Source organism: Spongiactinospora sp. TRM90649, from assembly GCF_029382225.1.
Taxonomy (GTDB): domain Bacteria; phylum Actinomycetota; class Actinomycetes; order Streptosporangiales; family Streptosporangiaceae; genus Spongiactinospora.
This window is the reverse complement of sequence record NZ_JARLTC010000027.1, coordinates 1-57,671: the sequence shown is the minus strand read 5'-3', so window position 1 is coordinate 57,671 and position 57,671 is coordinate 1. Positions and strand designations below refer to the sequence as shown.

Genomic DNA, 57,671 nt, shown 5'->3' with positions numbered 1-57,671 from the left:
CGAGTTCACCGGCCGCAAGGCCCTGGTCACCGGGGGCGGGTCCGGGATCGGCCTGGCCACCGCCGCACTGCTCGCGGGGCGCGGGGCGCTCGACGCCCGCCAGCCGATGGGCCGCCTGGTCACCGCCGACGAGGTCGCCGCCGCCATCGCCTACCTCGCGTGCCCGCACGCGGGCGCGACCACCGGCACCGCCCTCGCCGTGGACGGCGGGATGCAAGGACTCCGCCTCCGCCCGCGCGCCTGAACCCCCGGCGCGGGTCAGGCGAGGGCGCGGCGCAGCCAGTCCTCGACGCCGGCGATGTGGACGGTCGCCCAGCTACGGGCGATCTCCGGACGGCGGGCCGCGATGGCGTCGCAGATCGCCGCGTGCTGCTCGACGGTCTTCTCCAGCGCGCGCTCCTCGGTCAGCCCCCGCCGGCCACGGGCGCGTGTGGTCGGCCCCGAGATGCTCTCGATCAGCGAGCTGAGCACCGGGTTGCCCGCTCCGGCGGCGATCCGCCGGTGGAAGGCGAGGTCGTTGGCGACCAGTTCGGCCACGGTGGGCTCGGCGGGCAGGGACGCCAGGATCTCGCGCAGCTCCTCGACGTCGGACGGGGTCATCAGGGTCGCGGCCAACTCGGTGGCGGCGGGCTCCAGGATGCGCCTGACCTGGAAGAAGTGCAGGACCGTGTCGTCGCGATGGAAGTCGATGACGAAAGACATGGCGTCCAGCAGCAGGTGCGGCTCCAGGCTGGTCACGTAGGTGCCGTCGCCCTGGCGCACGTCGAGGACGTGGATCAGCGCGAGCGCACGGACCGCCTCGCGCAGCGAGTTGCGCGAGAGGCCGAGCCGTTCGGCGAGGTCGGCCTCCTTGGGCAGCCGGTCGCCGGGCGCGAGCTCGCCCGAGACGATCATCTGCTTGATCCTGCCGATCGCGGCGTCGGTGACCGCCATCTCGCACCATCCCTCGCGTAGTGCGGCACGGCCGCCGGGGGAGACATCCGATGTCTAGTGTACGGCGCGGCTTCTCTCCGCCCCAGGTGTGTCGCCGCCGGTCAGAAGTCGAAGAGCAGCCTGCTGGCGACGATCTCCATGCGCTGCTGGATCTGCTCGTAGGTGCGCCTGCCGCGCAGCATCTCCAGCAGTTCGTGCACCCACACCCCGGCCAGCGCGCCGGTGAGGGCGGACCGCTCGGGCCGCTCGGACTCGGTGTCCGCGTGCCGGTCGCCCACCGCGACCCGCAGCAGCAGCCGCGCCAGCCGGTCGCCGAACGGGGTCTCGACATCCGCCATGATCAGCGAGCGGATCAGCGCGTCGGCCAGTTCAGGCTCGCGCATCAGCCCCCTGGTCGCCCGCATCAGGACGTCGACCGCGCGCCCGGCCGGGGTCTCGGCGGCGGGCGGGCGGCGCTCGATGCTGCTCTCCAGCAGGTCGATCTCCTCGCCGACCACCGCGACGACGAGGTCCATCTTGGAGGGGAAGTAACGGTAGAGCGTGCCCAGCGCTACCCCGGCCCGCTCGGCGACCGTGCGCATCTGCATGGCCTCGACGCCGCCTCGCGAGGCCAGCGCGGCGGCGGCCTGCACGATCCGCTTGCGGCGCTGGTGCTGGCTGCGGGTGCGCACCCCCGAGGGCGGGATCTGTGGCTTGGGCTCGCCTGGCGCGATGAGGGCGCTCTCGGCCGGGATGGGGGTGCCGGTGCCGCGCCGTCTGGGCTGCGCGGCGGGGCCGGTATGCGGGGAACGCATGAGAACACGTTATCTGAAAAGCGTGGGTCGCGCTGGGTTACTGACTGGTACCCGCGGTCGCCGGTCTACCAACGCCTTTCGCATTACCCGCTATATCTGAATCAATTAGGTGATAGCAGGGGCAATCCTGTAATGGAATCCGTTCTAATTCGGTCGTCCGGTTGACGGGTCGCCCGGTTCCGGGTGGCGAAATTTCGCCCGGGGGAGGGGAAACACCAGTCCCGGGTGCGGGGGCCGTACCCCGTCCGGAGCGCTCACGGCGCGTCGCGCGCCGCTCTTTGAGAGAGTGACCGGGTGAACACGCTGCGCGTCCGGGCGTGTGTCAGCGTGGGAGGGGTGGGTATCGGAAATGCCGGTACGAACGTCGTCCGAAGCCGTGTCGTCCGAGGTCGTCTCGTCCGGGCGCGGGGGAGCCGCGCGCCCGGCCACACCCGACCGCCCGATCACTGCCGACCTCTGCGCCGTCGGCACGCCGATCCCCGAGATGGCGCTACGCGTCCCGCCCCCGCACGCCGCCGCGCCGGGGTCGCGCGACGGCTTCCTCAACATGCTGCTCACCATGCGGATGGTGGAGCACTACGTGCAGGAGTGGGCCGGGCCGTACACGATGATCAAGGGCCTCAACGTCAAGCTCGACACCGCCGCTCACCCCGGCGACCTGGTCGTCTTCGCGGGCGTGGTGGTCGAGCGCGCCGGCCCCGACCTCACCATCGAGGTGCACGGGCGGCTTCCCGCCGCCTCCCACGCCACGGCGACCGTCCGCCTGGCCCTGCCGTCCGCCCTACCTTCCACGCTGCCGTCCGGCTACCGCGACTGAGCCGCGCGTCCGGCGGCCTGCGCCCACAGGCGGCCCGTGCCCTCCCGGCGGCCCCAGGCGATCAGCACCGCGCCCTCGGGCGCGGCGGCGACGTCGGCCTCGACGCGGTTCTCCTCCGCCGCGAGCCGCAGCTCCTCCAGCCGGGCCCGCTGCGCCCCGGCGAACGGCGTGTCGGCCAGGTCGGCGAGAAACGCCGATTGTCTCGCGTGCCCGGACTACCAGGTGACGATGGTCGGCACCGCGAAGAAGACGATCAGCGCGATGGCGACGCAGATGATGAACCCGATCAGCTCCCACGCCCAGTCGAAGTGGTGCTCACCGAGCTTCACCGGCTTGATCGTGCTGCGCCGCCGGGAGCGCGGCGGCCCCTTCGACGTGGCCGGGGCCTCGACGTCGGCTTCCTCCGCGAGGTCCGCGCCGGTCTCGGCCTGGCGGGCCGGATCGACGATGCGCAGCGCGAACAGGCCCTTGGACGGCTCGACGATGGTGGCGCGGGCCGTCTCGAAGACGTCGGGCCTCGGCGCCGGCAGGGGCGGCTTCGGCTCGTCGCGCGGCAGCTCGCGCGCCGGAGGCGGCACGAGCGGGGCCTGCGCGACCGGCTGCGGTGCGGCCTTTGCGGGCGGGGGCGCGGAGAGGTCGGGCAGGTCGAAGACGTCGGTGGTCTCGGCGGCGTCCGCGTCGTCGGCGGGCTGCTCCGTCCTGGCGAGCCTGGTGGGCCGGGTCGGCTCGTTGAGCTCGACCGGCTCGACGATCACCGTCGTGATCGGCATCAGGTAGACCGGCTCCGAAGGGCGCGCGGACCTCGACGGCGGGCTGAGCACGTCGGCCGGCGGCTCGGGACGCGGTTCGAGACCCGGCTCGGGTCGCGGCTCCACCGGCGGCGCGGGAACGTCGAGCACATCAGCCGGAACCGGGGCGGACAGCACCGGGACCGGCATGAACGGACGCGGGCGCAGCGTCGGCATCGGCTCCGTGGTGGCCTCGTGCCGGGAGACCTCGCCGGGCTGGGGCGGGGCCGGGCCCAGTTCGTAAAGGCCCGCGTTGGTGCGCTCGTCGGTCGAGCCGAGCGGGCGCGGCCAGCCGGGCGGCGTCGGCCACAGCGCCTTGACCGGCGGGCCGCCGCGGAACCGGGAGGCCGGGCCGGAGCTGAGCGGCTGCTCGCCCATCGCGGCGAGGATGCGGGCGCGCAGCAGCGCGGGCGGCGGACGCCACGGCAGCCGGGCCAGCACGTCACGGGTGGGGGCGACCGACAGCGCGCCGTACACCTCGGCGACCCGCTCGGGGACGCGGTGCCCGATCGAGGCCAGCGAGAGCGCCAGCGCCTGCCGGAACCGCTGCTCGGCGCCGGTGGCGAGGTCGTCGGCGGTGTCGGCGGCGACGTCGAGGACCCAGGCCAGCTCGTCGATGGTGAGCCCGCAGACCACGGCCAGCAGCAGCACCTCGCGCTGGTGCGGGCGCAGCTCGCGCACCACGCGCTCGACCAGCGCGCCCACGGGGTCGTCTGCCGGATCGACGCGGGCGGCGGCGTAGACGACGTCGCGGCGGTAGATCTCCCGGCGGGCCAGCGCGTACAGGGCGGCCCGGGGCGATTCGACGGCGGGGACCGCGGACATCACGGCGGTCAGCGCGTCGGCGGCGGCAGAGGTGTCGCCGAGCTGGTCGTGGCAGTAGGCGAACAGCCCGACGGCGTGCCGGTCGTAGAGCTCGGCGACCAGCTCGCTGTGCGAGCGCCGGTCGGTGAGCGGGTGGGTCACGAGCCGGTCCTTCACGAGTCTGGCGGATGGTCGTGCGAAGTCTCGCCGCCGAGATCACCCGGCGACATGCGGTAATCATGTCAACTCGCGGGGGGTCCCCGCACCTCCGGATACCTATTTGATAGAAAACACAGTTCGGACGACGGTTTCGGGGGCATTGCCGGTCGGGTGGACACGGGGAGGACACAAGCAGGACACGGGCGGGAAGCGGAGCGACGACATAGGCCACTAAACCCCCTTAGGCTGTCGGGAAGGAGATCATCCAGATGGTCGTGACAGCACGCGCGGCGATACGAGGGCGCCGGTCGCGGCCCAGCCGCCGGGAAGCACGAGGACACGCGTGATCACATTTGACGGTGTCACCAAGCGTTACGCCGACGGGACCATCGCCGTCGACGACCTGAATCTCGAAGTGCCGACCGGTGAGATCACCGTCCTGGTCGGCCCGTCCGGGTGCGGTAAGACCACCTCACTCCGGATGATCAACCGCATGATCGACGCGACCGGGGGCAAGATCCTGCTCGACGGCGTGGACGTCCGCACGATCGACCCGCCCACGCTGCGGCGGGGGATCGGATACGTGATCCAGCAGGCCGGGCTCTTCCCGCACCGCACGATCGTGGACAACATCGCCACCGTTCCCCTGCTGCTCGGCTGGGACCGCAAGCGGGCCCGGACGACGGCCATGGAGCTGCTCGAACGCGTCGGGCTCGCCCCCGAGATGGCCCGCCGCTACCCCTTCCAGCTCTCCGGCGGCCAGCAGCAGCGGGTCGGCGTGGCCCGGGCGCTGGCCGCCGACCCGCCCGTGCTGCTGATGGACGAGCCGTTCAGCGCGGTGGACCCGGTAGTGCGCACCAGCCTGCAAGAAGAACTGCTGCGGCTGCAGGCGGAGCTGAACAAGACCATCGTCTTCGTCACCCACGACATCGACGAGGCCATCAAGCTCGGCGACCGGGTCGCGGTGCTGCGCGTCGGCGGGCGGCTCGCCCAGGTCGCCGCCCCGGCCGCGCTCCTGTCCGCCCCGGCCGACGAGTTCGTGACCGAGTTCCTCGGGCGCGACCGGGGTATCCGCCGCCTGTCGTTCATGCCGGCCGACGGGCTGCGGCTCAGGTCCGACCTGACGGTCCCGGTCACCGCCGACGCCTCGGCGGCGGCGCGCACGGCCGCCGCCGTCCAGACGCCCTGGCTGGCCGTGGTGGACGCGAAGAACCGGCCGCTGGGCTGGGTGAACCCGGCGGAGCTGCCGGAGGACGGCACGCTCGCCGAGGTGCGGCCGCTGCCGTACGGCACCTTCGTGCTCGGGCGCGACTCGCTGCGGACGGCGCTGGACGCCGCGCTGCTGTCGCCGTCCGGCTGCGCGCTCGCGGTCGAGGCGGACGGCGGCGCGGTGGTGGGCGTGGCCACCCGCGAGTCGCTGGACGAGGCCCTGGCCGAGGCCGCCTCCGAGGTCGGGAGTGCGTCCCATGACGGTTGAGGAACCGTCGATCTGGGAGTGGTTCGCCCGCAACTGGAACACCGGGCGGCCGACCAGCATCGACGCCCTGCTCGGCGACCACGTGCTGATGTCGCTGGTGCCGATCCTGGCCGCGCTGGCGCTCTCGGTGCCGCTCGGCATGCTGTGCGTGCGCTGGCGGGTGCTCTACCAGCCGGTCGCCGGTGTGATGAACGTCATCTACGCGCTGCCCTCGCTCGCGCTCTTCGCGGTGCTGCTGGGGGTCACCGGACTGTCCCCGGTGACCGTGATCATCCCGCTCACCTTCTACTCGATCGCGGTGCTGGTGCCCGCCGTCGTGGACGGGCTGAACGCGGTGCCCGACCACGTCAGGCAGTCGGCCGTGGCGATGGGCTTCACCCCGGCGCGGCGGCTGACCAGGGTCGAGCTGCCGCTGGCCGCGCCCGTGGTGCTGGCCGGTCTGCGGGTGGTCGCGGTGTCCAGCATCAGCCTGGTCAGCGTGGGCGCGCTGGTCGGCCTCGGCGGGCTGGGCGGCCTGTTCATCCGGGCGTTCCAGCTCGACTTCTACGTCCCGGCGATCGTGGGGATCGTGCTCATCGTGCTGCTCGCCCTGGTGGTGGACGGAATCCTGGTGCTGGCTCAGCGGTTGCTCACACCGTGGGTGCGGGCGAGGAGGGGCGCGTGAACTGGCTGATCGAGTTCTTCGGCGACCCCGCGAACTGGTCGGGCTCGGACGGGATTCCCGCCCGGATCCTGGAGCACCTGCTCTACTCGGTGGCCGCGCTGGTGCTGGCCGCGCTGGTCGCGATCCCGCTGGGGCTGTGGATCGGGCACACCGGCCGTGGGTCGTTCGCGATCGTGGTGATCGCCAACCTGGCGCGGGCGCTGCCCACGCTCGGGCTGGTGGTGCTGATCGCGATGCTGCTCGGCACGGCGTCGCTGTGGCCGCTGCTGATCGCGCTGGTGGCGCTGGCCGTACCGGCGATCCTGGTGAACACCTTCGAGGGCATCAGGGGCGTGGACCCCGACCTGCGCGACGCCGCGTACGGGATGGGGCTGTCCGGGAGGCAGGTGCTCGGGCGGGTGCTGGTGCCGGTGGCGCTGCCGCTGATCCTGCTGGGGCTGCGGCTGGCCGCGATCCAGATCGTGGCGACCGCCGCCGTCGCCGCCTACACCGGCCTCGGCGGGCTCGGCCGTTACGTGATCGACGGCCTGGCCGTGAAGGACTACTCGGTGGTCCTGGGCGGCTCGGTGCTGATCGTCCTCTTCGCGCTGGCGGTGCAGTCGCTCTTCGTGCTCGTCGGGCGCTTTGTGGTCTCCCCGGGGGTGAGCAGGCGGCTTCGCACCCGTTAATCTCTGTAATACCCCCCGCTAGGAAAGGAAATATTACGATGCGACGCGTATTCGGCTCCGTGGCCGTGCTCGTCTCGGCCATGCTCGCCGTCGCCGCGTGCGGCACGCAGGACCCGCTCGCCGGCGGGACGACGGCCACCGCGACGACCAGCGGCTCGCCCGGCGGGGGGAAGGCCGTTGTCGGCTCCTTCAACTTCCCGGAAAGCGTGCTGCTCGGGTCGATCTACACCCAGGCGCTGCAGGCCAAGGGCGTCACCGTCGAGGAGAAGCCCAACATCGGCAGCCGTGAGGTCGTCTACGACCAGATCAAGAGCGGCGGGCTGACGGTCCTTCCGGAGTACAACGGCGCGCTGCTCGCCTACCTCGACCCGAAGAGCACGGCGGCCAGCACGGAGGAGGTCAACGCCGAGCTGAAGACCAAGCTCCCCGCCGAGCTGGCGCTGCTCGACTCGTCCCCGGCCGAGGACAAGGACTCGCTCACGGTCTCCAAGGAGACCGCCGAGAAGAACTCGCTGACCACGATCGAGGACCTGGCCAAGGTCTCCAAGGACATGATCGTCGGCGGCCCGCCGGAGTTCAAGGAGCGCCGGCAGAAGCAGTTCAAGGACGTCTACGGCGTGGAGTTCAAGGAGTGGAAGCCCACCGGCCCGGCCACGGCCGACGCCATCAAGGAGGGCACCATCCAGGCGGGCAACGTGTTCACCACCGACCCCAAGATCATCATCAACCAGATGGTCTCGCTGCAGGACCCCAAGAACGTCTTCAGCGCGCAGAACGTCACCCCGCTGGTGAACAAGGCGGCGCAGTCCGACACGATCACCAGCACGCTGAACGCCGTCTCGGCCAAGCTGACCACCGAGAACCTCACCGCGATGATGGAGAAGATCTCCGTCAACAAGGACGAGGAGGCCGTGGTGGCGGGCGAGTGGCTGAAGGCCAACGGCCTGGTCTGACGCCGCGCCGGTGAAGCGGTCGATGGCAGGATGGGGATCTCGCGCGAACGCGCGGGGTCCCCTTTCACGTGACGACCACACCGGACAGGACTGATCGCGCATGGCACCATTCGTGGAGGCGATGGCGCAGCTCGCCGCGGGCGTGGCCGTCGTCACGGTCCGCGACGGCCGTGACGACCTCGGGGTCACCGTCTCGGCGCTGATGTCGGTCTCCCTCGACCCGCCGCTCGTGCTGGTCAGCCTGGGCAACCGCGGCTACCTGTGCGAGGTGATGCTGCGCCGCGACCTGTGGGCGGCCAGCCTGCTCTCGGCCGGGCAGGAGGCGATGGCCAGCAGGTTCGCCACCCCAGGACGGCCGAGCGCGCGCCTGCTGGTGGCGGGCACGGCCCATCACCGCGGCCCGCACACCGATGCCATCATCGTGGACGGCGGCGTCGCGGCGCTGGAGGCCGAGACCATCAGGACCATCCCGGCGGGCGACCACACCCTGTTCGTCGCCCGGCTGCTCGACGTGGACTACGTGGACGGCGCGGCCCCGCCGCTGGTGCGCCTGCGCGGCCGTTACCGCCCGGTCAACGGCTAGGCGATGGTCCAGGAGCCCGGGAGCTGTAGCGGCCCCTGGGCGGGCAGCCCCAGCTTCGCGGCCAGCCCCGACAGCGGCCCCCATGCCTCCAGCCGCACCCTGGCCAGCGCCGCCGAGCGGTCCTCGCTGGACTCCGGCGGGCGCAGCCGCTCCAGCGGATTCATCTTCGGGAAGGTGCGCACCGTGGCGGTGTCGGGCAGCCCGGCCTTCTTCCTGGCCAGGGCCAGGGCGTCCTCCAGGCCGCCCAACTCGTCGACCAGGCCGCTGCCGTGGGCGTCGGCGCCCGTCCAGACCCGGCCCTTGGCCAGGTCGTGGGCCCGGTCGCGGTCGAGCCTGCGGCCCTCGGCGACCTTGGTGACGAAGTCATCGTAGATCCGGTCGAGCCAGGCGTTGACCCGCTCCCACTGCTGCTCGGAGAAGGAGGTCGAAGGGGAGAACATGCCCGCGTTGGCGCCCTCGGTGACCGACTCGGTGGCCACGCCGAGGCGCTCCAGCAGCCCGCCGACCACCGGCTTGCCGCCGAGGACGCCGATCGAGCCGGTCAGCGTGCCCGGCTGCGCGACGATCAGGTCGGCCGCCATCGACACGAAGTAGCCGCCGGACGCGGCGAGGTCGCCCATCGAGATGACCACCGGCTTGCCCGCCCGGCGGGTCAGCACGACCTCGCGCCACACGGCGTCGGAGGCGACGTAGGAGCCACCGGGGCTGTCCACCCGGAAGACGACCGCCTTGACGTGGTCGTCGCGGCGGGCCGACCGCAGCGCGGCGCAGATCGTGTCTGACCCCATCGAACCGCCCCCGCCGAGCGGGCTGCGCCCGCTGCGGCCGAGCCTGATCGGGCCGATGCCGTGGATCAGCGCGATCACCGGCTCACCCGGCCTGGGCAGCTTCCTGGCCAGCGCGGCCCGCGCGTAGCGGGACACGAACTGCAGGTGGGCGCCCTCGCCCGCGGCGGCGCGCACCTCGTCGTAGACCTCGTCGCGGTAGGCCAGCCGATCGACGAGACCGGCCTCGACCGCCTCCGCCCCGATGAACGGCCCCCGGTCGATCAGCTCGCGGATCTTGGCCACGTGCAGGTTGCGGCTCGTGGCGATCGCGGACACGATCTGCTCGGTCACCGACCCGGCGATGCGGGCCACCGACTCGCGGTGCGGCTCGGTCATGCGGTCCTGGGTGAACATGTTGGCCGCGGTCTTGTACTCGTGCCGCTGGCCGAGCTGGTACTCCACCCCGGCCTTGCCCAGCGCGTCCCGCAGGAACCGCTGCTCCATGGAGACGCCGGTCAGGCCGAGGTCGCCGGACGGCTGGAGGTAGACGCGCTCGGCGGCGGTCGCCAGGTAATAGGGGACCGTGCCCGCGCCGAACTCGCCGAACGTCTCGGCGAAGGCGACCGTCAGCTTGCCCGAGGAGCGGAACTGGGTGATGGCGGCGCGCAGTTCCTGCACCATGCCCAGCCCGAGGGGCTGGCCGCCGACCTTGATGATCAGGGCCTTGACCCGGGAGTCGCCCCGGGCGCGCTTCAGGCCGGACAGCAGGTCGGTCAGCCTGGCCTTGCGCATGGACAGCACGGCGCTCAGTGGATCCGCCGGCGGTCCTTCCGAGACCCCCTCGGTGAGGTCGAGCTCAAGAACCAGCGGTGCGGTTCGGCGCTGCCGGAGCCGGTCGACGGTCTCGACGATCGCCTTTGTAGCGTCCATGAGCCCACCCTAAGCGACAGTCTTCCACCAAGGGCCACCCCTGGGTTCATCTTGTCGCCTAAGCCGTGACCAGGGCCGGTTCCTACTTGTTCACATGTTTCCTCAGCAACGACATGTCACGCTTGAGTCGCGTGGAGTCTGCGCCCCGGGTGAGGCGATCGCGCTCGGCGGTGGTCAGCATCGCCCGCAGCGTGGCGGATCCGGTCACCTTCGCGGTGGTGTTGCGCGCGCCGTGCGCCCAGTTCAGCCACGCGGCCAGCAGCTCGCGGTCCAGGGCGGCCCGGCCGCTCTTGGCCTTCGACCGCAGCACCTTTCCGGCGGAGGCGGGTGTGGAGATCTTCCTGACCTCCGGGAAGACCTTGCTGGCCTTCCCGGCCAGGCTCAGGTAGCAGGTGAGGGCGGCGTCGGTGATCTTGCGGGTGCCCTTGCGGGTCTCCGCGGCCCAACCTGCGGCGGTCAGCGGCGTCCGGCCCTTGCCCCGGGTGCAGACGGCGGGGGCCGGAGCCGTGGTCGGCCTGGGGGCCGAGGGCGGGGTGACGGTCACCGTCACGGTGATCGTGACGTCCACGGTCGGCAGCGGGACGGGCGTCGGGTCCGGGGCGGGCTCGTCCGTGGGTTCCGGCTGGGGCTCGGGCTCCGGAGTCGTGTTCGTCGGGCCCGGCTCGGGGACCTCCGGGGTCGTCGGCGGCGAGGGAGCGGCCCCGGTCAGCGCGCCGTGGACGTCGATCCGGGGCGTCGTGACCTCCCCGTAGACCACGCCCCTGCCGGACGACCGCAGCCGTTCGACCAGGTCCGCGCCCGTGGCGTCGGGGAACCTCTGGCGCAGCAGCGCCAGCGAGCCCGCCACGTGCGGGGCGGCCATCGAGGTGCCGCTGTAGGAGGTGTGGCCGCCGGGGACGGCCGAGTTCACATCGACGCCCGGCGCGAAGAGGTCGAGCAGCGGCCCCCGGTTGGTGAACGGGGCGAGGCCGTCGGTGTCGTCCGTCGCGCCGACGGTGACCGCCGAGGAGATACACCCCGGGAACCCGGCCCCGTCGAAGGACTCGTTGCCCGCCGCCGCGACCGTCGGCACGCCCTTGGCCAGCAGCGCGTCGATCGACGGCTTGAGCCCCATGCCCTCCGCGGTGCCGTCGCAGGCGACATCGGACAGCCCGCCGCCGACGCTCAGGTTCACCGCCGCGATCTTGTGCGTGGCGGTCAGCCCGGCGATGTGGTCCAGGGCCAGCCGCAGGCTGGAGTCGAAGGTCAGCAGGCAGGTCGGCTCGCCGCAGTACTGCGAGTCGTTGACCCGGCTGAAGATCTGCACGGCGATCAGGTTCGCCTCGGGCGCGACGCCCGGACCCGGCCCTCCGTCCGCGGCCCCGCCGACCGCGATCCCCGCCACGTGCGTCCCGTGGTCGCACAGGTTGGCACCGCCGTCCAGGCACTTGGGGGTGTTCGCGTCGGCCGCGCCCTGCCCGATCTGGGTGCTCTGCCCGTTCGGGCACAGCGGCTCCAGCGGCAGGTCCTCCTCGGAGACCGAGGAGAAGCACGCCTCGGCGACGATCCGCCCGGCGAACACCGCGTGGTTCCGGTCCACGCCGGTGTCGAGCACGGCCACCGTCTGCCCGGCGCCCCTCACGCCCTCGGCGTGCGCGCGGTCGGCCCCGATCACCTTGACGCTCTCGGCCAGCGCGGGCGGGTAGGCGCGGTCCCGGTGGACCGACAGCACCCTCGGGTCGCCCGCGAGGTTCTTCAGCGCCTCGCCGTCGCCCTCTACGACGATGAACGGCCGGGCGCTCGGCGGGGGGTGCAGCAGCACGTTCGCGTCGGCCTGCTCGGCGGCGAGTGCCACGGGCTCCCCGGCGGCCGGTTCGCGCAGTTCCACGATCACCCGCACGGGCTTCGTGGCGGCCTCGACGCTCAGCCCCTGCTCCAGCTTCGCCTCGGCCGTCGCCGTTGGCGCGGGCGGTGCGGGCGGCGCCGGTGGATCGGCGGCCGTGGCCGGGGTGGCCGGAAGGAGCGCGAGCAACAACGAGGAAACGACGACGCGCCGGAACCGCACACTTCCTCCGGGGGGCAAGGAGGTGATCTCACACTGGCCTGTCGCGAGTCTAGACGGGATCTTCCCCCTGTTAGAAGGGTGAAAGGTGCGAATGCTGCTTTGGAGGCATGCCCGGAAATGGCTCGACCCCCCGCCGCGTGTCGCTGACGAGGGGCCGAGCGATCAAATCGTAGTGCAGGCGATCACTCCACCGCCCGCCTGGGGGCCGGGTGGCGCAACCAGACCGCGCCGAGCGGCGGAACACGCAGGCGGGCCGAGTACGGCAGGCCGTGGTGCGGGATGGCGTGCGCCTCCACCGCCCCCAGGTTGCCGACCCCGCTGCCCGCGTACTCGTAGGCGTCGGTGTTGAGCACCTCGTCCCACTGCGCGCCGTAGGGGAGGCCCAGCCGGTACTCCTCGTGCGGCGCGCCCGAGAAGTTCACCACACAGGCCAGCGCCGAGCCGTCCGTCGCGTAGCGCAGGAACGAGAACGTGTTGCCCACCGCGTCGTCGGCGTCGATCCAGCGGAACGCCTCGGGCGAGGTGTCCTGCTCCCACAGCGCCGGAGTGCTGCCGTACACCCGGTTGAGGTCGCGGACCAGCCGCTGCGCGCCCTTGTGCAGGTCGAAGTCGAGCACCCACCAGTCCAGGCCGCGCTCCTCCGACCACTCCGAGCCCTGGCCGAACTCGCCGCCCATGAACAGCAGTTGCTTGCCCGGATGCGCCCACATGAACGCCAGCAGCGCCCGCAGGTTCGCGAACCGCTGCCACTCGTCGCCGGGCATCTTGCCCAGCAGCGACCCCTTCCCGTGGACCACCTCGTCGTGCGACAGCGGCAGCACGAAATGCTCGGAGTAGGCGTACATCAGCGAGAACGTCATCTGATGGTGGTGATACTGCCGGAACACCGGCTCATGCCGCAGATAGGCGAGGGTGTCGTGCATCCACCCCATGTTCCACTTGAACCCGAAGCCCAGCCCGCCCAGATACGCCGGGCGCGACACTCCCGGCCAGGCCGTGGACTCCTCCGCGATGGTCACGATCCCCGGGGCCTCCCGGTAGCAGACCGAGTTCATCTCCTTCAGGAACTCGACCGCGTCGAGGTTCTCCCGGCCGCCGTGGATGTTCGGGGTCCACTCGCCCTCGCGGCGCGAGTAGTCCAGGTAGAGCATCGAGGCGACGGCGTCCACCCGCAGGCCGTCGATGTGGAACTCCCGCAGCCAGTACAACGCGTTGGCCACCAGGAAGTTGCGCACCTCGTTGCGGCCGTAGTCGAACACGTAGGTACCCCAGTCGGGGTGCTCGCCCCGGAAGGGGTCGGCGTGCTCGTACAACGGGGTGCCGTCGAACCGGGCCAGCGCCCAGTCGTCCATCGGGAAGTGCGCCGGCACCCAGTCGAGCAGCACGCCGATACCCGCGCGGTGCAGCTCGTCCACCAGGTAACGGAAGTCGTCGGGAGTGCCGAAGCGAGCCGTCGGCGCGTAATAGGACGTCACCTGGTAACCCCACGACGGGCCGAACGGATGCTCCGCCACCGGCAGGAACTCCACGTGGGTGAACGCCATGTCGCGCACGTACTCGACGAGCTGCTCGGCCAGGTCGCGGTACGACAACCCCGGCCGCCACGAACCCAGGTGCACCTCATAGATGCTCATCGGCTCCGCCAGCGGGCGGCGCTCCGGGCGCACGCGCATCCAGCGGTCGTCGCGCCAGGCGTAGGACGTGCTCTCCACCACGGACGCGGTCTGGGGTGGGATCTCGGTACGGCGGGCCATCGGATCGGCCTTCGTCCGCCACACGCCGTCGGCGCCGAGGATCGCGAACTTGTACCGCTCGCCCTCGGCCACATCGGGGATGAACAGCTCCCACACGCCCGACCGCCCGAGCGAGCGCATCGGGTGGCCCGAGCCGTCCCAGTGGTTCATGTCGCCGACGACGCGCACGCCGCGCGCGTTCGGCGCCCACACCGAGAAGGCGGTGCCGTCCTCGTCGTCATGGCGTGTCACCCGCGCGCCGAGCACCTCCCACAGGCGCTCGTGCCGTCCCTCCCCGATCAGGTGCAGATCCACCTCACCCAGCGTCGGCCAGTGCCGGAAGGGATCGCCCGCCTCGTAGGACTCCGCGCCTTCGTACTTCACCGCCAGCCGGTAAACAGGGACCTTGTCCAGCCCGGGCACGGTGACCTCGAACACGCCGTGCGCCGTGTGCGACATGACGTGGCGCTCGCCACCTTCCAGCACCACTTCGACCCGCTCGGCCAAGGGCCGCAACGCCCTGAACGTCAGCCCGTCCGGGCCGGGATGGGCCCCGAGGATCGAGTGCGGATCGTGATGCGCGCCACCTGCCAGCCGGTCGAGTTCCGTGTTGTCCCGCATGACCATAACCCTGCCCGAGCCATGGAGTTCAACCCATCATTTCCAGTGACGTCTCAGGAAAGATCTGCATGTCTGTTCGGTAACTTGCCTTCTACCCGACCTGTGAGCCCCGCGCCCTTCACTACCTTCACACCAATCCTCCCGCCACATGCCAATCCTCCTCCCGGTCCAACCATCCGTCACGACCCGGCGTGCTTCAGCCAGGACCATGCCGTCACACCTCGCCGCCGCCCCCGCCCAGGACATGACCGCGTCCCACCTCACCACCGGTCCGGACACGGCCGCGCTGCCGCGCGTCCCCTCACCTCCCCGTTGGGTTGGGGCCGCGTCGCTTCGTGCGCCGGCCACGGTTGCCATGCCGCACGCTCCTGCGCCTCTCCGTCGGGCGAGGCCCATTAGGCGCGCGGCAGCGCGGCCCCAACCGAGGTTGTCACTTCAAGTGTGTAAAGACCGCTTCCGGTAGCCAGAGAGCCGATTTAACTGATCCGTCCTGGATAGGCGATATCGAGTTCGATGAGCGCCTCACGCCAGCCGATGGTGCGCTGTCCCTCGATCAGACGCGCGCTGCCGGGCGAGGACTTGGTCTTGCCGGTCTTGTCCTTGCAGGCGGCGCGTTCGCGGGCGCGTTTGTCCTCGATGTTGATGATCGCCAGCCACAGGAGCTTGACCACCGCGTCATCGCCGGGGAAGTGCCCCCGGGCCTTGGTGACCTTGCGCAACTGATAGTTCAGCGACTCGATGCCGTTGGTGGTGTAGAGCAGCCGCCGCACTGCGGGCGTGAAGGCGAAGAACGGCGTGAAGCGGTCCCAGGCCGCCTCGAACACCCGGCCCGCCTGCGGGTAGCGCCTGCCCCAATCGGAGGTGGTGAAGTCCGCCAGCGTGTGGTCGATTGGAACTTCTTCCAAGGTCTCGAGTGGCGTCCGTGGACGCAATACGTCTACGGACGGCGACAGCGTCGGGCCAAGCCCGAAATTAGGAAACGTCCGAGCGACAGCGAGGCCCATTGGACGCGCGATGGCGCGGCCCCCGCCCGGAGGGCGGGGGTTTGGCGTGAAGCGGGGTTCTAGTTGTAGACGGAGAGTTCGGTGACTTGGCCCCAGGCGCCGAAGGTGTCGGTGAGCTGGACGCGGATGGCGGTGACGGGTTCGCCGGTGACCTTGATGATCTCGGGGAGGTCGGTGCGGGCGCCGTCGAAGCGGTGGAGCTCGCGCCAGTTGGTGCCGTCGGAGGTCACCTGGACGACCGCGCTCTCCTTGTAGCCGGGCTTGAGCGAGACGCCCAGGGCGCGGACCTTCGTCGGATCGGTGAAGTTGACGGTGTAGGAGCGGCCGTTGACGGCCGAGGCCCAGTAGCCGAGGTTGCCGTCGATCGCGCCGAGCGGGCCGACCAGCGGGTACGTGGCGCTGGTCCAGTTCATGTCGGTGTCGACCGTCAGCTTGCCCGCCTTGTGCAGCGCCAGCAGGTCGACCGGCTCCGCGCCGTCGCGCAGCCATTCGTTCTGGCGACTGAAGACGCCGACCACGCTGGCGGTGTTGGTGTCGAACGACAGGGTCAGGAAGCGGCCCGGCGAGACCTCGACGCTGGTCGGGTTGGCCTGGTCACCGGTGCCCGAGTCGTAGAGCAGCAGGTCGCGCTGGCCGTTCCAGGACCTTTCCGGGTGCCGGATGAGCCGTCCCACGGTCTCGCGGTTGCTGGAGAAGCGGTGCGACAGGTCGCCGTAGGTCAGCAGGATGTCCCCGTTTCGCAGGGTGAGCTGGTGGTGGGAGGAGGCGGGCAGGTCGGTGGCCTCGGCCTGGCTCCAGGTCCGGCCACCGTCGAAGGAGCGCGACAGGTAGGCGGTCGGCGCGGTGGTGCGGATGAGCGAGACGAGCTGTCCGCCGCGCAGCACGCTGAGGTTGGGCTCCTGGAAGTGGAACACGCTGCCCGACGCGATGGTGCGCTCGCTGCTCGCGGGCCAGGTGCGCCCGCCGTCGGTGCTGCGCACGACGGTGGCGCGCTGCCACTTGTTGTCGGGCAGGGTGCCGTAGAGCGGGATGAGCAGGTCGCCGCCGGACAGTTCGACGATCGGCCCGTGGTTGGCGGCCCAGCCGAGCCGGTAACTCTGGTCGACGGGGCCGGTGCCGCCGTCCATGGCGGTGCCGACCTTGACCGGTGCCGACCAGGTGCCGCCGCCGTCGGCGGAGCGCATGACGAACGTGCCGAGCAGCGTGTGCGGGGCGGTCGGCTTCCAGTCGATGGCGAAGTAGCTGAGCAGGACCGTCCCCGACCGGGTGACCATGATCTTCGGGTCGCGGTCGTCGACGGGGGTCTGCACGATCTCGCGTGGCGTGCTCCACGTGCGGCCCGCGTCGGAGGAGGAGACTTGCAGGATGCGTCCGTCCTGGCCGCTGTGCGACGCGCCCTCGCGATAGACGGCGAGCAGCCGGCCGTCCGCCAGGCGGGTGGCATCGGGGAACTGCAGTTTCTTGCCCGGCGCGGCGGTGGCGACGGTGACGTCGGCGGTGAACGGGTCGTCACCGGCGGCGGGAGGGGCGATGCCGAGTACGAGGGCGGCGGCTAGGAGCAGGGTGTGCATAACGACTCCAGAGTTGGTGCTGCCAGGTGAAGGGAGGTCGTCAGAGGTGCCGGTTTCGAGCCGGCGGCTTCCGCCGCCGGTTCGACGGCATGCGGAAACACCGCAGGCCACTGCGGGAATGACAGATATGAGGTCGTCGTCGGAAGTGCGACCCGTTGCCGCGATTCGACATGAAACACCATTCCATGTCAACGCATGTGATGGTGTTCCACGTCGTGTCGCACATCAGCGCTTTCAGGGCGCGGGGGAGAGCAGCCCGTCGTCGCGGATCGAGCGGAGGGCGTCGCGGGCCGCCTCCAGGGTGCGGTCGATGTCGTCCTCGGAGTGGGCGGCGGAGATGTGGTTGCGCTTGAGGGAGAGCGGCAGCATCAGGAAGCCGCGGTCGGTCATCCGGCGGTGGAAGGCGACGTAGGCGGCGTCGTTGTTGCGCATCAGGTCGCGGTAGCCCCGGATCGGGGACGCGGTGAAGTACAGGGCGAAGACGCCGCCGAATCCGGCGGCGGTCGCCTCGATGCCGAGTTCGGCGCAGATGGCGGTGAGGCCCGCGCGGAGGCGGTCGCCGAGGGCGTGGGTGCGCCGGTAGAAGTCGGGGTGGTCGCGCAGGTAGCGGATGGTGGCGATGGCGGCGGCCGACGAGACGGGGTTGCCGTTGAAGGTCCCGGCCAGCAGGACGTCGCCGCCCGCCGAGCTGAAGTGCTCCATCAGGCGCCGGGGACCGGCCAGGCCGGCGATCGGGTAGCCGTTGCCCATCGACTTGCCGAACGTGGTCAGGTCGGGCATGACACCGCAGACCTGCTGGTAGCCGCCGAGCGCGTGCCGGAAGCCGGTGATGACCTCGTCGAAGATCAGCAGTGAGCCCTGCTCGGTGGTGAGGGCCCGCAGTCCTTCGACGAACTCCTGGGTGGGGACCAGCGCGCCGACGTTGTGCGGGATCGGCTCCATGATGACGGCGGCGATCCGGTCGGGGTGCGCCTCGTAGAGGGCGCGGATCGAGTCCAGGTCGTTGAACTCGGCGATCAGCGTGGCGTCGAGGGCCTCGGGCAGGATGCCGCGCGAGAGCGGGTCGCTGCCGTAGGCGCGGTCGGGGGCGGAGATCACGTTGCGGGCGACGGCGTCGTGCCAGCCATGGAAGCCGCCCTGGAACTTGACGATCAGCGGGCGGCCGGTGACCGCGCGGGAGAGCCGGATCGCCTGTGCGGTGGCCTCGCTGCCGGACATGGCGGAGATCATCTGCTCGGCGGACGGGATCGTCTCGGCGACCAGCCGGGCCAGTTCGATCTCGGGTTCGGTGACGCCCCAGCCGACCAGGTCGAGGCCGCCGATGGCGGCGCGCACGGCGTCGTCCACCTCGGGGGCGGCGTGACCGAGCAGGATCGCGCCGAACGCCGCATGGTAGTCGAGGTAGCGCTTGCCGTCGGCGTCGGTGACGTACGCCCCGGCCGTGGCCGTGATCGCGTACGGCGGGCCGACCAGGCGCGTGGCGGAGTTGACGCCCCCCGGGATCACGTTCCGCGCGGCGGCGAGCAGGTGCGCGCCCGCGGAGGTCTGCTCGGCCGAATCGGCGGTGATCATGGTAGCCCCCAGTCAATTGGCGTCCTGTTGCATCTGTGTTTCGCAGGGATGGTTCATGGAAATCCATTCCATGTCAATATCCAGTGCTGACCGGTCCCGCTCTGAGCAGGCACGAGCAAAAGAAGAACGCGATTGCCTCTTGACATTCGAATCACCTTGGGATCAGGATCCCTCGACATGGAATCCCATTCCGCGTCCGTCGGGGTGCTGGTCGTCGGGACCGGCTTCATCGCCGCGCAGCATGCCGCGGCGATCCACGCCGAGCCCCGGCTGGAGCTGTTGGGCGTCGTCGACATCGACCCAGGCCGGGCCGCCGCCGCGTCCCGAGCCAACGGCGGGGTGCCCTGGTTCACCGACCTGGGCGCCGCGCTGGCGGAGACCGGCGCCGGCGCCTGCGTCGTGTGCACGCCGAACGACACCCACGCCGACCTCGCCGTCCAGGTGGCCGAGGCCGGCGCCCATCTGCTGATCGAGAAGCCGCTCGCGACCGACGTGGCGGGGGCGCGGCGCGCCGCCGAGGCGTTCGCCCGGGCGGGCCGGGTGCTGATGCCCGCGCACAGCCACCGGTACTACGACTACGCGCTGACCGTGCGGGACGTGATCCGCGCGGGCGAGCTCGGCGCGGTGGACCTGGTCCGGCTGTCCCTCCTGGGCGGCTGGATCTGGCCCGACTGGCGCGGCTGGATGCTCGACCCCGCCCGCTCCGGCGGTCACTCCCTGCACAACGGCGTCCACCTGCTCGACCTGGTCACCTGGTGGACCGGCGACATCCCCGAGACCGTCTACGCGCGGGGCCGCCGCCAGACGGCGGCGGAGCTGCGGGTCTACGACTACCTGGAGATGACGGTCGCCTTCGCGGGCGGCGCGGTCGCGGTGTGCGAGATGAGCCGCGGTCACCGTCCCACCTCCTACGCCCGGCGTGACGTGCTGGTCAGCGGCAGCGGCGGGATCCTCACGCTGCCCTGGGACGCCGAGGCCGGGAGCGTCACCGACGAGTCCGGCACCGCGCTGCTGCCGCCCGGCGGCACCGACGGGTTCGCCACGCAGATCGCGGCCTGGGCCGACGCCGTCACCGGGGGCCCGCCCGCGGTGACGGCCGAGGACGGCCTGCTGGCCGTCGCGATGGGCGTAGCCGCCGAAAGGTCGATCGCCGAGGGACGGCCGGTGCCGGTCGCCGAGGTGCTGAAGGAGGCCGCGTGAACGCGCCGCTGCGGACGCTGCCCTGGGGGCAGGCCGGGTTCGGCACCCAGAACCACCAGCGCGACATGTACGTGCCCGCGCTCCACGACCACCCCGGCTTCACCGTCGTCGAGCCGACCGCCGGCGGGCCGAAGACCAAGGACCTCACCGCCGCGATCGCGGAGACCGGCGCCCAGGTGGTCAGCCTGTGCGCGCCGCCCGGGGAGCGCGCCGACCGGATCGTCGAGGCGCTGCGCGCGGGCTGCCACGTGCTGGCCGACAAGCCGATGACGCTGACCCTGGCCGACGCCGAGCGGGTCGCCGACACCGCCAGGGAGACCGGCCTGGTCTGCCTGCCCGCCCACCACCACCGGTTCGGCGTGGCGGTCCAGGCCGCCCGGGGTGCGCTGGCCTCGGGACGGGTGGGCCTGCCGTGGAACGTCCAGGCCGACTTCGTCGTGGACGGCGGCGACCCCTGCCCGGACGGCGAGCTGGTCAACTTCGGCCTCTACCCGGTGGACGTGGTGCTGGCCCTGACCGGCCAGGCCGTCCGGCGGGTGCACGCCCTGCCGAGCCGTGACCCGAGGCGCACCACCGTCCTGCTGCTCGACCACGAGCACGGCATGACCAGCACGATCACCGTCAGCCGGTTGCCGGGCACGGCCGCCGCGCCCGGCATGGCGCTGCACCGCTACCGGGTGAGCGGGTCCGGCGGCGTCATGGACATCGACGCCACCAGGCCCGGTGCGACGCTACGGACCGCGTCGGGTACTCACAGCGCCTGGCGAGGCCCCGGCACGGTCGACCGGATGCTCACCGCGCTGCACACCGCGATCGTCACCGGCCGCCCGCCCGAGATCGGGCCCGGCGACGCGCTCGCCGCGCTGCGCGTCACCGACGCCGCGGCCCGCTCAATCACCCTCGGCACACCCGTGTCGCCGCAGCCCTCGGAGGTCTGATCCATGAAACTCGCCACCTATCGCCTGCCCGGCGACGGCGGGGTCCGCCACGGCGAGATCGTCGGCGACGGCCGCGTCACCGATCTCGGCGCGGGCGACCTGGGCGCGGTGATCGGCGCGCTCGGCGCGCTGCCGTCCCCGGTGGGCACGCACGCGCTGGACGAGGTGACGCTACTGGCGCCGCTGCCGCGGCCGGGCAAGGTGCTCGCGGTCGCCGCCAACTACCAGGAGCACGTGACCGAGACCGGCGGCGACCCGATCGACAAGTCGCGGATCTCGCCGCGCCTGTTCCTCAAGCCGTCCACCGCCGTCAGCGGGCCCGGCGAGGAGATCGCGCTGCCGTCGGTCAGCCCCAGCGTGGACTGGGAGGCGGAGCTGGTCGCGGTGATCGGGCGCGGCGGGAAGGACATCCCGCTGGAGAGAGCGCTGGACCACGTGGGCGCGTACACGATCGGAAACGACGTATCGGCCAGGAGGATGGACTACGGACACGAGCGCGACACCGACGATCCGGCGGTCGCGTTCTTCGACTGGCTGAACGGCAAGTGGCCGGACGGGTTCGCCGCGATGGGCCCCTACCTGGTCACCGCCGACGAGGTGCCCGACCCGCAGAAGCTCGAAGTGACCCTTTCGGTCAACGGGCAGGTCCGGCAGCGCGGCGACACCGGCCAAATGATCTTCAATATCGCCGAGCTGGTGGCGTTCGCGTCCCGGCTCATGACGCTGGAGCCCGGCGACGTGCTCTACACCGGTACGCCCGCCGGGGTCGGTCTGGCCGCGGGGGAGTTCCTGTCCGCAGGTGACGAGATGACGGTCCGCGTGACCGGGCTCGGCAGCCTGGTCAACCGTGTCCGCTGAGCGGACGCCGGCCGGGCACTGCCCGGTCTACGCCGGAAAGAGGCAGTTATGATCATTCGTTCGACCCGGCGGCCTGTCGCGGATCGATCGGCTCGGCGGTTCGTCGCGACCGCCGGCAGGCGCGGTGCGGCGGCCGCGGTGAGCGGCGTGCTGGCGCTCAGCGCGCTCGTCGCGTGCAGTTCCGACCCCACGCGGCAGGCGTCGGGCGGAGCGACGGCGGACACGAGCGTGCTCAACATGTACCTCTACCAGAAGCCGAAGACCTTCAGCCCGCTCGCGCCCAACAACGGGCCCGACCTGCTGGTCATGTCGTTCATCTTCGACCCGCTCTTCGGCGCGGACGCCAACTACGCGCTGAGCCCGAAGCTGGCCGCCGGGCCGCCGGAGGTGTCGGAGGACGCCAAGACGTTCACCTTCACCCTGCGGCCCGGCCTGAAGTGGAGCGACGGGCAGCCGCTCACCGCCAAGGACGTGGTCTTCACCTACAACGCGCTGGCCGACCCGGCGACCGGCAGCGCGCAGTCCGGCAAGTTCGCCGCCATCGTCGGCGCCAAGGAACTCGCGGACGGCAAGGCCGACACCCTGAAGGGCGTCACCGCGCCGGACGACACCACCGTGAAGATCACCACCTCCAGCCCCTCGGCCGGGCTGGTCGGGCTGATCGGCAACTTCCCGATCCTGCCCCAGCACGTGCTCGGCGGGCAGCCGGCGGAGGGCCTGGGCGACAACGCCTTCTTCACCAAGCCGACCGTCGCCTCCGGCGCGTTCACCTTCGTCCAGTACAAGACCGACCAGTACGTCGAGCTGGCCGCCAACCCCGCCTACCGGCAGCCCGTCTCGATCAAGAAGGTGTTCCTCAAGCCGGTCACCTCCGACGTGGCCACCGCGCAGCTCGGCACCGGTGAGATGGACCTCGCGATGATCTCGGCGACCGACCTGCCGAGCGTCCAGCGGCTCAAGGACGTCAAGGTCGTCACCGCCAAGAGCCCCGGGTTCACCCGGCTCGCGGTGGACCAGACCCAGAAGCGGTTCAAGGACGCGCGGGTCCGGCAGGCGCTGCTGACCGCGATCGACCGCAAGGGCCTGGTGGACAAGGTGATCGGCGGCGCGGGCACCGTCATCGACTCCAGCTTCTACGGCGACCTGGCCCCGGCCGACGCGGCCTACGCCTACGACCCGGCGAAGGCCAAGAGCCTGCTCGCCGAGGCGGGCTGGGACTCCGCCAAGCCGGTCTCGCTGTCGTGGGTGCCCGGCCAGCGCGACCGCGACACCGCCGCGACCGTCATCCAGAGCCAGCTCCAGGCGGTCGGGGTGAACGTCGAGCTGAAGCAGGTGCAGGTGGACGAACTGCTGCAGTCGTACGAGAAGCGGACCTTCGACCTGGCGCTGTTCGGCGGCGGCAACTACGCCACCGAACCGTCCACCGTGTCGGTCATCGACGCCTGTGACCAGGGATACCCGGTGGGCGGCAACATCAGCCACTTCTGCGACAAGTCGTTCGACGAGCTGATGGCCAAGGCCGACACGGTCGGCGACCAGGCCGAGCGCAAGAGCCTGTTCCAGCAGGCGGCCAAGCTGGAGAACGCCCAGGTGCCCTACCTGTGGCTGTACAACCCAGACACGATCTGGGCGTACCGGACCCGCCTGTCGGGCTTCGAGCCGTCCGGCGTGCCGACGAACGAGATCGGGTTCTGGGACTTCGCGAACTGGAAGCTCGGCTCCGCGAGCTGAGCCGGGCCGTGCCGGCCGGGGACGCCTCGCGCGCCCCCGGCCGGGCGGGGCGGGACCGAGAGGAGGTGAGGCATGGCGGCCTACATCATCCGGCGCGTGCTGGTGAACGTGCTGGTGTTCATGGTGATCAGCATCGGGATCTTCGTGCTGGTGCGGCTCGCTCCGGGCGACCCGGTGCGGATGATGGTCGACCCCGAGCAGATGCGCGGCGGCGGCGCGGCGTTCATCGAGGCCAAACGGCGTGAGCTGGGCCTGGACCAGCCGGTGGTGGCGCAGTACGGCCACTGGCTGGCGGGCGCGCTGCGCGGCGACCTCGGGTACTCCTACGTCGGGCACCGGCCCGTCGGGGAGGTGCTCGGCGAGCGGGTCGGGCCGACGCTGCAGCTCATGGGCGCGGCGCTGGCGGTGGCCCTGCTGGTGGCGGTGGCGCTCGGCGTGGCCGCCGCCGTACGGCGCAACACCGCCGTCGACTACGGCGCGACCGTGCTCGGGCTGGCCGCGGTGTCGGTGCCGCCGTTCTTCCTGGGCATCATCGGGATCTTCGTGTTCTCGCTGCAGCTCGGCCTGCTGCCGTCCGCGGGGATGACCACGCCGGGCGACGGCGGGCCCCTGGACCAGCTACAGCACCTGGTGCTGCCGGGGTTGATCCTGGCGTTCGTCACGGCGGGGCCGTTCACCCGGTACGTGCGCGGCGGCCTGGTGGACGAACTCGGCGCCGACTACGTGCGGACGGCGGAGGCCAAGGGGGCGTCCCCGGCGCGGGTGGTGCTGCGGCACGCGCTGCGCAACTCGCTGATCCCGCTGATCACGGTGGTGATGTACCAGATCCCGCAGATGCTGGCCGGCGCTGTGGTGATCGAGCAGGTCTTCGCCTGGCCCGGCATGGGACAGCTCGCGGTCAGCTCGATCGGCCAGCACGACTACCCGGTGATCGTCGGGTTCGCGCTGTACGTGGCGGTGCTGGTGCTGGTCTGCAACCTGATCGCGGACATCCTCTACGCCGCCGTCGACCCGAGAGTGAGCCTACGGTGACCGCGACCACGACCACGGCCGGGCAGGTACCCGGCAAGCGGGCCCCGTCCGCGTCGCCCCGGGTCCGCGCGCTGCGCAGGTTCGGCCGCAACCGGATGGCCGTCGCCGGGGCGGTGGTGCTCGGCGTGGTGGTGCTGGTGACGCTGCTGGCGCCGCTGATCGCGCGGCATCCGCCGAACGCCGTCGATCTGGACGCGGTCCGCCAGGGCCCCTCCTGGGAGCACTGGTTCGGCACCGACACCTCCGGCCGCGACGTGTTCGCCCGCACCCTCTACGCGGGGCGGGTGTCGCTGCTGGTCGGGCTGATCGCCGCGCTCGCCGCGATCACCGTCGGCACCCTGCTCGGCGCGGTGTCCGGCCTGTTCGGCGGCTGGGCGGACAACGTGATCATGCGGGCGGCCGACATCGTGATGTCGTTCCCGACCGTGGTGGTGATCCTGGTGCTGGCCGGGATCGTCGGCCCCAGCATGACCGTGCTGATCACCGCGATCGGCCTGACCCAGTGGCCGGTCGCGGGCCGGGTGGTGCGCGGCGTGACGCTGTCGCTGCGCGACCGCGAGTACATCCAGGCGTCCGAGGCGGCCGGGGCCACCCCGTGGTGGCTGATCCGCAAGCACATCGTCCCGGCGGCGCTGCCGCCGGTCACGGTGACCGGGACGCTGGCCGTCGCGCAGGCGATCATGCTGGAGACCACCGCGTCGTTCCTCGGGCTGGGCGTCCGCCCGCCCCAGGCGAGCTGGGGGAACATGCTGAACGACGCGCAGAACCTGACGCTCATCCAGACGATGCCGTGGCTGTGGATCCCGCCGGGCATCGCGATCGTGGTGACGGTGCTGGCCGTCAACTTCGTCGGGGACGGCCTGCGCGACGCCGTCAACCCGGCCGGACGGGGAGGCGACCGATGACCACCACCGCTGAACCGCGGCCGTTGCTGGAGATCGAGGACCTGGTCGTCGACTTCACCACCGACGACGGCGTGGTCCGCGCCGTGGACGGCGCCGGATACACCGTCGCGCCGGGCGAGACCCTCGGCGTGGTCGGCGAGTCCGGATCGGGCAAGAGCGTCACCGCGATGTCCGCGCTCGGGCTGATCAAACCGCCTGGCCGGATCACGTCGGGCCGGATCGTGTTCGACGGCATCGACCTGCGCGCCATCCCGCCGCGCGAGCTGCGGCGGCTGCGCGGCGGCCGGATCGCCATGATCTTCCAGGACCCGATGACCGCGCTCAACCCGGTGCTGTCCATCGGCGCCCAGTTGACCGAGGCGCTGCGGCTGCACCGGCAGGGCATGTCCCGGGCCGCCGCCCGCGAGCGCGCCGCCGAACTGCTGACCCTGGTCGGCGTGCCGGGCGCGGAGCGGCGGCTGCGGCAGTACCCGCACGAGTTCTCCGGCGGGATGCGGCAGCGGGCGATGATCGCGATGGCCATCGCCAACGACCCCGACCTGCTCATCGCCGACGAGCCGACCACCGCGCTGGACGTCACCGTCCAGGCCCAGGTCCTCGACCTGCTGCGGCTGACCAGGCGGGAGACCGGCGCGGCGACCGTGCTGATCACCCACGACCTGGGCGTGGTCGCCGAACTGGCCGACCGGGTCGTGGTCATGTACGCGGGCCGGGTGGTCGAGCACGGCACCGTCGCCGACATCTTCGGCGCCCCCCGACACCCCTACACGCGGGGGCTGCTGGCCAGCCTGCCCCGGCTGGACGACGAGGCCGACGAGCTGACGCCGATCCCCGGCGCGCCGCCCGTGCCGGGCGAGACGGTGGCGGGCTGCGCGTTCGCCCCGCGCTGCGCGCTGGCCAGGGACCGCTGCCGGACCGAACGGCCCGAACTCGCCCAGGCGGGGCCGGGGCGCGCCAGCGCCTGTCACTTCCACCACGAGCTGGCCGAGGGGGAGCGCGATGAGTGATCATGAGGAGGCCGCCGAGGTCATCCGCGTCACCGGGCTGGCCAAGCACTATCCGGTGCGCTCGGGGCTGCTGCGCCGCAGGACCGGCAGCGTGCACGCGGTGGACGGCGTCGACTTCAGCCTGCGCGCGGGCCGCACGCTCAGCCTCGTCGGCGAGTCCGGCTGCGGCAAGACCACCACCGGCCGGATGGTGGTGCGGCTGCTGGAACCCACCGCCGGGCGGATCGTCGTGGCCGGGCGCGACGTGACCCACGCCAGGGGCGCCGAACTGCGCGCGCTCCGCCGTGACCTGCAACTGGTGTTCCAGGACCCGTACGCGTCGCTGTCGCCTCGGATGACCGTGCACGACATCATCGCCGAGCCGCTGCGCGTGCAGGGCCGCTACGACGACGGCGGCCCGGCGCGGGTCGCCGAACTGCTCGACATGGTCCGGCTCGCGCCCGCCCACGCCCGCCGCTACGCCCACGAGTTCTCCGGCGGGCAGCGGCAGCGCATCGGCATCGCCCGCGCGCTGGCCCTCGGTCCCAGGGTGCTCGTGCTGGACGAGCCGGTCAGCGCGCTGGACGTCTCGATCCAGGCGCAGGTGGTCAACACGCTGCGCGAACTGCAGCGCGAGCTGGGCGTGGCCTACCTGTTCATCTCGCACGACCTGTCGGTGGTCCGGCACGTGTCCCACGAGATCGCGGTGATGTACCTCGGGACGATCGTGGAGACCGGCACCCGTCAGGAGATCTTCCGTGCCCCCGCCCACCCTTACACGCAGGCGCTGCTGTCGGCCGTCCCTCGCCCGGAGCCCGGGGCGGCTCAGCGGCGCGAGCGGATAACGCTGACCGGGGACGTGCCGAGCCCGATCGACCCGCCGTCCGGGTGCCGGTTCCGGACCCGCTGCTGGAAGGCCCGGGACGTCTGCGCGACGGAGACGCCGCCGCTGACGCCGCGCGACGGGATCGCCCATCCGGTCGCCTGCCACTTCGCCGAGGTCACCGACGTCCTCGCGCGAGCCTGACCCCTTCCATTTCGAATCGAGGAGACACCATGCACGACGCCGACGCCCGCCTGGCCGCCGCCCCCGCCGAGCCCGGTCCCGCCGGTGCGCGGGCCCAGGTCGTCCCCGTCCGGCGGTCCGGGACGACGCTGGTCACCTCCGGCCAGGTCGCCGTCCGGGACGGCAAGCTGCTCGCCGAGGGACGGGTCGGCGAGGACGTCACGCTCGACACGGCCCGATCGTGCGCGCGGCAGTGCGCCCGCAACGTCCTCACCGCCGTCCGCGACGGCCTGGCCGGCGAGGGCGGCCTCGGCGCGGTCGAACGCGTCGAGTCGGTCACCGTGTGGGTGGCCTCCGTGCCCGGCTTCACGGACCAGCACCTGGTGGCCGACGCCGCGACCGACCTGTTCGTCGAGGTGCTCGGCGAGGAGGTGGGACGGCACGTCCGCGCCGCCCTCGGCGTGGCCGCGCTGCCCACCGGCAGCCCCGTCGAGGTGCAGGCGCGCTTCCGGCTGCGCGACCCCGAACGGCCCGGCGAAACGTCGGCCACGCCATGACCGACCTGCTCATCACCGGCGGGGCGGTCGTGGACGGCACCGGTGCCCCGCCCCGCCCCGCCGACGTGGCCGTGGCGGACGGGCGCGTCCAGGCGATCGGCGACCTGACGGGCCGTCCCGCCGCACGGACCATCGACGCCTCCGGGCACGTCGTGACGCCCGGATTCGTGGACGTGCACACCCACTCCGACCTCACCCTGCTGTCGGGACCGCTCGCCCAGAGCGCGGTGCGGCAGGGCGTCACCACCGTCGTGGTCGGCAACTGCGGCCTCGGCGTCACACCCGTGGCCGCCGACTCCGGGGCGCTGCGGGCCGCCGCCGCGTACCTGGACCTGGACCCCGCCGTCCGCTGGGACTGGACCGACGTGCCCGGCTACCTGGCCGCGTTCGACGCCGCCCGGCCGTCGGTGAACGTCGCCGCGCTCGTCGCGCACATCCCGCTGCGCGCGGCGGCCGTCGGGTTCGGCGACCGCCCCGCGAGCGCCGCCGAACTCGACCGGATGCGCGGCCTGCTCGGCGACGCGCTGGCGGCGGGCGCCGCCGGGGTCTCCACCGGCCTGGTCTACGCCCCCGCCTGCTACGCGCACGAGGACGAACTGGCCGCGCTCGGCGCCACCGCCGCCGCCCACGGGCGGATGTTCGCCTGGCACGTCCGCGACTACGCCGACGGGCTGCTCGGCTCCGTCAGCCAGGCGCTGCGCGTCGCGGCGGACACCGGCTGCCGGACTCAGATCTCCCACCTGGTCGCGGTCGGCAGGCGCAACCACGGATCGGTCGCCCGCGCGCTCGAACTGATCGACGACGCCCGCGCCGCCGGGGCCGACGTGGCCTTCGACGTCTACCCCTACCTGGCCGGGAACGCGCCGCTCTCGCAACTGCTCCCCGCCTGGGCCCAGGAAGGCGGCGACGGCCCGACGCGGGAACGGCTGGCCGAGCCGGGCGTCCGCGCCCGCGTCGTCGCCGAATGGGCTGACATGCCGCTCACCTGGGACGACATCACGATCAGCCGCACACCCGACGACCTGGGCACAGGGCGAACCGTCGCCGCCCTCAGCGAGGGCGACCCGGCGCGGGCCGCGCTCGACCTGCTCGCCGCGCACGGCAACGCCGTCCTGATGGTGGCCGGTGGCCGCAGCGAACGCGACCTGCTGGACGCGCTCACCCACCCCGCCTCGGTGATCGGCTCGGACGGCCAGGCGCTCGACCCGGACGGCCCCACCGGCCGCGGCGCCCCCCACCCCCGCTCCTACGGCTGCTACCCCCGGCTGTTCGCCGAATACGTCCGCCGCCCCGGCGGGCTCACCCTCGCCGAGGCGGTCCGCAAATGCACCTCGGCCCCGGCCGAACGCGCCGGGCTCGCCGGCCGGGGCGTCCTGCGGGCCGGGAGCATCGCCGATATCGCGGTGTTCGACCCCGAACGGATCGCCGATCGGGCTACGTTCACAGCACCCCAGCAGTATCCGGACGGGATCCGCGCGGTCATCGTCGGCGGTCGCCGAGTGGTCGAGGACGGCGCGCACGGCGGCGCGCGTCCCGGCGAGATCCTGCGCATCCCCTGATCGGAGACGAGGCATCATGACACGAACCACGGCCCGCCGCACCGACGTGGACGACGACCGCCCGGCCTCGGCCGACTACCACACCAACGCCCTGGCCCGCGGCCTCTTCCTGCTGGAACGGCTCGCCACCAAGCGCGCCACGCTCACGCTCACCGACTTCCACCAGAGCACCGGCCTGCCCAAGAGCACCCTGGTGCGGCTCCTCGGCGTCCTGGAGGAGATGGGTTACGTGGTGCGCGCCGACGAGCGCCCCGCCTACCGGCTCGGCCACAAGACCCTGACCCTGTCCACCGCCTACCTGTCCGGGCTGGACCTGTCGCAGATCGCCGGCGACCACCTCGCCGGGGTCGCCGCCGACACCGGGCAGACCGCCAACCTCGGCGTGCTGGACGGGCGGCAGGTGCTGCACGTGTGCGTCCGCGAACCCGACCGGCCGATCCGCTTCCACACCACGGCGGGCACCCGCGACGACACCTACTGCACCGGGCTCGGCAAGATGCTGCTCGCCCGCCTCGAACCGGCCGACATCACACCGCACCTGCCGTCCGAACCGTTCCAGCCCCGCACCGAGCACACCCACACCACGCTCGACGCCCTGACCGCCGACCTGCGGGCCGTCGCCCAGCGCGGCTACGCGCTCGACGACAACGAGGGCAGCGTCGGATTACGGTGCGTCGCCGTACCGGTCGAGGTGGACGGCGTCTGCGTGGCCGCCGTCAGCGTGTCCGGGCCGTCCGCCGAGTTCGACGACGAACAGCGGACCCGCTACCTCGACCGGCTGCGCGCGGCGGCGTCCGCCCTGGCCTCCGACGCCGACGTCGTCGCCGCGCTGGAATACCTGCACTCCTCGCTGCGCTCCGGAGCACCACAAGTCCAGGAGAATCCTTGATCGACTTTCACACCCACTGCCAGCGGCCCGAACACTGGGGCCACGAGTGGGACGACCACTGGGCGCCCGTCTACGGGCGCGGCGCCCACGAGTTCGGGCCCGCCGACTACGACCGCGCGATGAAGGGGGTCACCGCCGCGTGCGTGTTCGGCATCCGCGCGACGGCCGCCGGGGTCCTCACCCCCAACGACCACACCGAGCGGTTCTGCGCGGAGACCGAGACCGAGACGATCGGGTTCATGGCGCTCGACCCGACCGACCCCGACGTGCTCGACCAGCTCGCCGACGGCGTGGCGCGCGGGCTGCGCGGGATCAAGCTGTATCCGGTGCTGGCGCTGTTCGACCCGCGCGACGCCGTCCACGACGCGTTCTACCGGGCCGCCGCCGACGCGGGCCTGGTCGTGCTGTGGCACATGGGCGCGACGCCGAGCCCCGCCGGTGACCTGTCGGTCAGCAACCCCCTGGTCGTGGACGACGTGGCGCGCCGCCACCCCGGGCTGGTGCAGATCATCGCGCACCTGGGGCATCCGTGGCAGCGCGAGACGATCGTCACGCTGCGCAAGAACCGCCGCGTCTACGCGGACGTGTCGGCGTCCTGGGCGCGGCCGATGGACGGATACCTGGCGCTGGCCCGCGCCCAGGAATGGGACGTGGTCGACCGGTTGGTCTTCGGGTCCGACTACCCGCTGTGGACGCCGGAGGAGGCCGTCGCCGGGCTGCGCGACATGGTCGGGCAGCGGCCGTCCGGGTTCCCGGAGATCCGGAAGGAGACCGTCGAATGGCTGCTGGACGGCGACCCCCGGCCGCAGATGGGCCTGGCGTGACCACCGCCCTCGCGGACCTGCCGACGCCCGCGCTGCTCGTCGACCGGGAGCGCATGGAGGCCAACCTGGCCGCGATGGCCGCCGCCTACCGGGCGGCCGGGGTCGCGCTGCGCCCGCACTTCAAGACTTCCAAGTGCGTCGCGGTCGCGCGCCGCCAGCTCGCGCACGGCGCTGCCGGGTTCACCTGCGCCACCCCGGCCGAGGTCGCGCTGCTCCAGGACGCGGGCGTCGAGGACGTGCTGTGGGCGCACCAGCCGGTCGGGCCCGCCAAGGTCGCCTTCGCCGTCGGGGCGCTCGGACGGGGCGGGCTGACCGTGGCGCTGGACTCGGTGGAGTCGGCGGAACCGCTCGCGCGGACGGCGGAGGCGGCCGGGGTCGCGGTGCCGTACGTGCTGGAGGTGGACACGGGGCTGCACCGGGCGGGCGTCGATCCGGGGCGTGCCGTCGAGGTCGCCGGGGCATTGGCCGCGCTGCCCGCGCTCAGTCTGCGGGGCGTCATCACCCACGAAGGCCACCTCGCCGCCTACGGCCCCGACCGTGCGGGACTGGAGGCCGCGGGCGCGCTCGCGGGCCGCACGTTGGTCCAGGTCGCCGACGCGCTGCGCGCCGACGGCCACGCCTGCCCACTGGTCTCGGTCGGCTCCACCCCGGGGGCCAACTCGGCGCCTTTCGCGCCCGGCGTCACCGAGGCCCGGCCGGGCACGTATGTCTATTACGACGCCAACCAGGTCCGTTTGGGCAGCGCCGGGTTCGACCAGTGCGCGCAGACCGTGCTGACCCGGGTCGTGAGCACGCAGCGCGCGGGGACGGTGATCGTGGACGCGGGCATCAAGGCGATGAGCTCCGACGCCATCGCGACGGCGGGCGTCCTCGGCGTGGTCTGCGACCTAGAGGGCAAGCCGCTGGACGGGGTGGAGTTCACGACCGGCCACGAGGAACACGGCTTCCTGACCGGTCCGGGCACGGACGGCCTGCGCGTGGGCGACCTGCTCCGCGTCATCCCCAACCACGCCTGCGGCACCACCAACATGTGGAGCGGTCTGCACCTGGTGGACGGCGCCCGAGCCGTCGACCACCACCCAATCGAGGCCCGCCACTGACAGCGCGGGGCCGTCCTGGGGAGCGGAGCCTGTGCGGGGCCCTTTCCTGTACGGCAAGCCCCCCTCCAGCCGACGCCCGTACCCGGTGACGTCCTCGTGCCCGGCGCTCACCGGGCGTGGCCGCCTCCCGCCGTTACGGCACCGGCTACGAAGGCCCCTCCCCGGGCTCGCCGTCCGTGCCGTCGCCCGCCGCCGCTCGGCGTAATACCTCCGCCGAGGCGGCGACTCCGCCTGGCAGCAGACTGGAAACGTGGACCGTCTCTCCAGCCAGACCCGTCCACCGGACGTTAACGAAGGCTGCCGGACGGGCTAGAGGCGCGCGTACGCCGGGGAGACGGCGGCCAGTGGCCGTTCCGTTTCGGAAGGCCATCATTGACAGGGAGCGCGCATCGCGGGGTGAACAGCGCGGCGCTGGCAGAGTCGCTAGTCTGGTGGTGAGTGCTCTCCTGTGCCGTGGGGATGATCGGATGGGCAACGACCTACGCGAGACGCCGGTGCTCTCGGGCATGGGGCCGACTCTGGCAGTGGTGGCTCGTGACAATCTCAGGAGGCCCGTGGTGACCCTGCAGCCGCACGACCATCAGCCGCCCGCACGGGCGCCGTTCCTCGCTACCCCGGAGAAGAACCCGCGTGCGATCCGTGCCGCCCTGTTGCCTGAGGACGCCGGAAACTTTGACCGCGAGTATCGCGCCGTGATGACCGAGGCGATGGAGACTCTTGACCTGACCCCTCTCGTGGCCTTCATCGAACGCTGGTGGCGCGTCGCATGGTCTTCCGCCGATCCGGAGGGACATCGGGACATGTTGGACACCGCAGAACGGTTGCTTCGTGGTGAGGCTGTGTCCACCAGGCCGATATGGGAGACGCTGGACCAGCGCGGCCTGTAGATGTTAGGGCGTGTATCAGGTTGAGGACGACGACGAGGCCGCCCTAGCGATAGCGGCTCTGCCGAAGGAGGCGTTGCCTCACTTCCGCGAACTCATCCGCCTCCTGGAACTGCAACCGTGGGCGGGGAACGCGCTGTATCGCTCCAAGCAGGACGGTCAGATACGCACCCATGCGTTCGGTCAGCAGGCCGAGGGGCTCGTCTTCTATCTGATCATGGAAGAGGAGCGTCGCGTCGTCGTGTTACGAGTCCTCTGGGCTGGCTGATGGCGACGGCTGCCTGAGCCCAACGTGGGCTTCGCCGCTGTACGGCAAGCCCCCTTCAGCCGACGCCCGTACCCGGTGACGTCCTCGTGCCCGGCGCTCACCGGGTGTGGTCGCCTCCCGCCGTTACGGCACCGGCTACGAAGGCCCTCCCCGGGCTCGCCGTCCGTGCCGTGGCCTTTCCGCCGTTACCCACCCCCACCGCCCCTCCGGGCCGATGCCCCCGGCCTCCGGCGAGGCGGCGACTCCGCCTGGCAGCGGGCCGGCAGCCTCGGCAGGCTCACGGGTCAGCACCCTCCACAGGTGGTTCACCGTCCGAACGTGCGGCGGTGGTGTGCGGGGGACTTTGGCGGTTCACCGTGGAGGCCGGGGAAGCCCAGGAGGCCTGGGAGGCCGGGGCGGAAGGCTCCGGCGTCGCGGAGTTGGCGGACGATCTCGACGAAGGCCAGTACGGCGGGGTCGGCGGTGTCGCGGCGCCAGAGGATGCGGTGGTCGGCGTGCGGGCTCGGCTCGGTGAAGGGCCGGTACACGATACCGGCCAGGATCCGGGCCAGGGCGGCTCCGCCGATCGTGATCCCGATCGCGGCGTCGGCGAGGACCAGCGGCAGGAGCCGGTCGAGGCTGGAGATCTCCCGGTGGATCCGCACGGTGGCGCCGCGGGTCCGCAGTTGGCCGACGACGTGGTCGTGCAGCCAGGGGTTGATGTCTCGCTCGACCACGATGAGCGGCAGCTCCGACAGCCGCGCCGGGTCGATGGCGGTCTCGGCGGCCAGGGGGTGTCCGGCCGCGAGTGCGACGACGAGGGATTCGCGGGTGACCAGCAGCGAGTCCAGGTCGGGGCCGGTCTCGGCGTTCCAGCAGAAGCCGATGTCCAGGCGGCCGTCGCAGAGGGCGGTGACCTGGTCGGCGGTGGTCATCGGGCAGGGGAGCGGCCGGATGTCGGGGAACCGGCTCCTTAGTTCGGGGACGGCGAGCTGGAACAGGCGGGGGCCGAGGTCTTCGGCGTAGCCGAGGCGGAGTTCGCCGGCGGGGCCGGTGGCGGCGCGGCGGCCGGTGTCCAGCGCGTGACGGGCGGCGGCGACCGTCCGCCGTGCCTCGGGCAGGAACGCCTCGCCCACCGCGGTCAGGGTCACCCGCCGGCTGGTGCGGATGAACAGCGGGGCGCCGATCTCGCGTTCCAGCCTGCGGATCTGCTCACTGACCGACTGCTGGGCGACGTGCATCCGCACCGCCGCGCGGCCGAAATGCAGCTCCTCGGCGACCGCGATGACGTACTCAAGCTGACGAAGATCCACGGTTTCATGGTCCAGTGGGTTGACAGGCTTGGAAAGGATAGACAGGCGCAGCCTGTCGGAATACGCGCTGATTCGTCGTTGATCGCGTGCGGCTTGCACGGTGTCATGAGTATGACCGATTTGTGGGTTCAACCGCTGTCGGTACCGATATGTGCCGCCGTGGGGCCGGTCAGCCCAGGAGCACGACGAAGAAGGAGCTCATGAAGTCGCGCCGGTTCCGAGGCGGCCCCAAGTCCGCCCGCTGGACGCGGTCACATGGCCACTTTGGAAGAAAGGAAGGACAGTGCGCTCCGCACTTTCCGCGAAGACCGCCCCCCTCCGACGTGGCCCGATACGCCCGGGCCGCGGAGATCGTCGCGGTGCAGGAAGCCGGTTCCATGCGCCTCCGGGCCGACGGGCGGCGGACCGGGCTTCCCGGAGAGCCGCAGCCCGATCTGCCGAGCGGTCTGCCGAACGGCGACCCCATCTTCCACACCCGGTGGAGGCCTCCCAGCGACCACGCGTCCTACGAGCTCTACGGGCTGGAGACCGATACCGGCGGCAACCGCAACGACATGGCGATCCTCACCCAACGTCCCGCCGACGAGGTCGCGGCGGTGGAAAATGTCGTCCCGGCTGGGCGTGCGGCGCTCGGGGTGCGGTTCGGTAACCAGTGGTGTTTCACCTTTCACGCCAATGCCGGGAACGGCGGAGGCGATGCCGGACGCATGGTCCAGGACATCGCGCTTTTCAGGCGGCAGGTCGGGGCGCGGCACCGCGTCCCGGCCTCCGAGAATTCCGCGTTCACACCCGTGTGGCCGAAGCGGACGTCCCTTCCCCGCGCGGAGTGGGGAGGAGGGAGGCGAACTCCCGGACCGCGTCGTCTCCGGTAGTTCCAGGTCGCCAGAGGCGTCGGCGGCCTTCCGCGCGTGGCGGCACCAGCGCAGCGCGCCGCTGTAGTCGCCCAGGCGGGTGCTCGCGTTGCCATGGAGATCACGCGTTGCATCCGGGACGCCTCGGCCGGAGGGCCGTCCGTCAACTGCTGCCAGGCGGCGTGCAGGTCAGCGGTGAGTGCGGTGGTCACCTGCGAGGGCGGCCGGGTGCGCAGCGCATAAAGGTGATCCGCGCATATCTCCTCCCACTCCTCAACGGAACGGGGTCCGACCGTCGTACCCAGCAGTTCCAGGAGGAGATCGCCTTTTATGGCGCCGAATGACGCGCCCGCCGCGGCCATGCGCAAAAGATGTCGGCGTTCCGTGACGTCCTCCTTAGGACGGCCTGCTGCCATCGTACGCAATCGTGTCAATTCAGCAATAGCCGCATACAATGCAACTATATGACCATTCGCACCAAGTGCCTCATCGATCGCGGCGATGGCGTCGGCCGGGGGTTCCTGCAGGCCACGCTCCCACCGGGAGATGGCCGCATCGTCCACATGTGCGCGTTTGGCGAGCTCGCGCTGCGGCATCCTCTCGCCGATCTCCTCGCGCCACATCCGAATGGTGGCCCCCAGGAGCTGCCACAGCGAAACCGTTGGATCGACCTGCTGAGACTTGGCGGACACGAAAGCCCTCCGATACTTCACGTGCTGATTTCCAACGTATCAGCGCCGAATGTATGGCCGTCATCACCGAGCGGACTCCACTATGGCACTTACTCCAGGTAATGGAGGGCGCCGCAGGGAAATGTGAGAACCGCCGACGCGGAAAGGGTTACGCCCCATGCAAGAGGATGAACCGCCGTGCTCCGCCTACCGCCGCGTGTACGCGGGGGTCCCGCTCGCCGACCGGCCGTTGGTGGTGTGGGAAGTGTGGGCGGGTGATCGCGGGGCATCGGGGGTGACCCGCGATCCGGCCGAGGCGGAGAAGGCGATGCTCGCCGTACTCGACACCATGCCGGGCGGGCAGGGGCGGGCGCGGTTCGCGTGGGTGACGAGCCCGCGGCAGAGCTACCTGTACGGCACGACGCCGCTCACCGCCCACCACGCCGATGGTGTGATCGTGATTTTGGCCGGAGACAGGAGAACGCCGCTCATTTGAGCGGGCATGGCGGCGCGGCGCGGCGCCGTCATGCCGCAAGGCGCGAGCGGCCCTCGCTCGCGGGCGCGGGCAGGGGATCGGACCTACGAACCTGCCCGCGCCGTCCATGACGGTCCGCCCGGGGGGGCGGCACGGGCTTAAGGCGGGGGAGCAGGTTCGAATCCTGCCGGGGCGCTCGCCAAGATCGACATTTCAGGCCTCCGACCTGTGGATGCGCGGCATACGACGGCGGCGTGCACGACCAGCGGGTGCAGGGGCAGGCCGAAGAACATGTTCGTTCTCATCGGGCACGACGCCGGGCGCCGGATTGCGGCTGCTGAGGAACTGCCGATGGCCGCGGGCGGTGCCGGCGGCCATGGCGTCTGGATTCGAGCGGAGCCGGGTCAGGTCCTCTCGGATGTGCCCGCCTCCGAAGACCGCTTGGATAGCCGCTCCAGGGCCTTCAGGAAGGCGCGGGCGTGTCCGGCCTCGTCCTCGGCGGTGTCGGAGAAGTACTCGGCCGCCTGGATGTCGCCCGCCGCCTCGGCGCGCTTGGCGAAGGCCGGGTACATGGTCCGGGACTCGTACCGTTCGCCGGCGATGGCCTTGGTCAGGTTGGCACGCGTGCTGCCGACCAGGCCGGCCAGTTTGGCCTCACCGGCGAAGTGCTCGTGCAACTCCACGTCGGAAGTACCGCGGAACAGCTTCGCCACCGCCGGGTCCTTGGCGTGCTCGGCGTACTGCTGATAGTTGGCGTACGCCAGGGCCTCACCGTGCATGGCCGTGTCCAGGTTGGTCATGGTCTGTTTCGAGCGGACCTCGGGCGGCCCCTGCGGTACCTGCACCGCGTCGGCCTGCGGCGGCTCCGGCACCTCGCCCCGGCCGGACTCGACAACGCGCAGCGCGGTACCGAACGCCCGTGCGTGTCTGCCTTCGTCACGGGCGATCTCGGCGAAGAGGGCGGCGGCCCCGCTGTCGCCCGCGGCCTTGGCCTGCCGTGCGAAGTCGGGATACATCCGCCGGGACTCGTAGATCTCCCCGGCCAGCGCGGCACGCAGGTTCTCGGCATCGCCGTGGACCAGGCCGCTCAGCTCGGCCGCTTCCCGGAAGTGCTCGCCCAGTTCGACGTCGGCGATGCGCTCGAAAAGGCGGGCCACCGCCGGCAGCTTCTCGCGCTGAGCCTGGGCCGCGTACAGGCGGTACGAGGCGTTCGCGAACGCCTCACCGCGCATCGACTGTTCCAGATCCTTCCGGGTCTGCGAGCCGGGAGGGTTCACCGGTGCGGGTGAAGCGGCGAGTGTAACGCCGATGGGTGTGCCGAGCACGATGGTGAGCGCGCCGGTGATGAGTGAGCGCGCGGACAGGGTAATCAATTCGACCTCCCGGCCTGGAGTGGATACCTGCGGTTATCACCACAGGACTTGCCTGGCCCCAGATGGTCGATAACGGTCCTTCTGGCAAAGCCGGGTGCCAGCATGCGGGCCGGATGCAAAACATGGCCCATACGAAGGACGAAAAGCCCCTGGAGGGGTGTACGCCAGCATGTGGTCATCGGGCAGGACGGTCATCCCGTGAGCCTTCCGATGGCCGCGTCATCAGCTGTGCGGCTGGTGGTCTGCCCCACGTTCGCGGGAACCGTCCCCCGCGTCAGACACCGTGTCGCACTGTCCACCTGAAATTTGGACATATTAGACGAAGTTTCCTGTGCGGCGTGTCACATACATCGGCGGGCACAGGCGACGTCCAAGGACGCCCTGTGGTGCGGAAACGGAGTGTGACGTGCGGGTTCTCGATTTCATGGCACGCCGGCGGCGACCGGCGGGTTAGCGCGCCTGCTCGTGCCCTTTCCGCTTATCGCGGGCGGTGTCAGCGGGTGCCGGTGGTGAGGATGACGAGCCGCCGGGTGGCCCGGGTCATGGCGACGTAGCGGTCCACGACTCCTTCGATGCCTTCGCCGAAACCCTCCGGGTCGATGAGGACCACCAGGTCGAACTCCAGGCCCTTGGCCAGTTCGGGGGTCAGGGAGCGGATCCGGGGGGTGGCGCGGAAGGCGGGGTCGCCGATGACGCAGGCGATTCCGTCGGGGTTCCCGGTGGCCCACGTGTCGAGGATCGAGGTCAGATCGGCGGTTGATCCGTGCAGGACGGGGATGCCGCCGGTGCGGATGGAGGTGGGGACGTTGGCGTCGGGGAGCGCGGTGCGGATGATCGGCTCGGCCTCGATCATGATCTCTTCGGGGGTCCGGTAGTTGACGCTCAGGGAGGTCAGCGTGATCCGGTCGAGGCCGATCCGCTTGAGGCGGTCCTCCCACGACTCGGTGAAGCCGTGCCGGGCCTGGGCGCGGTCGCCGACGATGGTGAAACTGCGTGACGGGCAGCGGAGCAGCAGCATCTGCCACTCGGCGTCGGTGAGTTCCTGCGCCTCGTCCACGACGATGTGCGCGAACGGCCCGGCCAGCAGGTCGGGTTCGGCCGACGGCGCGGCGCTCTCGCCCACCAGCATCTCGGGCAGGTCGCCGATGCGCAGCATGGTGACCGCGGCCTCGCCGTCGTCGTCGGCCGCCAGCAGGTTGTCCACGACGTGCGACATCTGCTCGCGTTCGACCGCGAGCGCGGCGCGGTGGCGACGCTCGCGCCGGGACGCCTCCGGGTCGCCGAGCCGTTGCCGGGCCGCGTCCAGGATCGGCAGGTCGGACACCGTCCACGCCTGCGGGTCGTCGCGCCGCAACCGGCGGATCTCGTCGGGGTCGAGCCAGGGCGCGCACAGCCGCAGGTAGGCGGGGACCGCCCACAGGTCGCCGACGATGTCGGCGGCTTCGAGCAGCGGCCAGGCGCGGTTGAAGGCGGTGAGCAGCTCCCGGTCCTGGAGCACCGACCTGCGGAGCAGTTCGGGGGAGATCTCCTCGTTCTCCCCGTGCTTGTCGGTCAGGATGGTGAGCAGTTCCTCCCAGATCTGGTCGCGCGCCTCGTTGTGCGGGGTGCCGGGGTCCGGAGCGCGGAAGGCGTCGGCCCAGTCGTCGGCGGTCAGCCGGACGTCGGCCCAGTGGGTGCTGACCGTGATGCCCTTGGTGGGCGGGTTCTCATAGAAGCGGACGGCGGTCTCGATCGCCTTGACCATGTCGGCCGACGACTTCAGGCGCGCCACCTCGGGGTCGTCCTCGGGTGCCGCCGCCGCTCCCTCGGCGACGAGGTCCCGCAGGGTGCAGGTCTGCACGCCCTCCTCGCCGAGGCTGGGCAGGACGTCGGCGACGTAGGCGAGGTACGGCTGGTGCGGGCCGACGAACAGCACGCCGCCCCTGCGGTGACCGAGGCGGGGGTCGGCGTAGAGGAGGTAGGCGGAACGGTGCAGGGCCACGACGGTCTTGCCGGTGCCGGGCCCGCCGTCCACGACGAGCGCGCCGCCGGATCCCGCGCGGATGATGGCGTCCTGGTCGGCCTGGATGGTGCCGAGCACGTCGCGCATCCGGCCGGACCGGTTGGCGCCCAGGCTGGCGATGAAGGCGGACTGGTCGTCGAGCGCGGCGTGTCCCTCGAACCCGTCGGGGGTGAACACCTCGTCCCAGTAGTCGCTGATCCGGCCGAGGGTCCAGCGGTAGCGGCGGCGGCTCGTCAGTCGCATCGGGTTGGCGTGGGTGGCGCCGAAGAACGGCTCGGCGGCGGGGGAGCGCCAGTCGAGCAGCAGGCGGCGACCCTCGCTGTCGGTGAGGCCCAGCCGTCCGATGTAGACGGGGTCGGGGTCGTCCTCGGTGACCATGTGCCCGAGGCAGAGGTCCAGGCCGAAGCGGCGCAGGGCACGCAGGCGGGCGGACATCTCGTGGACCCGCAGGTCTCGTTCCAGGGCGCGCGGGCCCGCCCCGCCGGCCAGTCTGCGTTCCTCGTCGAGGCGTTCGGACAGTTCGGCGATCGATTCCTCCAGGGTTCGCGCGATGGCGGCGAAGTGCCGTTCGTCTCCCGCGATCAGCTTCGGGTCGGCCTTGGCGGCCAGGCGTCCGGGCAGCCGGAAGGCGCTGCCGGTCGATGGGTTCATGTCGTCGGCTCCGATCTGGGGCCCCCGTTTCCGCAGGTTGTTCGGGCCTCGGCCGTCGATTGTGCGGCATGCCCGGGGTCTTGCCGCAAGCCCCCCGTTGCGCTATACGTTGAGAGTGGAGAGGAACGGGGTTCCTCTCCCTTTCTCGTTCTGGATCGCCTCGCCGCCGCCGGCGCGCGGATCCTCCGCTCTCACTGTGGGTTTGACGCGGGACGTTCTGTCGCCTCATTATGAATGTGCGTTCATGAACGTACGTTCATAAGGAGTGGCAGATGACGATCGTCAACACCCACCAGTCCGAGGCGTGGAACGGATACGAGGGCGGGCACTGGGCCGAGCACCGCGATCGCTACGACGCGGTCAACCAGGGGTTCAACAAGTACCTGCTCGATCACGTCCAGGACGGCGACCGGGTGCTCGACGTCGGGTGCGGCGCGGGTCAGGTGACCAGGGTGGCGGCGCGGCGGGCGCGGCACGTCACAGGAGTGGACCTGTCGGAGCCGATGCTGGGGGCCGCGCGGGCGGCGGCGCTGGCCGAAGGCGTGGACGGCGTCGAGTTCGTGCGCGCCGACGCCCAGGTGCACCCGTTCCCGCGGGGGGCGTTCGACCTGGCCGTCAGCCGCTTCGGGATCATGTTCTTCGCCGACCCCGTGGCCGCGTTCGCGAACATCGGCCGGGCGCTGCGGCCGGGCGGACGGCTCGCGCTGCTGAGCCTGCGCGCCATGGCCGACCACGAGGTCAGCGCCGTCTTCGCCGCGATGGACGCCCACCTGCCTCCGCCGCCCGCGCCGGAGCCGGGCAGCGGGGACGGCCCGGTGTCGCTGTCGGACCCCGAGCGCGTCCACGAGGTGTTCACCGAGGCCGGCTTCACCGGGGTCGCCGCCACCCCGGTGGACGCCGAGCAGATCTGGGGCCGGGACGCCGAGGACGCCGCCGGGTTCCTGCTCGGCTGGGGGCCGGTCCGCTTCCACCTGCGGCACGCCGACGCCGGGGCCGCCGCCCGTGCCCGCGCCGCCGCCGTCCCCGCGCTGCGCCCGTTCGAACGCGACGGCGCCGTGCGGCTGCGCGGCGCCGCCTACCTGATCACGGCCACCCGGCCGTGAGCCCGCGCAGGGCCGCCGCCCTCGGCGACGGCGAGACGCTGCGCGGTCACCTGGTGGCCGCCGCCGAACGCCTGCTGGCCAGGCAGGGCGCGGCCGGGCTGACCGTCCGCGCGATCGCCAAAGAGGCCCAGGTGGCGGACGGCGTGCTCTACAACCACTTCGGCGACAAGGAGGAGCTGATCGCCCAGGCCCTGCACGCGCACGTCGCGTCGGTGGCGCGGTCGCTCCCCGACCTGCCGAGCACGCCCGGGCAGGGCGACCTGGCGGTGAACCTCCGCGCCTACGTCGACTACGGCGTCGCGCTGCACCGGGCGATCCTGCCCGCGTTCGCGGGGCTGGTCGCCCAGCCGGGCGTGCTCGCACGGTTCGCCATGATCGACAACCCGCTGGGCCGTGGCCGGGGCCTGAAGGGCGTCCTGACCGAATACCTCCAGGGGGAGCAGGCGCTCGGACGGGTCGCGCCGACCGCGAGCCCCGAGGCGGCGGCGACGATGATCGTCGGAGCGTGTCACGAGCTGATCATGCCGCACCTGTTCCATGGCGTCGCGCCGTCCGACATCGAGGTCCCCCCGGACTTCGCCGCCCGGCTCGTCGCCACCTGCCTGGGCGGCGTCGCGCCCGGCGGGCGGGCGTGACGCGGGCTCAGCCGAAGGCGGCGAGCGGGATGGTGATCCAGGTGGGGCGGTTGCGCGCCTCGTAGAGCACCTCGTAGACGGCCTTGCCCAGTTCCAGGGCCCGCAGCAGCACGGCCTCCTCGGCCGACAGGTGACGCCCGGTGCCCTCGGAGTAGCCCGCGAGGAACGCGGCGCGGTTGCGGGCCGCCCACTCCTGGGCGCGCGCCTCCAGCGCGGCGGCATCGGGGTGGTCGGCGAGCATGTGCCGGGAGGCGTAGTCGAAGGAGCGCAGCATCCCCGCGACGTCGCGCAGCGGCGAGGACAGCGCCCGCCGTTCGGCCAGCGGCTGGCCGGGCTCGCCCTCGAAGTCGAGCACGATCCAGTCGGTGGGGGTGCGCATGACCTGGCCGAGGTGGTAGTCGCCGTGCACGCGCTGCACCGGGACCGGGCCGCCGAGGTCGGCGAGGCGGTCGTAGGCGGCGTGTGCGACCGGGGCGTGCTCGGCCAGTTCGGGGACCTCGGCGACGGCCTGCTCCAGCCGCCGCCGCAGGCGCTCGGCCATCCGCTTGACCTCGGAGGGCTCGATGACCCCGGTGGGGAAGGCGTCGGCCATCTCCCGGTGGACGTGGGCTGTCGCGGTGCCGAGCCGGTAGGACTCGGCGGCGAAGTCGCCCCCGGCCTCGTCCGCGCCGACGCCGGGCAGTGACGCGTAGAGGTCGCGGACGCTGGTCAGCGCGAGGGCCCAGCCGTCGTTGGCGACGCTGAGGTACTCCTGCATGATGGCGAGCGTGGTGGGCTCGCCGTCCAGCTCGGTCTCGATCCAGCCGTAGGGGGTGGCGATGTTGGCCGAGCCGTGCTCGGCCAGCGCGGTGACGATCTCCAGCTCGGGGTTCAGCCCGGGCGTGATGCGGCGGAACAGCTTGCAGATGTAGGCGTCGCCGAAGATCAGCGAGGTGTTGGACTGCTCGGCCCCGATGACCAGGCTGCGCGCGGCGACGTCGATCTTGACGCCGTCCAGGTGGCGGAAGCGCAGCGGGGCCGTCCCGGGGCCGCCGCCGAGGTCGGCGTTCTCCGCCATGGCGCGCAGCAGCGCGCCGGTGACCTCGGCGTCGTGGGCCGCGTCATAGGTGTCGGGGCCGATCTGCACGTGTTTGAGCCGGGGCGGGATGTCCTCGGACCGCCCCAGCAGGACCTGGTAGCGGTCACGGGTCCCGCCCTGGTGGACGGCCACGATGAGGTGGCTCAGCTCCGGCGCCAGCTCGACCTCCGACTCGACGGTGACTCCTTCGATGGCACGCCCTTTTCCGGCGAACCACCGCTGATGGGCGATCCAGCCGGAGAGCAGCTCCTCGAAGGTCGTCGTCACTTCGCCGCTTTGCATCCTTCCTCGACGGGCTTCTCGCCGTCGGCGCGGTCGGTGGTCTCGTTGGATGGGACGGGCGGAAGGGTGAACCAGTAGAACCCATGCCCAGGAAGCGTCAAAAGATACGGAAGTTCGCCAATCGGTGGGAAGGGGACCCCTCCCATGCACTCCACCGGGACGGATCTCTCGAATCTCCGCAGGTCGAGCTCCACCGGCTGGGGGAATCTTGACAGGTTGTTGACGCAGAGCACACGGTCGTCGCCCAGCTCCCGCACGAAGGCGAGCACGCTGGGGTTGGACGAGTTCAGCTCGGTGAACGCCCCCAAGCCGAAGACCGGGTGGCGCTTGCGGATCTCGATCATGCGCTTGGTCCAGTGCAGCAGCGAACCGGGGTTCTTCTGCTGCGCCTCGACGTTCATCGCCTGGAAACCGTAGATCGGGTCCATGATGACCGGCAGGTAGAGCCGCCCGGGGTCGCAGTCGGAGAACCCGGCGTTGCGGTCGGGGGTCCACTGCATCGGGGTGCGCACGCCGTCGCGGTCGCCTAGCCAGATGTTGTCGCCCATGCCGATCTCGTCGCCGTAGTAGAGCACCGGGGATCCGGGCAGCGACAACAGCAGCGCGGTGAACAGCTCGATCTGGTTGCGGTCGTTCTCCAGAAGCGGGGCCAGGCGGCGGCGTATGCCGACGTTGGCCCGCATCCGGGGATCCTTGGCGTACTCGGAGTACATGTAGTCGCGCTCTTCGTCGGTGACCATCTCAAGCGTCAGCTCGTCGTGGTTCCGCAGGAAGATGCCCCAGTGGCAGTTCTCCGGGATCTTCGGGGTCTGCGCCAGGATCTCGGAGATGGGGTAGCGCGACTCGCGGCGCACGGCCATGAAGATGCGCGGCATCAGCGGGAAGTGGAACGCCATGTGGCACTCGTCGCCGCCGGTCACCGGGTCGCCGAAGTACTCCACCACGTCGCTCGGCCACTGGTTGGCCTCGGCCAGCAGGACCCGGTCCGGGTAGAGGCGGTCGACCTCGGCGCGGATCCGCTTCAGGTAGGCGTGGGTGGCCGGGAGGTTCTCACAATTCGTGCCGTCCTGCTCGAACAGGTACGGCACGGCGTCCAGCCGGAACCCGTCGATGCCCAGGTCGAGCCAGAAGCGCAGCACCTCCAGCATCGCGTCCTGCACATCGGGGTTCTCGAAGTTCAGGTCGGGCTGGTGCGAGAAGAAGCGGTGCCAGAAGTACTGCCCGCGCACCGGGTCGTAGGTCCAGTTGGACGTCTCCGTGTCCACGAAGATGATCCGCGCGTCACGGTAGAGGTCGTCGGTGTCGGACCACACGTAGAAGTCGCCGAACGGGCCGGTCGGGTCGTGCCGCGACGCCTGGAACCAGGGGTGCTGGTCGCTGGTGTGGTTCATGACGAGGTCGGCGACGACGCGCATGCCGCGCTTGTGCGCCTCGTCCACGAGCTTGATGAAGTCTCCGAGGTCCCCGAACTCCGGGAGGATCTTCATATAGTCCGAAATATCGTATCCGCCGTCACGGAGCGGGGACTCGTACAGCGGAAGCAACCAGAGGCAGTCGACGCCCAGCCACTGGAGGTAGTCCAGTTTCGCGGTCAGACCGCGGATGTCTCCCGTGCCGTCGCCGTTGGAATCGGCGAACCCCCTGATGAGCACCTCGTAGAAAACGGCCCTTTTGTACCAGTGTGGGTCGTTCGGCTTCTCGTGGGTGAACGTGTTGGGAACGGGCTGAGGTGTCAAGCTCACCGTTGTGACTCCCCGCTTGTCTCGTACGCTCGCGGCTCCGCGGCCGGGGGTGGCCTGCGCCGAGCGCTTTCGCCTACGCTCGCGACACCGGCCTACCTCGCGGTCGCCGGAGTCGCTCGCACCGTAAAGATGTGGGCCGGCTGGATCTGCGGGTCGAGGCGCACGTAGTTGGACTGCCGCCAGCGGTACGACTCGCCCGAAAGCTCGTCGTCCACGACGAACTCGGCTTGCGGGTCGAGACCGAGGGCGGGCATGTCCAGAGAGACGGTCGCCTCGCGGGTGTGGTGCGGATCCAGGTTCACGACGGCCAGCACGACATCGCCTATGCCGTGCCGGCGTCCGCCGGGCGCGTCGTAGGCACCGCCCTGCCGCTCCGCGGGCAACCGCTTGGAGAAGCAGATGAAGTCTGTCTGGTCGACGTTGTGGAACCGTAGATTACGCAATTCCTGCAGGGCCGGATGGGCTCTTCTGAACAAATTGAGCTGGGTGATGAAGGGGGCCAGGCTTCGGCCCTCTCGTTCGGCGTTCACCCAGTCCCGAGGTTTGTACTGGTATTTCTCGCTGTCTAGGTATTCCTCACTTCCGGGCCGAACTGGGATGTTCTCTCCGAGTTCGTACCCGGCGTACACCCCCCAAGTCGGCGCCAGGAGCGCCGCCAGCACCGCTCTGATCTTGAACGCCGGCACTCCGCCGTGCTGAAGGTACTCGTGCAAGATGTCCGGAGTGTTGACGAAAAGGTTCGGGCGCAAGTAATGGGAGGTTTCCCGCGACAGCTCCGTGAGGTACTCTTCGACCTCGTCGCCGGAGTTCCGCCAGGTGAAGTACGTGTAGGACTGATGGAACCCGATCTTGGCCAGGGTCCGCATCATGGCCGGCCGGGTGAACGCCTCCGATAGGAACAGCACGTCAGGGTCCGTGGCGTTGATGTCGGCCAGCAGGCGCTCCCAGAAGCTCACCGGCTTGGTGTGCGGGTTGTCGACCCGGAAGATCCGCACGCCGTGGTCCATCCACACCCGCACCACCCGCTTGACCTCGGCGTAGATGCCCTCCGGGTCGTTGTCGAAGTTCAGCGGGTAGATGTCCTGGTACTTCTTGGGGGGATTCTCCGCGTAGCCGATCGTGCCGTCCGCGCGGACGTTGAACCACTCCGGGTGCTCCTTCACCCACGGGTGATCGGGCGAGCACTGCAGCGCCAGGTCGAGCGCGACCTCCATGCCCAGCTCCCGGGTTCGCCGGACGAAGGCGTCGAAGTCCTCGAAGTCTCCTAGATCTGGGTGGATCGCGTCATGACCGCCCAGCTCTGAGCCGATCGCCCAGGGCGACCCGGGATCGTAGGGCTCCGGATTCAGGGTGTTGTTCCGGCCCTTGCGATGAGCGGTGCCGATCGGGTGGACCGGCGGCAGGTAGACGACGTCGAAGCCCATCGCGGCGACGGCGGGCAGCCGGCGCGCGGCCGTCCGGAAAGTGCCGGACTCGGGTGCCGTGGCGTCGTCCACGACCGCGCCCTCGGATCGAGGGAAGAACTCGTACCAGGAGCCGAACAGCGCACGGCGACGGTGCACCAGGATCTGCTGCCTGGGCGAACGCGTGACCAGGTCGCGCAGGGGATGCGCGGCCAGCAGCGCGGCGGTCTGCGGAAGCTGTGCGACGGCCAGGCGCGCCCGGGGGTCGAGGTTCTCGTCGCGCAGCCGGGCCGCGACCTCCTGGAGGGCGGCGCGGTGGCCGCACGAACCGCCGTTGCCGTTCCCGTTGGCGGCGCCGTTCGGCGCGTCGTCCACGGCGGTGCGCGTGGCGGTGGCGCGCGACCCGCCGTCCCGAGAGGCGGCTCCCGCCGATACGGCCAGGCTCGCCGGGGACGTCTCGCCCGCGCTCTGTGGAGCGCTCCCGCCACGGGCCGCGCCACGGCAGTCGGCCGGGCGCACGGCCTTGGCGGCCCGCTCGAACAGGCGCGCCCCCTCCTCGCACATCAGATCGACGTCCATGCCCCGGGGGATCTTGATGGCGGCGTCGTGCAGCCAGGTGGCGATGGGGTCGCCCCACGCCTCGACGCGGAAGTGCCACGGACCCTCGTCGGGGAGCGTCACCTGGACACCCCAGCGGTCGGTGCCGGGCGCGAGCTCCCGCATGAGCAGCAGCGGCCCGCGCACACCTTCGGGATCGGTCAGCACCACCCCCGCCGCGACCGCGTCGTGTCCCTCGCGGAACACGGTCGCGGATATGCCGAAGGTCTCACCCGCTGCGGCCTTGGCAGGCCGCTGGCCACAGTCGACCACGGGGTGAATGTCCAGTATGGGGATTCGTCCAATCATCGCGTCTCAAGGTAGCGACGGCGCACTCGGTGCCGCCGGAGATTGTGAAGGTAAAGATCTCTATATGGTCATCGTCGAGGCACGCAGCGGCATACGCCGCAACATGTGGTCCTTGTGGCGCCCGGGCAAAGCTGGTGGTACCTCCAAGGAGGTGCCCATATAGTCCCGCTTCATGCCTGCCGAAGAAAGAGTCATGAACTCTTCCCCTCGGGCGAGTTGCTCTCATGTCGCAGGCCGGGGACGATCCGTGAGAGCGTCGGAAGAGCGCTCGAATCGCATCGGGAGCGCCCGATCGCACACGCACGCACGGGGTCCGTAACGCAAAGTAACACACCGGTAACCCGCCAAGCGCAGCGCGGTGCGAAGCGGAAGGCAGCATGCTAGGCACGACGGACGTCCGTCACCGACGGCGGACGGGCCGGTTCACGGGCGGGAAGTGCCGAGGATCACGTGAGGATCTTCGGTTCGTCAGGTTTCGCTCCAGGTGAGGGGGAGACGCATGAGAGGCAAGTGCCCAGCACGGGTGTTTCGGTCGCACTTCACGTCGATGAGTAACTAGGGTCTGGCACCGTGAGAGCAATCCGCAGGTTCACCGTACGCACCGTCCTTCCCGGCGAGCTCGCCGCGCTCGGCGAGCTGGTCCACAATCTTCGCTGGTCATGGCACCCGGAGACGTTGGACCTCTTCGCCGACGTGGATCCCGCCACCTGGGAGCGCGTCGGCGGCGACCCGGTCGCGCTGCTCGGCGCGGTCGAGGCCGAGCGGCTCCAGCAGCTCACCGCCGACCGGCGCTTCCTGCGCCGCCTCGCCGACGCGGCGGACGACCTCCGCGAGTACATGACGGCGCCGCGCTGGTACCAGACCATCCCCGGCGCGCCGTCGGCCATCGCCTACTTCTCCCCGGAGTACGGCATCGCCGCCGCGCTGCCGCAGTACTCCGGGGGGCTCGGCATCCTGGCCGGCGACCACCTCAAGACCGCGAGCGACCTCGGCGTCCCGATCCTCGCCGTCGGCCTGCTCTACCGGCACGGATACTTCAGCCAGTCGCTCTCGCCCGAGGGCTGGCAGCTTGAGCACTACCCCAGCCTCGACCCCGGCGGCCTGCCGCTCACCCTGCTGAAGGACGCCGACGGCGTGCCGGCGCGGGTGCGGATCGGCCTGCCGCAGGGCCGTACGCTGCACGCGCAGATCTGGGTGGCGCAGGTCGGGCGGGTCCCGCTGCTGCTGCTCGACTCCGACGTGGCCGAGAACGACAACGCCGCCCGCGACATCACCGACCGCCTCTACGGCGGCGGCACCGACCACCGCCTGATGCAGGAGCTGCTGCTCGGCGTCGGCGGGGTGCGGGCCATCCGGGACTACTGCCGGATCACCGGCCACGCCGAGCCCGAGGTCTTCCACACCAACGAGGGCCACGCCGGGTTCCTCGGCCTGGAGCGCATCCGCGAGCTGACCGAGAGCCGCCTGTCCTTCGACGAGGCGCTGGAGGCGGTGCGCGCGGGCACCGTCTTCACCACCCACACCCCGGTCCCGGCGGGCATCGACCGCTTCCCGGCCGACATGATCGCCCGGCAGTTCGGTGGCGACAACGCCTGGCCCACCGTCCCCGTGGAGCGCATCCTCGCGCTCGGGGCCGAGCCGGAGCCGCAGTCGCCAGAGGCCGAGGAGGGCTACACGCCCGGCATGTTCAACATGGCGGTCATGGGCATGCGGCTGGCCCAGCGGGTCAACGGCGTATCGCGCCTGCACGGCGAGGTCAGCCGGGGAATGTTCCAGGGCCTTTGGCCCGGCTTCGACATCGAGGACGTCCCGGTCGGCTCGATCACCAACGGCGTCCACGCCCCTACCTGGGTCGGCCGGGAGCTGATGGAGCTGGCCGGGCGCGAGCTGCCCGGGCTCCTGGAACGTGCCGAGGGCTGGGAGAGCGTCCAGAAGATCGCCGATCAGGACATCTGGGAGATCAGGGGCACACTGCGCGCCCGGCTGGTGCGGGCCGCCCGGCAGCGGCTCCGTGAGTCCTGGCGGGCCAGGGGCGTGTCCAGCGCGGAGCTGGGCTGGATCGACGACGCCCTCGACCCCGAGGTACTGACCATCGGCTTCGCCCGGCGGGTGCCCTCCTACAAGCGGCTCACGCTGATGCTGAAGGACCCCAAGCGGCTGCGCGAGCTGCTGCTGCACCCCGAGCGGCCGGTGCAGATCGTGATCGCGGGCAAGGCCCACCCCGCCGACGAGGGCGGCAAGAAGCTGATCCAGCAGATCGTGAAGTTCGCCGACGCCGAAGACGTCCGGCACCGGATCGTCTTCCTGCCCGACTACGACATGAACCTCGGGCGGCTGCTGGTGCAGGGCTGCGACGTGTGGATGAACAACCCGCTGCGCCCGCTGGAGGCGTGCGGCACCAGCGGCATGAAGGCCGCGCTGAACGGCGGGCTCAACCTGTCCATCCGCGACGGCTGGTGGGACGAGTGGTTCGACGGCACCAACGGCTGGGCCATCCCCACCGCCGACGGTGTCGCCGACCCCGACCGCCGCGACGACCTTGAGGCCGGCGGGCTCTACGACCTCATCGAGCACGAGGTCGCCGACCGCTTCTACGACCGCGCGGCCGACGGCATGCCCCGGCGGTGGCTGGAGATGGTCAAGCACACGCTCGCCTCGCTCGGCCCCAAGGTGCTCGCCGGGCGGATGCTCCGCGACTACGTGACCGACCTCTACACCCCCGCCGCTGCGTCGGCCAGGGCGCTGGCGGCCAACGACTTCGCCGACGCCAAGAGCTTCGCCGCCTGGAAGCTGCGGGTCACCCGGGCGTGGCCGGGGGTGCGGGTCGAGCACGTGGAGGCGGCAGGGCTGGGCGACACCCCGCAGGTCGGGGCGTTCCTGGAACTGCGGGCCAGCATCGCGCTGGGCGACCTGGAGCCGGCCGACGTCTGCGTCCAGGCCGCGTACGGCCAGGTGGGCCTGCACGACGAGCTGGTCAGGCCCGGCTACGCCGACTTCACCATCGAGTCGGTCAGCGACGACGGCCGGGCGCACTTCACCGGCACGATCCCGCTCGACCGGACCGGCGCCTTCGGCTACACCATCCGCGTGGTGCCCTCGCACCCGCTGATGGCCTCGCCGGCGGAGCTGGGCCTGCTGGTGCTGCCGGAGGAACCGGCGGGGATGACCAACGGCACTCTGCGGTAGGCGCCGGGGGTAGGCTGCCCTCGCGCGCGGAGTGGATCATCGGCGTTCTCCGCAAGTCATCCTCAGATGGGCGGCCATGGAAGACGAGAACACCCGTCAGGGAGGGGGGCCTCCCGTCGAGACCCTGGTGGCCACCGTGCGCGGTGTGCTGCCCTCCCTGACCCCCGCCGCCCAGACGGTGGCCAGGCTGATCCTGGACGATCCGGCGATGGTCGCGCGCAGCACGATCACCGAGCTGAGCGCTGCCTCCGGCACCAGCGAGGCCACCATCGTCCGCACGGCGCGGGTGCTCGGCTTCGCCGGATATCCCCAGCTCCGGCTGGCGCTGGCGGCGGCCTCGGCCACCCGGCCCGCCGAACGCCTGGTCCCCGGCGACCTGGCGCCCGGCGACCCGCTGTCCGATGTGATCCGCAAGGTGTCGCGGGCGGAGGCCGAGGCGATCGACGACACCGTCGCCCAGCTCACCGCCGAGCGGCTGGGCCTCGTCGTGGAGGCCATCGCCGGGGCCCGCCGCGTCGACGTGTACGGCGTCGGGGCCTCCGGGCTGGTGGCCGCCGACATGGCGCAGAAGCTGCTGCGGATCGGCATGTCGAGCAACGCCTTCGCCGACGCGCATCTGGCGCTGACCAGTTCGGTGCTGCTCCGCGCGGGCGACGTGGCGGTGGGCATCAGCACCTCGGGGGAGACCCCTGATGTTCTCGGGCCGCTGCGCAACGCGCACGAGGCGGGGGCGGTGACGATCGCGATCACCAACAACCCGCGTTCCTCCCTGGCCAAGGTCGCCGACCATGTGCTGATCTCGGCCGGGCGGGAGACGGCGTTCCGGCCCGGCGCGCTGGCCAGCCGGATCAGTCAGCTCCTGGTGGTGGACTGCGTGTTCGTCGGGATCGCGCAGCGGACGTTCGACTCCTCCGAGCAGGCGTTGCAGGCGACGCGCGCGGCGGTGAGCGACTTCCTGCACTCGGGGCGGGGCCGGGCCTGATCGCTTTTGGCTCTTTGTGTCGATGCTGGTTGGGGTGGGTTTGTGGCGGTTTTCTTCATCGGGATTGATTCTCTGGGAGATTTCTGTCATCTTCCGCTGAGAGCGTCAGTGTCATCCCGTGTCATCCCGTGTCATCCCGTGGAGGAGACAGGCCATGGCCATGGAACGTCGAACCCTGCTGCGCGGGCTCGCCGCCACCGCCGCGGCGGGGCCGCTGGCTTCGCTGCTCGCCGTACCGGCGGGAGCCGCGGTGAGCGCCGGGGCGGTTGCTTCAGGGAGCGCCGGCCCGCCGTTGCTGCACCAGATGCGCGGAATGTGGATCGCGTCCGTGGCCAACATCAACTGGCCCTCCAAGCCCGGCCTCACCGCCGACCGGCAGCGGGCCGAACTGCGCGCCTGGCTCGACCTGGCCGTGGCGAGACGGCTGAACTCGGTGTTCGTGCAGATCCGGCCCACCGCCGACGCGTTCTGGCCGTCGCCGTACGAGCCGTGGTCGCAGTACCTCACCGGCACCCAGGGCAAGGACCCCGGCTACGACCCGCTCGGCTTCGCCGTGGCCGAGGCCCACCGGCGCGGCCTCGCCTTCCACGGATGGTTCAACCCCTACCGGGTGTCCATGCAGGGCGACTCCGCCAGACTGCACCCCGATCACCCCGCCAGGAAGCACCCGGACTGGATCGTCGCCTACGCTGGGCGGTTGTACTACAACCCCGGGATGCCCGAAGTGCGGGCGTTCGTCCAGGACGCCATGATGGACGCCGTCACCCGCTACGACCTCGACGGGCTGCACTTCGACGACTACTTCTACCCCGTCAACACCCCCGCCTTCGACGACTCCGCCGCGTTCGCCGCGCACGGCGGCGGGTTCCCCGACCTGGCCGCCTGGCGGCGGAACAACGTGGACCTGCTGGTCCGCGAGATGCGGCAGCGGGTGCTGGCCGCCAAACCGGACATCGCCTGGGGGATCAGCCCGTCCGGGATCTGGCGCAACAAGGGCACCGACCCGCTGGGCTCCGACACCAACGGCAGCCAGTCGTACGACAACCTGCACGCCGACACGCGGGGGTGGGTGAAGAAAGGGTGGCTCGACTACATCGCGCCGCAGATCTACTGGAACATCGGGTTCGCGGTCGCCGACTACGCGAAACTCGCCCCCTGGTGGGCCGGCGTGGTGGCGGGCACCGACACCCAACTGTGGATCGGGCAGGCCGCCTACAAGGTCACGGCGGCGGGACAGCCCGCGGCGTGGTTCGAGCCCGGCGAACTGTCGGCGCACCTCACGCTCAATGAAGGGCTGTCGCGTGTGGGGGGCGACATCTGGTACAACGCGGCGGACGTGCGCGACGACCGGATCGGGTCCATCACCAAGGTCGTCGCCGACCACTACTCGGCTCCCGCCCTGGCTCCCGTGCTGCCCCGGCTGGCGGGGGGCGGCGGGCCGCGCCGTCCGGTGGTCACCCACGCCCGCCGTACCGCGGGGGGCAACGAACTGCGCTGGCACGCGACCGGCGCGGCGATACCCCGCCAGTACGCCATCTACCGGACGCCGGACGCCCGGCTCCCGGACCGCCGCACGGCCCGCCACCTGATCGCCCTGGTCCCCGGCACCCGCCACGCTACCTGGACCGACCCCTCGGGCCCCCGCGACGCCACGTACTACGTGACGGCCATAGACCCCTCCAACCGCCAAAGCCCATTGTCAGCGGCCCGCCGTCCGCGCTGACTCACCTGTCTCGCCGGGTGGCCAGAAAGTGGATAGAACATGGGTAAAGGGACGGCCTGTTGATAGTCGGCGCGCTTAGAAAGGATGCCCGCGTATTGCTCCGATAAGGGACAAATGGGGGTAGACCTTGATTGAACAATTACGTCTGAGCGCACCGCGCTCACTTCTGGCCCTTGCCCTGGCGAGCCTTCTCGTCTGTGTTCACCTGTTGTCCGGCGCGACGCCGGCCCGCGCCGTCGAGGGCGGCTTCGTGGTCGGGGGGCCGGCCGACGGAAACACCGTGGCGCAGATATGGGAAGAAGGGCCGGGGGGCACACCGGGCCACCTCGGCTGCTCGGGGATCGTCACATCCGCGTACCGCGTCATGACGGCCGCCCACTGCGTGGTGAATCGTGACCGCCACTACTACGTGCTGACGGGCTCCAAAATCAAGGGGCAGGGCAAACGGAGTGAGGTCGCCAACAGGTTTTTCGCCAGCGAAACACAGGGAAAGCAGCGCGTTGACCTGGTGATTCTCGACCTGAGCCATGAGGCGGACACCAAGGGAGTTTCCTTCCCCAAGATGCCCCTCAACAGGATGTTGGCGGTCAGGAAGCAGCTGATGTTCATGGGCTGGGGCTCCACTTGTACCGGCTGCGATGGCTCCACCCAGCTCAAGGGCCTGAATACCGTGGTGGAGGACAACAACTACCGGCCGGGAGACGTATTCGGCGGTGGCGCCTACCAAATCCGGGGCATCGACGGCAAGCTCCACCCCGGAGACTCGGGAGGGCCGTCCGGGTACTTCACCCCGGCGTACGTGCAGATCGTCACCGGTGTGCTCTCTACCGGTTCGTACGATCCGAAGGATGCCCATGAAGAGTTCACCTCGATCTATGACCAGCCGGGGTGCGGCAAGGGCGACGGACCGCCCTGCGTGTACGAGTGGGTGAAGGCGGTGTCGGGCATGCAGGTGTACCGCCCCCACGACGACCTGAGGCGCTCCATCCGGGCTATGCCGCTGGGGGCGTCGTCCGTCTATGGTCAGGGCAGCTCGCACGGCAATGGTTTCCGGGACGCCTTTAACGAGGGGCTGCAGCGGATCGCCGAGCGTGACGGCGAAGGCCTCGCCAAGGCCGACACCGCCAAAACGGCCGATGACAAGGACGACACGCCCCAGGTGGACATGGTGGGTTCGGTCCGGGTGGGCAGAGCGACCGACCGTGACAACGAGGGCTGGCCGGGTTTCGTCATCAACGCGATCGCCGGCAAGGCGAGTTGTTCGGTCAAGCACTACCAGCCCAACGTCGTCGCGCTGATGGCGGGTGCGAACGATGCCATCCAGGACAATGACATGGGTGGTGCGATCGACCGGCTGAGGGCGTTGATCGAGCAGATCGACAGGGACGCACAGGATGTGATGGTGCTGGTCGCGGGGGTGCAGCGGCTCGCCGATCCGGCTCGGGACGCGCGCGCGAAGGCGTTCACCGCACAGATCCCCGGTCTGGTGGACCGGCTGGTGGAGCGTGGCGTGAACGCCGTGTACGTCGACGTCGGCGGGCTGGAGCCGTCGGATATGGCCGATGCGATCCATGCCAATGACCGGGGTTACGAAAAGATCGGGGCGGCCTTCGTGAAGGCGGCCGAACACGCCGGCGAGCGGGGCTGGATCCCGAACGACGTGGCCGAGCAGGGGTCGGTACCCGATGCCTGCGGGATCCAGGACGACGGTCCAGGCGGCGGCGATTCCAAGCTGGGCCGGCACTGGGAGGACCATGGCGTCATCCAGGCCACACAGTTCCCCTCCTCCTCCCGGTTCTGGCTGACCGACGTGAACAAGGACCGCAAGGCCGAGTTCGTGGTGGTGGACAAGGACCAGAACTTCCGGTTCTGGTGGAACGGCGGCCCCTCCGGCAACGGCTGGGTGCCCATGGTGGAGGGCCAGAACTCCTACAAGCCCAAGGCCGGCGCGGTCGGCAACCAGCTGCGTTTCGGCGACGTGGACGGTGATGACTTCCCTGATTGCATGGTCGTCGATTCCAGGGGCGGAGTGGTCGTCTCCACCTGGAAGGGCGACAACCCCGCCGGCGCGCGGATGTGCATGGACAAGGAGAAGTTCGCCGGCGGAGCCGGGGTCTACTCCGAGGGGTCGGAGGGCATGAAACCGACGATCGATCCGAGTTTCCAGATCCGGTTCGCCGACGTCACCGGCGGTGGCCGGGACGACTACCTGGTCATCGAACCGAACGGCGCCACGGCGGCCTGGTACAACCAGGGTCTCATGGTCAAGGATGATCGCCAGTTCCTGAAATGGGACAAACCCGTACAGCTCGCGAACGAGCTGGCCGGTGCCGTGCAGGTCAGGTACGCCGATCTCAACGGCGACAAGCGCGCCGACCGCGTCGTGCTCGACGAGAACCTGGGCGTGTACGCCTGGATCAACAAGGGCCCGAAGGGCTTGTTCGACGGGTGGACCGAGCTCGGCTACATCGCCAACGATCCGAAGGTACCGGTGAAGGACGTCCAGTTCGCCGACATGGACGGGGACGGCAAGGAGGACTTCGTGCGCATCGGCTGGACCGGCGTCGCGCACGTCTGGCTGAACAGGCTGCCCAAGGAGTACTTCGACACCTACCACGGCCGGCCCCCGGGCCTGTAAGACTCCGGGACGCCCCGCGGATCCCCGGGGCTCGGCCATTGATCGAGGTCCGCCGCTCCGGCCCACGCCACCGGAGCGGCGGACGAGGTTCTCCCCTGAAGTTCGGGGTATCCCGAGCAGCGCGTGCGCTACCGGCGGCGGCGCGGGGCAGGCGGATGCACACGGTAACCCCGCCGCCCTGGACGACCGGGCCGATGACTTGACGTCCCCTTTCTGGATCGTGTGGCGGCTCTTGGTGTGCATCCGGGGATGTCTCAGTTGTCCCGGTTCGCCGTAGCGAAGGAGAGGGCGTTGTCGACCAAGCGCTCGATGAAGGCACCACGGCCCAGGTCCGGTAGTCAGCCGTGGCTGCATGTGGACAGCGTGGAGATCCAGGAGTTCGGTACCGTGCGGATGTTTCCGCTCGGACTCTCCTACGATGCGCGGATGTACTCCTGCCAGCGACTCAACCAGATCCTGGCCGACACGCAGATCCTCTTCAACCTGTACAAGAAGCACCACTGGCTGATGCGCGGTCCGACCTTCTACCAACTGCATCTGCTGCTGGACAAGCATGCCGCAGAGCAGCTCGAACTGGTGGACAAGATCGCGGAGCGGGTGCAGACGCTCGGGGGCGTGGCGGTGGGGGATCCGCGTCAGGTGGCGGAGATCACGGTGATTCCGCGTCCGCCGGACGGGGTGGAGGAGGTGCCCGCCATGCTGTCCCGGCTGATCGAGGCGCACGAGACGATTCTGGTCGCCGCCCACGACGCGGCGCGGCGGACCGAGGAGATGGGCGACGACGGCACCAACGACCTGCTGGTCTCCGACGTGATCCGCACGGGGGAACTGCAGAGCTGGTTCATCATCGAGCACCTGGTGGACACCCCGCTGGTGGAGGGACCGCGCAGCTGAAAGCCGACCGGGCGGCGGGCTGGAAGCCGACCGACTCGCAGGGCGTGTGAGCCGGCACTCAGCGCGGGCCGCCTACGGCCGCGAGCGCTGAGGAGTGCGGGGGGGGGGGGGGGGGGGGGGCCCCCCCCCCCCCCCCCCCCCCCCCCAAAAAAAAAAAAAACCCCA

General features: G+C 71.0%; 45 protein-coding genes and 1 pseudogene (1 of these 46 running past the window's edge). 30 read left to right on the top strand and 16 right to left on the bottom strand.

The features are described from left to right. Positions 1-244, top strand: partial view of an SDR family oxidoreductase gene (locus tag P3X83_RS43370; protein ID WP_346742754.1) — the 3' portion only. It extends 5 nt beyond the left edge of the window; the window shows 244 of its 249 coding nt (coding positions 6-249); its start codon lies beyond the left edge, outside the window; it ends in the stop codon at positions 242-244. A gap of 14 nt (positions 245-258) precedes the next feature. Here the strand turns inward: P3X83_RS43370 and P3X83_RS27760 are convergent, their stop codons facing one another. Continuing rightward, a complete protein-coding gene (locus P3X83_RS27760; RefSeq protein ID WP_277308184.1) occupies positions 259-933 on the bottom strand; it encodes a FadR/GntR family transcriptional regulator in 675 nt (224 codons plus the stop codon). A 101-nt stretch (positions 934-1,034) separates the two neighbouring features. Further along, complete coding sequence (locus tag P3X83_RS27755) at positions 1,035-1,604, bottom strand: TetR family transcriptional regulator (protein WP_277308300.1); 570 nt, start codon at positions 1,602-1,604, stop codon at positions 1,035-1,037. A gap of 472 nt (positions 1,605-2,076) precedes the next feature. On the opposite strand from P3X83_RS27755, the gene P3X83_RS27750 reads away from it, so the two are divergent. Further along, positions 2,077-2,544: a hypothetical protein gene (locus P3X83_RS27750; RefSeq protein WP_277308183.1), complete on the top strand. Its 468-nt coding sequence runs from the start codon at positions 2,077-2,079 to the stop codon at positions 2,542-2,544. Positions 2,545-2,759: 215 nt separating this feature from the next. On the opposite strand, the gene P3X83_RS27745 is transcribed toward P3X83_RS27750, so the two are convergent. Continuing rightward, a complete protein-coding gene (locus P3X83_RS27745; RefSeq protein WP_277308182.1) occupies positions 2,760-4,298 on the bottom strand; it encodes a hypothetical protein in 1,539 nt (512 codons plus the stop codon). Between the two features lie 340 nt (positions 4,299-4,638). On the opposite strand from P3X83_RS27745, the gene P3X83_RS27740 reads away from it, so the two are divergent. From P3X83_RS27740 to P3X83_RS27720, 5 genes are all read left to right on the top strand, one after another. Beyond that, positions 4,639-5,772, top strand: a complete 1,134-nt coding sequence (locus P3X83_RS27740; RefSeq protein WP_277308181.1) for an ATP-binding cassette domain-containing protein — start codon at positions 4,639-4,641, stop codon at positions 5,770-5,772. After that, complete coding sequence (locus P3X83_RS27735) at positions 5,762-6,436, top strand: ABC transporter permease subunit (RefSeq protein WP_277308180.1); 675 nt, start codon at positions 5,762-5,764, stop codon at positions 6,434-6,436. Before P3X83_RS27740 ends, P3X83_RS27735 begins: the two co-directional genes overlap by 11 nt. Next, positions 6,433-7,104, top strand: coding sequence for an ABC transporter permease subunit (locus P3X83_RS27730; RefSeq protein ID WP_277308179.1), 672 nt, complete (start codon positions 6,433-6,435; stop codon positions 7,102-7,104). The genes P3X83_RS27735 and P3X83_RS27730 overlap by 4 nt, the downstream gene beginning before the upstream one ends. 38 nt (positions 7,105-7,142) lie before the next feature. Further along, positions 7,143-8,057, top strand: coding sequence for an ABC transporter substrate-binding protein (locus P3X83_RS27725; protein ID WP_277308178.1), 915 nt, complete (start codon positions 7,143-7,145; stop codon positions 8,055-8,057). 100 nt (positions 8,058-8,157) lie between these two features. Continuing rightward, on the top strand, positions 8,158-8,640 hold the full coding sequence (locus tag P3X83_RS27720; protein ID WP_277308177.1) for a flavin reductase family protein: 483 nt from the start codon (positions 8,158-8,160) through the stop codon (positions 8,638-8,640). On the opposite strand, the gene sppA is transcribed toward P3X83_RS27720, so the two are convergent. The 6 genes and pseudogenes from sppA to P3X83_RS27690 form a co-directional block, all read right to left on the bottom strand. Further along, positions 8,637-10,337, bottom strand: a complete 1,701-nt coding sequence (gene sppA, locus P3X83_RS27715; RefSeq protein ID WP_277308176.1) for a signal peptide peptidase SppA — start codon at positions 10,335-10,337, stop codon at positions 8,637-8,639. The genes P3X83_RS27720 and sppA overlap by 4 nt on opposite strands. A gap of 82 nt (positions 10,338-10,419) precedes the next feature. Further along, a complete protein-coding gene (locus P3X83_RS27710) occupies positions 10,420-12,381 on the bottom strand; it encodes a S8 family serine peptidase (RefSeq protein WP_277308175.1) in 1,962 nt (653 codons plus the stop codon). Between the two features lie 182 nt (positions 12,382-12,563). After that, complete coding sequence (gene glgB, locus P3X83_RS27705) at positions 12,564-14,735, bottom strand: 1,4-alpha-glucan branching protein GlgB (protein WP_277308174.1); 2,172 nt, start codon at positions 14,733-14,735, stop codon at positions 12,564-12,566. Between the two features lie 476 nt (positions 14,736-15,211). Next, a pseudogene (locus P3X83_RS27700) lies at positions 15,212-15,589 on the bottom strand (transposase); the annotation flags it as partial. Between the two features lie 209 nt (positions 15,590-15,798). Then, positions 15,799-17,310 (bottom strand): exo-alpha-sialidase, encoded by a 1,512-nt coding sequence (locus tag P3X83_RS27695; protein ID WP_277308173.1) that lies wholly within the window; start codon positions 17,308-17,310, stop codon positions 15,799-15,801. A gap of 234 nt (positions 17,311-17,544) precedes the next feature. Next, positions 17,545-18,882, bottom strand: a complete 1,338-nt coding sequence (locus P3X83_RS27690) for an aspartate aminotransferase family protein (protein WP_277308172.1) — start codon at positions 18,880-18,882, stop codon at positions 17,545-17,547. 177 nt (positions 18,883-19,059) lie between these two features. Between P3X83_RS27690 and P3X83_RS27685 the strand changes: the two genes are divergently transcribed. From P3X83_RS27685 to P3X83_RS27615, 15 genes are all read left to right on the top strand, one after another. Next, positions 19,060-20,082, top strand: a complete 1,023-nt coding sequence (locus P3X83_RS27685; RefSeq protein ID WP_277308171.1) for a Gfo/Idh/MocA family oxidoreductase — start codon at positions 19,060-19,062, stop codon at positions 20,080-20,082. Next, positions 20,079-21,020, top strand: a complete 942-nt coding sequence (locus P3X83_RS27680; RefSeq protein WP_277308170.1) for a Gfo/Idh/MocA family oxidoreductase — start codon at positions 20,079-20,081, stop codon at positions 21,018-21,020. Before P3X83_RS27685 ends, P3X83_RS27680 begins: the two co-directional genes overlap by 4 nt. Positions 21,021-21,023: 3 nt before the next feature. Then, positions 21,024-21,878, top strand: coding sequence for a fumarylacetoacetate hydrolase family protein (locus tag P3X83_RS27675; protein WP_277308169.1), 855 nt, complete (start codon positions 21,024-21,026; stop codon positions 21,876-21,878). A gap of 48 nt (positions 21,879-21,926) precedes the next feature. After that, on the top strand, positions 21,927-23,609 hold the full coding sequence (locus P3X83_RS27670; RefSeq protein ID WP_277308168.1) for an ABC transporter substrate-binding protein: 1,683 nt from the start codon (positions 21,927-21,929) through the stop codon (positions 23,607-23,609). A 72-nt stretch (positions 23,610-23,681) separates the two neighbouring features. Then, positions 23,682-24,641 (top strand): ABC transporter permease, encoded by a 960-nt coding sequence (locus tag P3X83_RS27665; protein ID WP_277308167.1) that lies wholly within the window; start codon positions 23,682-23,684, stop codon positions 24,639-24,641. Further along, positions 24,638-25,546: an oligopeptide ABC transporter permease gene (gene opp4C, locus P3X83_RS27660; RefSeq protein ID WP_277308166.1), complete on the top strand. Its 909-nt coding sequence runs from the start codon at positions 24,638-24,640 to the stop codon at positions 25,544-25,546. The genes P3X83_RS27665 and opp4C overlap by 4 nt, the downstream gene beginning before the upstream one ends. Then, positions 25,543-26,553, top strand: a complete 1,011-nt coding sequence (locus P3X83_RS27655; RefSeq protein ID WP_277308165.1) for an ABC transporter ATP-binding protein — start codon at positions 25,543-25,545, stop codon at positions 26,551-26,553. Before opp4C ends, P3X83_RS27655 begins: the two co-directional genes overlap by 4 nt. Continuing rightward, on the top strand, positions 26,546-27,559 hold the full coding sequence (locus P3X83_RS27650) for a dipeptide ABC transporter ATP-binding protein (protein ID WP_277308164.1): 1,014 nt from the start codon (positions 26,546-26,548) through the stop codon (positions 27,557-27,559). The genes P3X83_RS27655 and P3X83_RS27650 overlap by 8 nt, the downstream gene beginning before the upstream one ends. A 29-nt stretch (positions 27,560-27,588) precedes the next feature. Next, positions 27,589-28,095, top strand: coding sequence for a RidA family protein (locus P3X83_RS27645; RefSeq protein WP_277308163.1), 507 nt, complete (start codon positions 27,589-27,591; stop codon positions 28,093-28,095). After that, complete coding sequence (locus tag P3X83_RS27640) at positions 28,092-29,654, top strand: D-aminoacylase (protein WP_277308162.1); 1,563 nt, start codon at positions 28,092-28,094, stop codon at positions 29,652-29,654. Before P3X83_RS27645 ends, P3X83_RS27640 begins: the two co-directional genes overlap by 4 nt. A 16-nt stretch (positions 29,655-29,670) precedes the next feature. Beyond that, the gene (locus tag P3X83_RS27635) at positions 29,671-30,543 is read left to right on the top strand and encodes an IclR family transcriptional regulator (protein WP_277308161.1); all 873 of its coding nucleotides are present in this window, start codon (positions 29,671-29,673) and stop codon (positions 30,541-30,543) included. Then, a complete protein-coding gene (locus tag P3X83_RS27630) occupies positions 30,540-31,367 on the top strand; it encodes an amidohydrolase family protein (protein WP_277308160.1) in 828 nt (275 codons plus the stop codon). Before P3X83_RS27635 ends, P3X83_RS27630 begins: the two co-directional genes overlap by 4 nt. Then, positions 31,364-32,467 carry an alanine racemase gene (locus tag P3X83_RS27625; protein WP_277308159.1) on the top strand — a complete coding sequence of 368 codons (1,104 nt, stop codon included), beginning with the start codon at positions 31,364-31,366 and terminating at the stop codon, positions 32,465-32,467. Before P3X83_RS27630 ends, P3X83_RS27625 begins: the two co-directional genes overlap by 4 nt. 467 nt (positions 32,468-32,934) lie before the next feature. Continuing rightward, complete coding sequence (locus P3X83_RS27620) at positions 32,935-33,354, top strand: DUF6247 family protein (RefSeq protein ID WP_277308158.1); 420 nt, start codon at positions 32,935-32,937, stop codon at positions 33,352-33,354. 10 nt (positions 33,355-33,364) lie between these two features. Continuing rightward, positions 33,365-33,619 carry a hypothetical protein gene (locus P3X83_RS27615; RefSeq protein ID WP_277308157.1) on the top strand — a complete coding sequence of 85 codons (255 nt, stop codon included), beginning with the start codon at positions 33,365-33,367 and terminating at the stop codon, positions 33,617-33,619. Between the two features lie 305 nt (positions 33,620-33,924). Here P3X83_RS27615 and P3X83_RS27610 read toward each other — a convergent pair whose 3' ends face one another. Both P3X83_RS27610 and P3X83_RS27605 read right to left on the bottom strand, forming a co-directional pair. Then, entirely contained in the window at positions 33,925-34,911 is a 987-nt protein-coding gene (locus P3X83_RS27610; RefSeq protein WP_277308156.1) for a LysR substrate-binding domain-containing protein, read from the bottom strand. Positions 34,912-35,578: 667 nt separating this feature from the next. Beyond that, the gene (locus P3X83_RS27605; protein WP_277308155.1) at positions 35,579-36,454 is read right to left on the bottom strand and encodes a helix-turn-helix transcriptional regulator; all 876 of its coding nucleotides are present in this window, start codon (positions 36,452-36,454) and stop codon (positions 35,579-35,581) included. Between the two features lie 157 nt (positions 36,455-36,611). Here P3X83_RS27605 and P3X83_RS27600 point away from each other — a divergent pair, with 157 nt between their 5' ends. Continuing rightward, positions 36,612-36,929, top strand: a complete 318-nt coding sequence (locus P3X83_RS27600) for a hypothetical protein (protein ID WP_277308154.1) — start codon at positions 36,612-36,614, stop codon at positions 36,927-36,929. Between the two features lie 383 nt (positions 36,930-37,312). Here P3X83_RS27600 and P3X83_RS27595 read toward each other — a convergent pair whose 3' ends face one another. Together P3X83_RS27595 and helR are read right to left on the bottom strand one after the other, a co-directional pair. Next, positions 37,313-38,281: a ferritin family protein gene (locus tag P3X83_RS27595; RefSeq protein ID WP_277308153.1), complete on the bottom strand. Its 969-nt coding sequence runs from the start codon at positions 38,279-38,281 to the stop codon at positions 37,313-37,315. 493 nt (positions 38,282-38,774) lie between these two features. Then, positions 38,775-40,934 carry an RNA polymerase recycling motor ATPase HelR gene (gene helR, locus P3X83_RS27590; RefSeq protein ID WP_277308152.1) on the bottom strand — a complete coding sequence of 720 codons (2,160 nt, stop codon included), beginning with the start codon at positions 40,932-40,934 and terminating at the stop codon, positions 38,775-38,777. Between the two features lie 272 nt (positions 40,935-41,206). Between helR and P3X83_RS27585 the strand changes: the two genes are divergently transcribed. Together P3X83_RS27585 and P3X83_RS27580 are read left to right on the top strand one after the other, a co-directional pair. After that, on the top strand, positions 41,207-42,037 hold the full coding sequence (locus tag P3X83_RS27585) for a methyltransferase domain-containing protein (RefSeq protein WP_277308151.1): 831 nt from the start codon (positions 41,207-41,209) through the stop codon (positions 42,035-42,037). After that, positions 42,034-42,672: a TetR/AcrR family transcriptional regulator gene (locus tag P3X83_RS27580; protein ID WP_277308150.1), complete on the top strand. Its 639-nt coding sequence runs from the start codon at positions 42,034-42,036 to the stop codon at positions 42,670-42,672. Before P3X83_RS27585 ends, P3X83_RS27580 begins: the two co-directional genes overlap by 4 nt. A 7-nt stretch (positions 42,673-42,679) precedes the next feature. On the opposite strand, the gene P3X83_RS27575 is transcribed toward P3X83_RS27580, so the two are convergent. The 3 genes from P3X83_RS27575 to P3X83_RS27565 form a co-directional block, all read right to left on the bottom strand. After that, entirely contained in the window at positions 42,680-44,017 is a 1,338-nt protein-coding gene (locus P3X83_RS27575; RefSeq protein ID WP_277308149.1) for a phosphotransferase, read from the bottom strand. Further along, a complete protein-coding gene (gene treS, locus P3X83_RS27570; protein WP_277308148.1) occupies positions 44,014-45,774 on the bottom strand; it encodes a maltose alpha-D-glucosyltransferase in 1,761 nt (586 codons plus the stop codon). Before treS ends, P3X83_RS27575 begins: the two co-directional genes overlap by 4 nt. A 92-nt stretch (positions 45,775-45,866) precedes the next feature. Beyond that, on the bottom strand, positions 45,867-48,083 hold the full coding sequence (locus P3X83_RS27565) for an alpha-1,4-glucan--maltose-1-phosphate maltosyltransferase (RefSeq protein ID WP_277308147.1): 2,217 nt from the start codon (positions 48,081-48,083) through the stop codon (positions 45,867-45,869). Between the two features lie 570 nt (positions 48,084-48,653). Here P3X83_RS27565 and glgP point away from each other — a divergent pair. From glgP to P3X83_RS27540, 5 genes are all read left to right on the top strand, one after another. Further along, positions 48,654-51,269, top strand: coding sequence for an alpha-glucan family phosphorylase (glgP, locus tag P3X83_RS27560; protein WP_277308146.1), 2,616 nt, complete (start codon positions 48,654-48,656; stop codon positions 51,267-51,269). 76 nt (positions 51,270-51,345) lie between these two features. Next, positions 51,346-52,251, top strand: a complete 906-nt coding sequence (locus tag P3X83_RS27555; protein ID WP_277308145.1) for a MurR/RpiR family transcriptional regulator — start codon at positions 51,346-51,348, stop codon at positions 52,249-52,251. A gap of 160 nt (positions 52,252-52,411) precedes the next feature. Further along, complete coding sequence (locus P3X83_RS27550) at positions 52,412-53,974, top strand: family 10 glycosylhydrolase (RefSeq protein ID WP_277308144.1); 1,563 nt, start codon at positions 52,412-52,414, stop codon at positions 53,972-53,974. A 127-nt stretch (positions 53,975-54,101) separates the two neighbouring features. After that, positions 54,102-56,612, top strand: a complete 2,511-nt coding sequence (locus P3X83_RS27545; protein ID WP_277308143.1) for an FG-GAP-like repeat-containing protein — start codon at positions 54,102-54,104, stop codon at positions 56,610-56,612. 309 nt (positions 56,613-56,921) lie between these two features. Next, positions 56,922-57,506, top strand: a complete 585-nt coding sequence (locus P3X83_RS27540; RefSeq protein WP_277308299.1) for a DNA starvation/stationary phase protection protein — start codon at positions 56,922-56,924, stop codon at positions 57,504-57,506. Positions 57,507-57,671 lie beyond the last annotated feature (165 nt).

Excerpts from the sequence above, each read along its gene's own strand:
- P3X83_RS27555 (WP_277308145.1), top strand. The coding sequence starts at position 51,346 with ATGGAAGACGAGAACACCCGTCAGGGAGGGGGGCCTCCCGTCGAGACC.
- P3X83_RS27670 (WP_277308168.1), top strand. The coding sequence starts at position 21,927 with ATGATCATTCGTTCGACCCGGCGGCCTGTCGCGGATCGATCGGCTCGG.
- P3X83_RS27565 (WP_277308147.1), bottom strand. The coding sequence starts at position 48,083 with ATGATTGGACGAATCCCCATACTGGACATTCACCCCGTGGTCGACTGT.
- P3X83_RS27650 (WP_277308164.1), top strand. The coding sequence starts at position 26,546 with ATGAGTGATCATGAGGAGGCCGCCGAGGTCATCCGCGTCACCGGGCTG.
- P3X83_RS27640 (WP_277308162.1), top strand. The coding sequence starts at position 28,092 with ATGACCGACCTGCTCATCACCGGCGGGGCGGTCGTGGACGGCACCGGT.
- P3X83_RS27655 (WP_277308165.1), top strand. The coding sequence starts at position 25,543 with ATGACCACCACCGCTGAACCGCGGCCGTTGCTGGAGATCGAGGACCTG.
- P3X83_RS27695 (WP_277308173.1), bottom strand. The coding sequence starts at position 17,310 with ATGCACACCCTGCTCCTAGCCGCCGCCCTCGTACTCGGCATCGCCCCT.
- P3X83_RS27690 (WP_277308172.1), bottom strand. The coding sequence starts at position 18,882 with ATGATCACCGCCGATTCGGCCGAGCAGACCTCCGCGGGCGCGCACCTG.
- glgB (WP_277308174.1), bottom strand. The coding sequence starts at position 14,735 with ATGCGGGACAACACGGAACTCGACCGGCTGGCAGGTGGCGCGCATCAC.
- P3X83_RS27600 (WP_277308154.1), top strand. The coding sequence starts at position 36,612 with ATGCAAGAGGATGAACCGCCGTGCTCCGCCTACCGCCGCGTGTACGCG.
- P3X83_RS27550 (WP_277308144.1), top strand. The coding sequence starts at position 52,412 with ATGGAACGTCGAACCCTGCTGCGCGGGCTCGCCGCCACCGCCGCGGCG.
- sppA (WP_277308176.1), bottom strand. The coding sequence starts at position 10,337 with ATGGACGCTACAAAGGCGATCGTCGAGACCGTCGACCGGCTCCGGCAG.
- P3X83_RS27635 (WP_277308161.1), top strand. The coding sequence starts at position 29,671 with ATGACACGAACCACGGCCCGCCGCACCGACGTGGACGACGACCGCCCG.
- P3X83_RS27645 (WP_277308163.1), top strand. The coding sequence starts at position 27,589 with ATGCACGACGCCGACGCCCGCCTGGCCGCCGCCCCCGCCGAGCCCGGT.
- P3X83_RS27760 (WP_277308184.1), bottom strand. The coding sequence starts at position 933 with ATGGCGGTCACCGACGCCGCGATCGGCAGGATCAAGCAGATGATCGTC.
- P3X83_RS27725 (WP_277308178.1), top strand. The coding sequence starts at position 7,143 with ATGCGACGCGTATTCGGCTCCGTGGCCGTGCTCGTCTCGGCCATGCTC.
- P3X83_RS27585 (WP_277308151.1), top strand. The coding sequence starts at position 41,207 with ATGACGATCGTCAACACCCACCAGTCCGAGGCGTGGAACGGATACGAG.
- P3X83_RS27665 (WP_277308167.1), top strand. The coding sequence starts at position 23,682 with ATGGCGGCCTACATCATCCGGCGCGTGCTGGTGAACGTGCTGGTGTTC.
- P3X83_RS27720 (WP_277308177.1), top strand. The coding sequence starts at position 8,158 with ATGGCACCATTCGTGGAGGCGATGGCGCAGCTCGCCGCGGGCGTGGCC.
- P3X83_RS27750 (WP_277308183.1), top strand. The coding sequence starts at position 2,077 with ATGCCGGTACGAACGTCGTCCGAAGCCGTGTCGTCCGAGGTCGTCTCG.
- P3X83_RS27540 (WP_277308299.1), top strand. The coding sequence starts at position 56,922 with ATGAAGGCACCACGGCCCAGGTCCGGTAGTCAGCCGTGGCTGCATGTG.
- P3X83_RS27685 (WP_277308171.1), top strand. The coding sequence starts at position 19,060 with ATGGAATCCCATTCCGCGTCCGTCGGGGTGCTGGTCGTCGGGACCGGC.
- P3X83_RS27735 (WP_277308180.1), top strand. The coding sequence starts at position 5,762 with ATGACGGTTGAGGAACCGTCGATCTGGGAGTGGTTCGCCCGCAACTGG.
- P3X83_RS27675 (WP_277308169.1), top strand. The coding sequence starts at position 21,024 with ATGAAACTCGCCACCTATCGCCTGCCCGGCGACGGCGGGGTCCGCCAC.
- P3X83_RS27620 (WP_277308158.1), top strand. The coding sequence starts at position 32,935 with ATGGGCAACGACCTACGCGAGACGCCGGTGCTCTCGGGCATGGGGCCG.
- helR (WP_277308152.1), bottom strand. The coding sequence starts at position 40,934 with ATGAACCCATCGACCGGCAGCGCCTTCCGGCTGCCCGGACGCCTGGCC.